A 56,348-nucleotide genomic window follows, 5' to 3' on the forward strand; every position below is an offset into this window, starting at 1 on the left:
ACGCAACCACCACCACACACCCCAACGAACATAAACCCAACCCACAACAACCCCACGCGGGTCTGTCTGAATAGGCTCAATGGGACTGCCTGAACGGGACTGCCTGAACGGGATTGCCTGAAAACGGTGTGCGGGGCCTGACCCGAGGGGACGGGCGCCTGACGCGGACTTTGGGGAGGGCGATCGGTGCATAGCCTGTACCGGGCCCTCATTTCATCATCGCCGCTAGCAGCTGACTACCGCCTACTGCTCGCTGCCCACTGCCCGCCGCCCGCCGCCCGATGACTGCCGCCTCTGATTTGATGTGGGTTCTCCGGCAACACGCACGCCCGCGGGTTGTTCCGGTTTTCCTAGGACTCACAGGGCCTGCCTTAAGGGCTGCACTCAACAGATGTGCCACCTAGGCTGGAAAACCTAAGCCTTGCTGAACCGGCGAGGAATCGCGGGTTAGGTCCGGCCCCATAGCCAGGAGCACAAAATGTCCAGGAGCACCAAAAGTCTAGGAGCACAAATGTCGAGGAGCGGTAAATGAGGATTGCTGTCACGGGCGGAAGCGGGAAACTGGGCAGAAGCGTGGTTCGGCGGCTCACGCAGGACGGCCACCAGGTGCTCAACATGGACCGAGCCGGCATCCGCGGGAAGGGCTACGTAAGCGTTGATCTGCGCAACTATGGGCAGGTCGTGGATGTCATCCTGGGCTTGGACGACCAGCACCATGGCTTGGACGCAATTGTTCACTTGGCCGCCATCCCCGCTCCGGGTCTCGCCCCCGACGCCGCGATTTTCGAGAACAACATGGTGTCCACGTACAACGTGTTTCAAGCGGCACGAAGGGCAGGCATCAAGAAGGTGGTCTATGCCTCCAGCCAGACAGTCCTGGGGCTCCCTTTCGACATCGCACCTCCCTACATTCCCGTGGATGAGGAGTACGCGGCCCGTCCGGAAAGCACCTACTCACTGGTCAAGCATCTTGAGGAGCAGATGGCCATCCAGCTCACACGATGGGATCCGGAACTGAGCATCACGGCGCTGCGCTTCTCCAACGTCATGGACCCCGAGGACTACGATGCCTTCCCGTCCTTCGACTCTGACGCAAACCTTCGGAAATGGAATCTGTGGGGCTACATTGATGCCCGCGACGGTGCCCTGGCTGTGGTCAGGGCCTTGGAACATGGTGAACCGGGCTTTGAAACTTTCATCATTGCCGCGGCCGATACTGTGATGAGCCGGAGCAGCGCTGATCTGGCTGCGGAAGTCTTTCCCGGCGTCGAGGTCCTCAAAGAACTGGGCGAGCACGAAACCATGCTGTCCATTGACAAGGCGCGCAGGCTGCTGAGTTTTGAACCGGAGCACAGCTGGCGCACGTACCACTCCAACCGGACGACCCCCACGGAAGACTGAGCCACCGAAGACCGAGCCAGCGAAGAACCGACCCTCCGAAGACTGACGCGGGCTTTAGTTCAGGCTTAATGCGCGACGGCCCACCCCTTAGCTGCAGTTTCCTGCAAGCACTCGTAAAGGGATGGGCCGGCGCAGCTTCGGTTACCGCTAGATCATGGTCATCACCATTGCGGGGTCGGCAAGGATCGCCCCGAGGTCGGCAAGGAATCGCGATCCCTGTTCCCCGTCCACCAGGCGGTGGTCGAAGGACAGGCTAAGTGACATGACCTGCCGGACAGCGAGTTGGTCATTCACCACCCACGGCGCCTTCCGCACAGCACCCAACGCCACAATGGCAGCCTCTCCCGGGTTCAGGATGGGGGTGCCGGCGTCGATTCCGAACACGCCGATGTTGGTGATGGAGATGGTGCCGCCGGACAGCTCCGACGGCGACGTCTTGCCTGCACGCGCGGTATCCGTCAGTTCAGTCAGCGCCGTGGAAAGCTCACGAAGGGTAAGCCGGTCCGCATCCTTGATGTTCGGGACCGTCAGGCCTCGGGGCGTGGCGGCCGCTATGCCCAGGTTGACGTAGTTGAACTGGACAATTTCCTGGCTGGCGTCATCCCACCGCGAGTTCAGCGACGGGTTGTTCCGCAGCGCCACCAGGACCGCCTTGGCCGCAAGGGTCAGCGGAGTGAGCTTGTAGCCTTCGAACGCCTTGTTGCCCTTCAACCTTGCCAGCAACTCCATGGTGGCCGTGACGTCCACCGTGAGGAACTCGGTAACGTGCGGCGCAGTGAAAGCGCTCTGCACCATGGCCGCGGCCGTGAACTTTCGGACTCCCTTTATGGGAGTGCGGGTTTCGCGCTCAGCCCCTGCCTCAGAAACCCGGCCTTCGGCCGGGGCTGCGGCTGCCGTTGCACCGGAGAAGTTCTGAACATCCTCGCGGGTAATGAGCCCGCCCATGCCGGTTCCGGGAACGAGTTTCAGATCAATGCCAAGATCGCGCGCCAGTTTTCGCACCGGCGGGGTTGATCGCGGACGTTCGGAAGTGTCCCCCTCTGCCAGACGAGCTACCGCAGGCTCGATTGGCGCCGGAGCCGCGGGCGGTGCGGAATGCGCGGGCGGTGCGGAATGCGCGGGCGGTGCGGAATGCGCGGCCAGAACGTGACCGCGGGCACGGCGGGCCGGGCGGCCGCTGTGCTCGACGACGGCGCCGTACCCCACCAGGTTCGGCTCACGTTTCGCCGGGGTCCCCACTGCTTCAACGCCGGCGGTTGCCGCCGAACCATTGGCAGATGTTTCGACGGCGACGCTGACTCCAGCGGATGGAGCGCCAGCAGATCCAGCACCAGCAGACCGGTCACCGCTGTCCGGCAAGCTGCGCCCGCTGGAGGACCCGGCGTCGTCAACCTCGAACGACACGATGGGCTTGCCAACTTCCACCACCGTGCCGGGCTGCTCATGAAGTTCTGCTACCACTCCCGCGAACGGAGAGGGTAACTCCACAACTGCCTTGGCGGTTTCAACTTCGGCGATGACCTGGTTCAGTGTGACGGTGTCCCCCACCGCTACCTTCCAGCTCAGGATTTCCGATTCGGTCAGGCCCTCGCCAAGGTCCGGCAGCCTGAATTCCTTGATCATGGTGGCGGTCATCCTTCCAGTCCACTCAACGAGTTGCGCCGACCCAGGGCGCGGTCCACGCCGTCGAGAATCCTGTCCAGATCCGGCAGGTGGTGCATCTCGAGTTTCGAGTAGGGGTACGGAACATCGAAACCGGTGATGCGGACCGGGGCGGACTCCAGATAGTGGAAGCAGCGCTCCGTGATGCTGGCGGCGATCTCGGCGCCCAGGCCACCGGACTGCCCCGCCTCGTGGGTGATCACCAAGCGTCCGGTCTTGCGGACAGAGGCCTCCACTACCGGGTAATCCACGGGGGCCAGCGAGCGCAGATCGATGACTTCCACCGAGATGCCTTCGTCGGCGGCAGCCATGGCAGCATCCTTGGCAGTCTTCACGAGGGGACCGTAGGCCACCAGCGTGACATCCGAGCCGGCGGTCACCACGGCAGCCTTATCCAGGGGAAGGGCAGTGGAGAGGTCAAGGGTCTCGTCCACATCGCCCTTGTCGTGATAGCGGCGCTTAGGCTCGAAGTAGAGCACAGGATCATCGGAGGCAATGGCTTGCTGAATCATCGTGTACGCATCCTGCGGGTTGGAAACCGCCACCACACGCAACCCGGAAGTGTGCGTGAAATACGCTTCGGGTGATTCGGAGTGGTGTTCCGGCGATCCGATGCCGCCACCAAAAGGAACACGAATGGTGATGGGCATCTTCACCCGTCCCTGCGTACGGTAGTGCATCTTGGCTACCTGGCTGACAATCTGGTCGAACGCCGGGTAGATGAAGCCATCGAACTGGATCTCGCACACCGGCCGGTAGCCGCGGTAGGCCAAGCCAACCGCGGTGCCGATAATGCCTGACTCGGCCAGAGGGGAATCGATGACCCGGTGCTTCCCGAAATCTTTCTGCAGCCCGTCCGTGACGCGGAAGACGCCACCGAGCGAGCCGATGTCTTCTCCCATGAGGACCACTTTGGGGTCGTTTTCGAGGGACTTCCGGAGACCGGCGTTGATGGCCCGGGCAAAAGTGAGCTTGGACATCAGAGTGCACCTTCCTCGGCGGGCTGGTTGAAGCTGTTCAGGTAGCGCGAATAGTGGTCCCTCTGGCGTTCAATCCAAGGGTTTGGGGTGCTGTAAACGTGGTTGAAAACGTCCAGCGGTTCAGGGTCCGGCATATCAATACAGCTGGATCGCAGTTCCGCGGCCACAGCATCGGCCTTGGACTTCACCCTGGCTTCCACGTCGTCAGTCAGCAAGCCCTTGGCTTCGAGCAGCTTGCGCAGCCTCAGAATGGGGTCCTTGGCAGCCCAGTCCTCCAATTCGATGGGGTCACGGTACCGGGTGGGATCATCGGCGGTAGTGTGCGGACCCATGCGGTATGTCACAGCCTCGATAAATGTAGGTCCGCCACCCTTGCGGGCCCGGTCCAACGCCACACGGGTTGCAGCCATGACAGCCAGCACATCATTGCCATCAACCCTCATACTGGGGATGCCGAAGCCGGTGGGCCTGTCAGCCAACTGGACGTGGGACTGCACGCGGACGGGCTCGGAGATGGCCCAATGGTTGTTCTGGCAGAAGAACACCACGGGAGCCTGGTAGCTCGCTGCGAAGACCATGGCCTCGTTGACGTCGCCTTCACTCGTGGCACCATCGCCAAAGTAGGCAAGTACCGCGGTATTGGCACCATCCAACTGAACGCCCATGGCATAGCCGGTGGCGTGGAGACTTTGCGAACCAATAATGATCTGGGGCGTCGCTAGGTTGATGCGCATTGGATCCCACCCATAGGAGGCGTTTCCGCGCCATACCCGGGCAATCTCGGACAGGTGGGCGCCACGTACGTAGGCCACCCCGCTTTCGCGGTAGCTGGGGAAAACGAAGTCATCGTCCCGGAGCGAGCGGCTTGAGCCGATCTGCGCTGCTTCCTGACCCAGCAACGGCGGCCACAGTGCGAGCTCTCCCTGACGCTGGAGGGCCGTGGCCTCCGCATCGATACGGCGAATGACTGTCATGTCCTCGTACAAGGAGCACAGGTGTTCGTCGCCAATGTCCTTGACCCAGATATCGAATTCTGGATGGCTGATGCGTTCGCCCTCGGGCGACACCAACTGGAGCAGCTCTCCGCCAGTCCTCAAGGGAATTTGTGCACTATGTTCCGGGCTTGGAGTGTGGTGGTGCACTCCCTTGCCTGCCTGATCCGTCAACACAGGTGATCGCAACCTTCCGGCTCGTTTTTGTCGGCGCTGGCTGGACTTGTGATCCTGCCGCAGACCGGCCCTCCGGCACCTTCGCCGGAGTTAAGTGTGACCCTACTCACAACGGGCATCGGGTACAACTACCCTCGCCGAAGTTGAGCATTATGCCCTGTTTAGAGAAGCTCGGCCGTGCTAATCTTGCGCATTATGCAACCCTTGGATGGCACTGATACCCGTCTCCTTTCGGCCATGGCCAAGGATCCCCGAGGTACTGTAGTGGCCTTGGCGCAGAAGCTGGGCCTGTCCAGGAACACTGTCCAAGCCCGGATGGCACAACTGGAGAAGAAACACGCCTTTCTCTCCTTCGAGCGGCGCATCAATCCCGCGGCGCTGGGGTACCCGCTCACCGCCTTCATTACTGTCCATGTGCAACAACAAAAACTGGCCTCGCTCTCCGAAGACCTCGCAGACATCCCTGAAATCCTTGAAGGCTTCGGCCTGACCGGCTCCGCGGACTTGCTATTGCGCGTGGTTGCCCTGGACGCGGAGGACCTCTACCGCATCAACGGAAAGATCCTCGGCTGTGATGGGGTGGAACGGACAGACACGGCACTGGCTATGCGGGAGATGATCCCGTACCGGGTGCAACCGCTGCTGGGGAGACGCTCCGGCGAATGAAAATGACTCTTCACCTGCAGTAATGGGCGGTGCATCACTTGCCCGCAGAACCGGCATGCGATTTGATGCAAGTGGACGCATCGGGGGCCGGCCAGAGGTCCCCGGCCAGGTGGTGGCGCTGCCGAAGGCTACCGAAAGGGGCACTACCGTGAGCAACCCGCAACAACCCAACCAACCCGAGCCGAACAACCATGGCCAGAACCCGCCGCCGGTTCCCCCTGGCCCCGGGTATCCCCCGCAGACAGGCGGCCCGTATCCCCCACAGCCCGGGGCGTCGCCGCAGTGGCAACAGCCGCCGTCGTCCGCTTCTCCCCAAGGCGGCCCCCACTATGCTGCACCCGGCCACGAACCGTACGCACAAAACCCCTACCCCCACGGACAGAATGCGTATACCCAAGGCCAAACCCAGCCCGGGCAGTACCAACCCGGCCCGTACGGTCAGCAGCCCCCGAAGAAGAGCCGGAAAGTATTGTGGATTGTCCTCGGCATCGTCGCGGGAGTGATCGTCCTGGCAGTGGTGGGTGTACTGCTGTTGGTCAACCTGGTAGGGAATGCGACGTCCAAAGCCAGATCACTGGCGGACGAGTTCACTAATCTGGTGGTCTCGGGCCAAACAGAGCAGGCCTATGACACCTACCTGAGCCAGCCCTTGAAAGACGAGCTGGACAAGCAGTCCTTCCTAGACGGCATCGCCAGCCTGAACCTGGATAGCTCGTGCAAGCCGAACTACAACTCAGTCAACGTGAACTCGGAAAACGGAAACAACAAAGCCAACCTCGGGGGCACGTTGCAATGCGACGGCAAGACAATCGACCTCCAGTACGTTTTCGAAGGCACCGACGACCTCAAAATGACCAGCATCCGCCTCCGCCCCTGAACGTCCGGGAATTTATCCGGTCCACCACCCATCCACCTGCGCATATGGTCCGAATCACTGCTTGAGAGCCCCAACCGGGGCTCAGCAGGACGGCCGGATTTTCCGGCCATCACCGGAAGGTTCGGACCATGCGTACTTCGCCCAATCGCCTGATCGCCACCATCTTCGGAGCCGTCTACCTCCTGGTAGGCGTCCTCGGATTCTTTGTCACCTCGGGAATCGGCTTCTTCGCCACCGAGGGCGCCAACCTGATCATCTTCGCCGTCAACCCGCTTCACAACATCATCCACCTGGCCATCGGCGCCGCACTGCTCTACGCCGGAATGAACAGCGTCACGCTGTCCAAGGGCGTCAATACTGCCGTGGGTGGCGTCTACCTCCTGGTGGGCATCCTTGGACTCTTCCTGGTGGGTTCCTCGCTGAACATCATTGCTCTCAACGGTGCGGACAACGTCCTGCACCTTGCCAGCGCCGTAGTCCTGTTGGGCGTTGCCCTGTCGCAGGACAAGGCCGCCGTAGCGTCCGCCCGCGCCTGATCAGCTTCTGAATCGTCTGAACATCATCTGATCACCGCTTGTTAAGCGAGAGGACTGCACAGCCATGGAACGCAAAAATCACCCCACGCTCAGCGCAGCGACCCTTCTGTTCGTGTACTTCGCGGCAATGGCCGCCGGGATGGTTGAGCTTTCCCTCGCTGCAGGCTACCTCGCCGGAACGGAAACGGTGACACCCGGCCAGGTGGTGGCCGGTGTAGCAACCCTCGCCGGCGGCCTCGCATTCTTGGCTTGGTCGCTGTGGGGGCTGCACCGGAACACCCTGGTCCTTGCCCGCTATGCACTTCCTGTCCTCGCTATGACTGCTGCTGCCCACCTTGCAGCGACGGTGGCCGGGATCAGCACCCAGCGCTCACTGAATGTGAGCCACTTTGCCGCTCTAGGCCTGACACTCATGGCAGTTGCCGGGGCTGGCTGGCTGAGGCGGCAGCACAAGACCAACGACGGCGGCGCCCACGGCCAGCCAAGGACCGGGCGGCTTCTGGCAGCCGCGTTCGGAGCCGCCGTCGTTGTTGCCTCTGTAGCAACACCCGGCCTGGCCGCCTCGATGGCGGGCCAGCATGCTGTCCCCCACGGAGAGCATGGCCAGGCACCCCATGAAGAAAGCGGCCGGGGCTCCAATCCCGCCCTGGATCCGGGTCACCACCACTAGTTGGCAGTGACCGAACCGGCGCACCATCAACACTGCCCACTGTTGATGGTGCGCCTTGTTCGTGGATCATGGAGCCATGGATCCCCTTGAGGCGCTCGACGAAATCTCTTTCTGGCTCGAACGAAGCCAAGCCCCCACTTTCAAGGTCCAGGCGTTTCGGAAAGCAGCCGACGCCGCACGGCAGCTTTCGCCCGAGGACCTCAAGAAACTCGTGGGTTCCGGACGGATCACCAGTCTCAAAGGCGTAGGCAACCGCAGCGCCGAAGTCATCACCCAAGCCATGGAAGGCCGGATTCCCGACTATTTGGCTGATTTACGCGAGCGGGGCAATGAAGCGCTGGCCGCCGGAGGTGACACGCTGCGGGCAGCATTACGCGGCGACCTGCACAGCCACAGCAACTGGTCCGACGGCGGCTCCCCCATCGAAGCCATGGTTGCCGCCGCGCGCACCCTCGGCCGCGAGTATCTTGCCTTGACGGACCACTCCCCCAACCTCACTATCGCCAATGGCCTCAGCGTGGAACGGCTGGAGAAGCAATTGGATGTGGTGGACGGCATCAACGCCTCCCAGGATGGCTTCCGACTGCTCAAAGGAATTGAAGTGGACATCCTTGAAGACGGCACCCTGGACCAGACCCCGGACATGCTGGACCGTCTGGACGTGGTGGTGGCCAGCGTTCACTCAAAACTTCGATCAGACAAAAAGACCATGACCACACGAATGTTGGGTGGCATCAGTGATCCGCACACCAATGTGCTGGGGCATTGCACGGGCCGTCTGGTCCAAGGCTCACGGGGCACCCGGCCCGAATCCGAATTCGATGCCCCCAAAATCTTCAAGGAATGCGCGGAGTGGGGTGTCGCCGTCGAAATTAACTCCAGGCCCGAGCGCCAGGACCCACCGGAAAACCTCATCACCATGGCCTTGGACGCCGGCTGCCTGTTCAGCATTGACAGCGACGCTCATGCACCCGGCCAGCTCGATTTCCTCCAGTACGGGGCTGAGCGGGCCGAAGCCATGGGTGTGCCCAAGGAACGGATCGTCACCACCTGGCCGCTGGAGCAATTGAAGGAATGGCTGAGCCTGAAAAAATAGGTCTTTGGCCCACAACAAAGGGCTCCCCTGCAATGCTTTGCAGAGGAGCCCTTCGTGTGATGGCGTTTTCGTGACGAGGCTAGTGGTCTACCGCCTTCTCAGCTCCAATGCCGGTCAGTGAGCGCACTTCCATCTCCGCCTGCTTGGCGGGATCTTCGCGCCGCTTGTCCAGGACCGTTCCGAGCCAGCCGAGGAAGAAGGCCAGCGGGATGGACACAATGCCTGGGTTGCTCAACGGGAAGAGGGCGAAGTTCGCTCCCGGGATCATGGAGGTCTTGGCACCGGAAACCACAGGTGAGAACGTGATCAGCAAGATGGCAGCAGCAAGGCCGCCGTACATGCTCCACACCGCGCCCTGGGTGGTGAACTTCCTCCAGAACAGGGAGTAGACAATGGTGGGCAGGTTGGCCGATGCTGCTACCGCGAAGGCCAGGGCCACCAGGAAAGCCACATTCTGACCGTTGGCGAAGATTCCTCCCAGAATGGCAAGTACCCCAATCACCACCACGGTGCGTCGGGCTACCTTGACCTCAGTAACCGCGTCGGCTTTGCCCTTGGCAATGACATTTGCGTAGATGTCGTGTGCGAAGGATGCCGCCGCAGTGATAGTCAGGCCGGCCACCACCGCCAGGATGGTGGCGAAGGCGACTGCGGAAATGAAGCCCAGGAGCAGCGGGCCACCCAAGTGGAAGGCCAGCAGGGGTGCTGCGGAGTTGACGCCGCCGGGTGCGGACTTGATGGTTTCTGCACCTACCAGGGCTGCGGCACCGTAGCCCAGTACCAGGGTGAACAAGTAGAAGAGGCCGATCAGCCAAATGGCCCAGACCACGGACTTGCGGGCTTCCTTGGCGGTGGGGACGGTGTAGAAGCGCATCAGCACGTGCGGGAGCGCCGCCGTTCCCAGGACCAGGGCGAGGCCAAGTGACATGAAGTCGAGCTTGGACGTTTCGGTCTTGCCGTACTGCAGTCCCGGGTTCAGGATGGCCGGGTTGTTGGCGGCCTCGGCTGCAGAGCCAAGCAGGCTGGACAGGTTGAAGCCGTAGATGGCGAGCACCATGGCCGTCATGACTGCGGCACCGGCGATCAGCAGGATTGCCTTGATGATCTGTACCCAGGTGGTGCCCTTCATGCCGCCAATCAGAACGTACATGATCATCAGGGCGCCGACGACCATGATCACCAGGGCTTGTCCGCCCCAGTCGCTGATGCCCAGCAGGAGCGAAATTAGGCTGCCCGCGCCCGCCATTTGGGCGAGGAGATAGAAGAAGCAAACCGCCAGCGTGGACAGTGCTGCCGCAATGCGCACAGGGCGCTGGCGGAGCCGGAAGGACAGCACATCGGCCATGGTGAACTTGCCGGTGTTGCGGAGCAGTTCAGCCACCAGCAGCAGCGCGACGAGCCAAGCAACCAGAAAGCCTATGGAGTAAAGGAAACCGTCGTAGCCGTTGATGGCAATGGCGCCGGTGATACCTAGGAACGAGGCGGCGGAGAGGTAGTCGCCGGCAATTGCCGTGCCGTTTTGGGAGCCGGTGAATGAGCGCCCGGCAGCGTAGTAGTCCGCCGCGGTTTTATTGTTCCGGCTGGCTCGGAAGACGATCACCATGGTGACCGCCACGAACAGGGCGAAAATGCCCATATTCAACAGGGTGGTGTCTTTGAGGGCTTCGACGTTCACTGCCGCCGGGACCATGGTGTTCATTTGGTTACCCCGCTGTTCACATTGCCGTCCTTATCGAATTCGTGGCCCTCGATCTCGTTGCGGATTTCAGCAGCAATGGGGTCCAGCTTCCTGTTGGAGTAACTCACGTACCAAGCCGTAATGCCGAAGGTGGTGGCGAACTGCAGCAGGCCCAGAATCAGGCCGACGTTGATATTGCCCCACACTTTGATGGACATGAAGTCCACTGCGTAGGCGGCCAAGAGGACGTAAGCGAAATACCAAAGCAGGAATACAACTGCCATCGGGAAGACAAAGCTCCGGTGCCGCTTGCGCAGTGTCTTGAACCGTTCCGTCTGCTGGACTTCCTGGAAGTCCACGGACGCTGTTGCGTCCTGGGGTTGGGCCTCATTACCCATGGTTCCTCCTGATTGTGATGTGTCCACATCAGCTCCACGCGCCTTGCCAATGTGACTGCAATCACTATCGAACGCGGTGCTGTACCTGATCCAGAGGATCGCCGACCGCCGTCGCTCAGCGGTTATGATGCTGCGCCAAACGGCACCTGGGAGTGACCAACCGGGGCAACCGGCCGGCCGCGGAGGCGCATCCGGCTACGCTGGCCTCATGCCTGATTCCCCGCTCTTCACCGCAGCCGCGATCGCCGTGATCGCCCTGGCAGTCGCCGTCGTGGTGGGCGTTGGCCTCAAGGTGATCCGTTCCTTCAGGGATCTGGGCACGGACGCCGAGCGCGCAACCTACACCACACTCCATGCAGCTTCCCGGGCCGGGCAGCACCTTCGCGGCGGCCTCCACCCCGCCGGAGCAGCCAAGGCGAGCAAGCAACTGCGGGTCCTTCTGGGCTGCGACGCGTTGGCCATCACGGACACGGACTCAGTGCTCGCCTGGGACGGCGCCGCCGAGGAACTCCGGCCCACACTGATGCGGCTCGCGGCGGAAGTTCTGACCACGGGGCGCACGGTAGTGGTTCCCCGGGCCGGTTACCCTGCCACCTCCGACCATGGACACCACGACTTCAGCGCTGTGATCGCACCCATCCGGGCCGGATCCAAGGTGGTTGGCTCCGTGGCCGCACTGGCCCCTGCGGCGGGGGCCGGGCTGGTGAGGGCCACCAGCGAAGTGGCCGACTGGATTGCCGCGCAGTTGGAGCTGGCAGAGCTGGAATCTTCGCGCACCCTCCTCATGGAAGCCGAGGTCCGGGCACTTCGCGCGCAGATCAGTCCGCACTTCATCTACAACTCGTTGAACGCCATAGCCTCTTTCATCAACACCGATCCAGCAAGGGCCAGGGAACTCGTGGTGGAGTTCGCCGATTTCACCCGGTACTCGTTCCGGCGGCACGGGGACTTCACCACCGTAGCGGAGGAACTACGCTGCATAGATCGCTACCTGCTGTTGGAACGGGCCAGGTTTGGCGAGCGCGTTCAAGTGAGCCTTCGGATCGCTCCCGAAGTCCTCAGCACCGTCATCCCGTTCCTCAGCCTCCAACCCCTGGTGGAAAACGCCGTCCGGCACGGCTTGGAGGCCAAGGAAGGGCCGGGACACATCACCATTTGCGCGAATGACTCCGGCGCGTTCGCCGAAGTGACCATCGAAGACGACGGCGTGGGCATGGACCCGGAACATCTGCGGTCAGTGCTCGCCGGACATACAGACGGTGACCACGTGGGACTCCGCAATGTGGACGCCCGCCTCAGGCAGGTCTACGGCGACGAGCACGGGCTTGTCATCGACACGGCGCCGGGCGAAGGCACCATGATCACAATGCGGGTGCCCAAATCCCAGCCCGACCACGACGCCTGACGCTGCGGTTAGTCTTTAAACATGATCAACGTGCTCGTCGCCGATGACGAACTACCCGCAGTGGAAGAGCTCGCCTTCCTGCTGGGCCGGGATGACCGCATCGGCGTCATCCACCGTGCATCATCCGGCGCCCAGGCGCTGCGGACCCTGGAAACAGAGTCCGTGGATGCTGTCTTCCTCGATATCCACATGCCCGCGCTCTCAGGCCTGGACATCGCACGCGTCATTTCCCGCAGCGCCCGCCCGCCCGCCGTCGTATTCGTCACCGCAGATGAAGACTGCGCGCTCGAAGCGTTCGACCTCGCCGCCGTCGACTACCTGCTGAAGCCGCTCCGGGCGGAACGGCTTTCGCGTTCCGTGGACAGGATCAGCGATCTCATCAAGGATGGAACTCCAGCGCCGGAAATGATCACGGTGGACCTCGGCAGCACCACCCGCATGATCCGCCGCGACGACGTCACCTACGTGCAGGCCCAAGGGGACTACGCAAGACTGCACACCGCCGAAGCCAGTTACCTGATCCGGGTTCCCCTCAGCGATCTCGAACAAAAATGGGCGGGAGCCGGGTTCATCCGGATCCATCGCTCCTATCTCATCGCCCTGAACCACGTACAGCACCTCAAGCTGTCCGCCACAGGGCCGAGCGTCGCGGTGGCCGGCGCTGAACTGCCCATCAGTCGCAGGCACCTGCCCTCGGTCAGGGAAAAGCTGCACTCCACCCGCATCCGGCCGCAAGGATGACACGCGTCCGTGTCACGGCGCCACGGCAGTCGGCCACAGCTGCGCCGGGCAGGTCGCCCTATCCCCGGGAGGACAGCGAAGACTCCGACGCCGGACGTCTTTTCATCCGCTCCCTGATCCGGTCCCAACTACGGTTGGCCCTGGTGGTGGCCTGCGGGTTCCTGATTATCCTCGCCGTGCTCGCACTCTTTCTGGTCTACGGCCCCGGGGTGGCGGAGACAAGAATCGCAGGGATTCCGTTGGATTGGCTGGTACTGGGCGCCGGCATCTACCCCGTGATCGGGCTCAGCGCCTGGCTTTACAATCGTGCAGCAGCCCGCAACGAGGCACGCTACAGGGACCTTGTGGAGGACAAGTGAACCCAGCCGTTGGCCTCTTCGCTTTCCTCGCCGTTTCCATCGCGACGGCCGCCATTGGCTTCTACGGCCTGCGCATTTCACGGACCACCGGCGATTTCTATGTGGCCTCACGAACCGTTCCGCCCTGGTGGAACGCTTCTGCAATCGGCGGCGAATATCTCTCAGCCGCCAGCTTCCTGGGCGTCGCCGGGCTGATCCTGCTTTCAGGAACCGACGCACTCTGGTTCCCTGTTGGATACACGGCCGGCTACCTGATGCTGCTACTCTTCGTGGCCGCTCCCCTGCGTCGCTCCGGCGCCTACACCATTCCGGATTTCACCGAAGCACGGTTGGACTCACAGCTGGTCCGCCGGGTGACCAGCCTGATGGTGGTGGCCGTCGGCTGGCTATACATCGTGCCGCAACTCCACGGCGCCGCGCTCGCTATCCGGATCACCACCGGCCTGCCGTCCTGGGTCGGTTCGACGGCGGTAGTGGTGGTGGTGTGCTTGACGGTGGCTGCCGGTGGCATGCGCTCGATCACTTTCGTTCAGGCTTTCCAGTACTGGCTGAAACTGACTGCGCTGGCGGTGCCCGTCATGTTCGTCCTACTGGTGCTGGCAGGTAACGGCACGCAACCACAAGCACCTCTGCCCGTCAATCCCACCGGCCAAGGGGCTGCCGGGGCGTACCAGCACATATCACTTCTGGTGGCGTTACTCTTCGGAACCCTGGGCCTCCCCCACGTCCTGGTGAGGTTCTACACCAACCCGGACGGCCAATCGGCCCGCCGGACAACCCTCATTGTGCTGGGGCTGCTCTCCGTCTTCTACCTCTTTCCTACCCTGTCCGGGGCCTTGGGCAGGATGTTCGCGCCGGAACTGGCACAGTCCGGGCAAGCCGACGCCCTGGTCTTGTTGCTGCCCGGCAAACTCGTGGGAGGCATGGCCGGTGACCTCCTGTCCGCCTTGGTAGTCGCCGGTGCGTTCGCCGCCTTCCTGTCCACGACGTGCGGGCTGGTTGTTTCACTGTCCGGCGTCATCAGCCAGGACCTCTTTGGAGGAAGCGTGAGGGGCTTCCGCCTCGCTGCGGTGCTGGCCGCCGTCGTACCTTTGGGTTTTGCGTTGATGACAGACACTCTTGCGCTGGCAGGAAGCGTTGGCTTGGTCTTTGCTTTCACAGCGTCCACCATCTGCCCGCTGTTGTTGCTGGGGATCTGGTGGCGCGGACTGACCGACGCCGGCGCCATCGCGGGCATGCTGACAGGGGCGCTCCTTTGCGGGGGCGCCATGGTGGTGGGCACCCTCATGGGCCCCGGGAATGCGCCGGCGTGGTTGGCTCAGCCTGCGGCGTGGAGCGTGCCTGCAGCATTCGCGGTGACCGTGACGGTGTCGATCATCACCAAGAACCGTGTTCCGGCGTCAGTGAACCGGGTGATGTCGCGGCTGCATGTGCCGGAGAGGCCCGTAGCGACCGAAAGGTAGCGGCGTCAAGCCGTTGTCCGCTGCCCCCGCAGGGTGGACAATGGCGCCATGTCCGAGGAACCGGGCGCCGCCGGTCCAGAACCGCCGCCCACACCGGAGTTATCTCCCAGCGTTCGCGCGCAGTTGTTGGCCACGGAACACTGGAGCCTGCTGGCATCAAGGAGCACCACCCAAGGTGAAGTCCTCACCCGCATCAGCATGTTCCTGACTTTCACGTCGGCAAGCCTGCTCAGTGTGGCACTGGTGGGCAATGCCACCCAGTTTTCAGACGCATTCAGGGCCTTCGCGCTGACCATCCTGTGCATCGACGTCATGGTCGGTTTTCTGACTCAGGTTCGCGTACTGAACGTCGGCATGGAAGACCTGATGTATGTGATCGCCATGAACAGGCTGCGGGCTGCGTATGTGGAACTCGATCCGGGGATGGCCCGCTATCTTATGGCGGCGTACCACGACGATTTGGCCGGCTCCGACCAGACCTACTACTTTCTGGGCCCGCGGAGCTCGTTGAGCCAACTGGCCGGCAGCAGCATGATCTTCATGATCACAGCCAACTCGGCCTTGATGGCGTTGTGGTCGGGGTCCGCGCTCCTGGCAATGGGACTCCCCATACCAGTCTTCGTCTCAATCGCGGTCTTTGTAGCCTTGGCCTTCTTCACCGGGTCCATGCTTGTGGGCAAGCGCGCCTACGACCAGGCTTACAAGAACAACCCGCCAATCTCGCCGACTCCCCGCAAGGCCTAAACCAACCCCGTGTTACTGATCAGTCGATGGCCGCCATGAGCTCCACAACCCGGGCGAGAAAAGCGTCCACCTGGGCTTCCTCGTACCCCTCGGCACCCTTGGCTGCCCGGAAAACAGCCCGGCGCACAGTGTCTACGCTCAGGGCCTGATCGTGTTCCAGGTACCCGATGAGCTCGGCGCACAGGGCATCGACATCCTCGACGTTGTAGCTGCGGGTCCGCTTCCCCGACGGGCGACGGAACCGCTCGCCGTCGGGCCTGTGAAGCCTGCCGCGGAGAATGCCGGAGAGTTTGCCGATCTGCCGCAGCCAGGCTTCTTCGCCCTGCTGGCTGATGAGGTCGTCCCTCTCCCTGCGCGCAAACGCGTCCTCCAACCGGTCCAGTGCGGCATCGACGCTGTTGGCATCGTAGCCGCCCTTGACGGGATCAAAAGCCACGGCCCTGACGTCCACGCTGGCCACTTGGTCCGCCGTGCCTACCGGGTTCTCAAACGATGTCCGGGCGCGCTGGAGGAACTGGTCCACCTGTTTGGCGTTATAGCCGTACTTGCTGCGCTCCACGCGCTCAAACGTTGCGGGGATCTGGCGTCGAATATCCAAGGCCACTAGTTTTCCTTCATTGGGTTGTCAGACGCCGCTCAGCAGCGCGAACAGAACATAGGCTACGGGGGCTGCGAACACGATGGAGTCCAGGCGGTCCATGATGCCGCCATGGCCGGGCAGGATGCTGCTCATGTCCTTGACGCCAAGTTCGCGTTTGACCATGGACTCGGCGAGATCACCGGCGGTTGATGCGGCTACCATTCCCACGGCCAGCACAAGACCCACCCACCAAGGCCTGTCAAGCAGGAAGATGCACGCAAGGACGCCAATCAGCATGGCCCCGGCGACGGACCCCGCGAAGCCCTCCCACGACTTCTTGGGGCTGATCTTTGGCGCCATGGGGTGCTTCCCGAAGGAGGCGCCAACAATGTACCCGAACGTGTCATTGGATACCACCAACAACAGCATGGACGCGATCTGCCAGGCGCCTTCGGGAATTCCGTCGGGCCAGAAACCCACAGGAGTGGGCCCGCCGGCGGTGTGCAGGGAAAGCGAGGCGAAACTGATGAGGAAAGGAATCCACGCCAGGGTGAAGACACCGGCGAACACGCTCCGCGGCGCCCCTGCAGCGCTCTCTATGGAGCGCCACAACAAGACGGCCACAGAACTCGCCGTCATAGTGAAAAGCAAACCTTCAAGTCCGCCGAAGTAGGCAGACACCGGCATAACCAAGCTGCCGATCATCACGGGGATGACCGGCATCCGGGTGCCCTGCGCCTCAAGGGCCCTATAAACCTCCCAGACACCCAGCACCGCAAAAGCGGTAGTGAGGAGGACGAATCCCAGCGGGAGGAACAGCAAGCCGCCCAAAACGGCCAAAAGCATGGCAAGCCCGACGCCGATGGCGGCCGGAAGATTCCGGCCCGCCTTGGGTGTGGGGTTCTTGCGCACGCGCCTGGCGCGCTTGGGGGTATCGCGTGTCGGGACCCGCTCAGCGGGCGCCGGCTCAGCCTGGTTCATCAGACCTCGAGCAGCTCGGCTTCCTTGCGCTTGAGCAGTTCGTCGATGCTGTCAACGTGCTGCTTGGTCAGGGCGTCGAGTTCCTTCTCAGCGCGTGCACCCTCGTCTTCGCCGGCTTCGCCGTCCTTGACGAGCTTGTCCAGCGAATCCTTGGCTTTGCGGCGGATGCTACGGATGGAAACCTTGGCGTCCTCACCCTTGCCCTTGACGATCTTCACGTACTCTTTGCGGCGCTCTTTGGTGAGTTCCGGGATGGTCACGCGAATGACGTTGCCATCATTGGAGGGGTTGGCGCCAACCTCGGAGTCGCTCAGGGCCTTCTCGATGTCACGCAGGGCGGTTTTATCGTAAGGGGTAATCAGGATGGTGCGGGCATCCGGCACCCCGAAGGAGGCCAGCTGCTGGAGCGGAGTAGGCGTGCCGTAATACTCGACGATCACCTTGTTGTAGAGGGCGGGGTTGGCCCGGCCCGTACGGATCGAGGCGAAATCGTCCTTGGCTACCTCCACCGCCTTGTCCATCTTCTCGCCGGCTTCGAGCAAGGTCTCTTCGATCACGGGTTTCTCCTCAGAAATAGTTGCTGCCCAACTGCAGGCGGCAATGCACAGTAAAGCAATGCACAGTAAAGATCCGCCACCAGGGGCGGACGGTCCTAGAAATATCCTAGCCCTTGCTAGGGAGTAACCAGGGTTCCCAGCGTTTCGCCGAGGATGGCGCGGGTAACGTTGCCCTCGCCTTCCATGCCAAAGACCACCATGGACAGGCTGTTGTCCTTGCACATGGTCATTGCGGTCTGGTCCATGACGCGGATGTCACGGCGGAGGGCGTCGTCGTAACTGAGGACATCCAGCTTCTCGGCAGTGGGGTCCTTCTTGGGATCGGCGGTGTAAACGCCGTCCACGCCGCTCTTGGCCATGAGGACCACGTCGGCGTGCACTTCAAGGGCGCGCTGCGCCGCGACAGTATCAGTGGAGAAGTAAGGCAGTCCTGCACCCGCACCGAAAATGACCACACGGCCCTTTTCCATATGGCGGATAGCGCGGCGCGGAATGTAGGCCTCTGCAACCTGTCCCATGGTGATGGCGCTCTGGACGCGGGTTTCCACTCCGGCTTGCTCCAGGAAGTCCTGCAGGGCCAGGCAGTTCATCACGGTGCCCAGCATGCCCATGTAATCGGCGCGGGAGCGGTCCATGCCGCTTTGCGACAGTTCGGCGCCGCGGAAGAAGTTACCCCCGCCTACGACGATTGCCACTTCGACTTCAGTGACCGCGGCTGCGATCTGCTTGGCGATGGCGCGCACTGTCTCGGGATCGACGCCGAGCTTGCCTCCGCCGATGACCTCGCCGGAGAGCTTCAGAAGTACACGGCGGCGGGTCTTCTCGGGCTGGATAGCAGTGTTGACGGTTTCCATGGTGCCTTCCCGTTGGTGGACTTTGGCTAGATTATCGTGCTGTGGGTCCGCGCAGGTACTACCCGGACGGGTGCATGAAAAAGGGGCGGCCACCGAAGTGACCACCCCTTTTCATGTAGTACTAGTTTCCGACGCGGAAACGGGTTACTGCGGTTGCCTTGACGCCGGCTTCTTCGAGGACCTGTGCAACGGTCTTCTTGGAATCCTTGGCGAATGCCTGGTCAACCAGAACTTCGCCCTTGTAGAAGCCCGTCACGCGGCCTTCCACAATCTTGGAGAGCGCAGCTTCGGGCTTGCCTTCAGCCTTTGCGGTCTCTTCGGCGATGCGACGCTCGGACTCGACCAATTCGGCCGGGACATCCTCGCGGGTCAGGTAGTTCGGAGCCATGGCTGCAACGTGGACAGCGATGTCGTGTGCGGCGGTGGAAGCGGCTTCGCCTTCACCGTCAACAGCAAACAGGACGCCGACCTGGGCCGGGAGGTCCTTGGAGGTCTTGTGCAGGTAAGCGTCAACCGTGGTGCCCTCAACGCGGGAGATACGGCGGACAACAACCTTTTCGCCGAGGACTGCGCCCTCTTCGACAACAACCTCGGACAACGGCTTGCCGTCAACCTCGGTGGCCAGCAGGGTGTCGAGATCGGCTGCGCCGGACTCGACTGCAACGTTGAGGACCTTGTCAGCCAGCTGGATGAACTTGTCAGCCTTGGCAACGAAGTCAGTTTCGCAGTTGACCTCGATCATTACGCCAACGCCACCGTTGACCTTGGCAGCAACCAGGCCTTCAGCAGTGGAACGGCCTTCGCGCTTGGTAGCACCCTTGAGGCCCTTGATGCGGATGATTTCGATGGCCTTCTCGGCGTCACCGTTGGCTTCGTCAAGAGCCTTCTTGACGTCCATCATGCCGGCGCCGGTGCGCTCGCGCAGGGCCTTGATGTCAGCAGCAGTGTAGTTCGCCATGTGAACCCCTCTGTCTAGAAATTTGTGTGTTTACATAACTGACAGGACGGCAGCCCACCGTGTGAGCCGCCATCCTGTCAGTTGCCCCTGGTGCCGTTTCGGGTATCAGGGAAGGTCCAGATTTACTTGGCTTCTTCGGCTTCGCCGGCTGCAGCTTCAGTTGCCTCGGGAGCCTCAGCTGCGGGAGCTTCTGCTGCCGGAGCCTCGGTTGCCGCTGCTTCTTCGGCCTTGCTGCCTTCGAGGAGCTCGCGCTCCCACTCAGCCAGCGGCTCTTCCGGAGCTTCGGTGGTGCCGGTTGCGCGCTGGTTGCGGGCGATGAGGCCCTCAGCCACGGCGTCGGCAACAACGCGGGTCAGCAGGTTGACGGAGCGGATGGCGTCGTCGTTGCCCGGGATCGGGAAGTCAACTTCGTCGGGATCGCAGTTGGTGTCCAGGATGGCAACAACCGGGATGTTCAGCTTCTTGGCTTCGTCAACAGCAAGGTGTTCCTTCTTGGTGTCAACAACCCAGAGGACCGAGGGAGCCTTGGTCAGGTTGCGGATACCACCGAGGTTGGACTCAAGCTTGGTGAGTTCACGCTTGAGGAGCAGGAGCTCCTTCTTGGTGTAAGCCGAACCGGCGACGTCGTCGAAGTTGATCTCTTCGAGTTCCTTCATGCGCTGGATACGCTTGGCGACGGTCTGGAAGTTGGTGAGCATACCGCCCAACCAACGCTGGTTGACGTACGGCTGGCCGACGCGCGTAGCCTGCTCGGCAATTGCTTCCTGAGCCTGCTTCTTGGTGCCGACGAACAGGACGGTGCCGCCGTGGGCAACAGTAGCCTTGACGAACTCGTAAGCGCGGTCGATGTAGGACAGCGACTGCTGAAGGTCAATGATGTAGATGCCGTTGCGCTCCGTGAAGATGAAGCGCTTCATCTTCGGGTTCCAACGACGGGTCTGGTGTCCAAAGTGGACGCCGCTGTCAAGCAGCTGGCGCATAGTTACGACGGGCATGCCGACGCTCCTTCCGGCAGGTCATTCATGAGAGAGCCCATGGGACTGCTCTTACCCTGCCAATAGTTGACGGTTGTTTAGCCTTTGCCCGGATGGGCGCGGCTCCTGGCATCCATTGCGCTTCTCATCCGGCATGGAGCCTAAGCTCTGCCGGACCGCAAGAGGCACAATCCTCCGCAGCACAAAACCGTGAGGCTTCGCTGGTGGAGGGCTGGATACGCGTAGTCAGCCTGGGACCCCCGCACATCTGAATGAGACATGCTCCTGAACAAGCTCGAGGGCACAGCAAACTGCTCCACCAAGTGTACTACAGCGACCCCACCGCTTTGACCGTAGGAAACCACGCGTTATCCACATACGGAAGCCCGGGGATCGATCCAGGGGGCGTTCGGCAGAAGGCTTGGTCCATGACGTTTTTGAAGGCCCTGATGGCCGCTGTTGCCGCCCTGACCGTCGTGGCGACCACTGCCATGACGCCTGCGCCGGTCAACCCACGCTGGAGTTGGCCCCTCTCCCCCAAACCTGCCGTGCTGCGAACGTTCGACCCGCCGGACAAGCCCTGGCTCAGCGGGCATCGGGGTGTTGATTTAGGGCCAACGCCCGACGGCGGCCCGGTCACCGCGCCGTCGGATGGCGTGGTGACCTTTGTCGGCGTCGTGGTTGACCGTCCTGTAGTGACCATCGATCACGGCGATGGCCTCAAGAGCAGCTTCGAGCCGGTGAGCAGTGAACTCAAAGCCGGTGACACCGTGCGCAAGGGTCAGGTTATGGGCACCGTAGAGCCCGGTCACTGCAACAGCGCCGCATGCCTTCATTGGGGCGTGCGGCGCGGCGAGGACTATGTCAATCCCCTGGGTCTCGTGGAGGACATGCGGCCATCCGTCCTGTTGCCGCTGCACTGATCGCCGCCGAAGATGGGTCCCCGCCACGCAGCAAGCGTCTTAGACGATGGCAGAAACGCCCGTAATGGCACGGCCGGTCACCAAAGTGTTGATCTCATGCGTGCCCTCGTAGGAGTAGATGGCCTCCGCATCGGAGAAGATCTTGGCCATTCCGTAGTCCGTAACGATTCCGTTGCCGCCCAGGATGCTGCGTCCCAGCGCAACGCTTTCGCGCATGCGTGCCGTAGTGAAGGCCTTCGCCAGAGCCGACTGCTCGTCCTTGGCCACACCCGCGTCTTCGAGTTGGGCCAGGCGAACCATCATGCCCATGGAGGCTACGGTGTTTCCGAGAATCTGGACCAACTGGTTCTGCACCAACTGGAACGCCGCCAGCGGCCGCCCGAATTGCTGACGCTCCACGGCGTAACTGCGGGCGACATCGAAGGCAGCCATCTGCAGCCCCACAGCCTGCCAGGCCACAGCCAGACGGGTCACCTTGAGCACCTTGTTGGTATCACGGAAGCTGTTGCCGTTGGCAAGCTTGAAGAAGTCCGGCACCACCACGTTGTCCAGAACGATATCCGCGTTCTGGACCGTACGCAGGGAGATCTTGTTCTCGATCTTGCTGGCCGAGTAGCCCGGAAGTGCGGTGTCCACCAGGAACGCCTTGACTTGGTTGTCCTCCACGTCCTTGGCGTAGATGACCACCCAGTCGGAGAACGTGGCATTGCCGATCCAGCGCTTGGCGCCGTTGAGAATCCAGGTGTCGCCGTCCCGCTTGGCGGTGGTGCGCGTTCCACCAGCGACGTCGGAGCCACCCAGGGGCTCGGTCAGTCCGAAGGCGCCGATCTTCTTCAGGGAGTAAATGTCCGGCAGCCAGGCATCCTTCTGCTCCTGCGACGCCAGGGCCTCAATCGAGCCCGTGAAGAGCCCGTCGTGGACACCCATGAACGTGGCGATCGAAGCGTCAGCACGGGTCACTTCTGCGTGGAGCATGCCGGAGAACAGGTTGGAGTACCCCTGACGCCGAACCGGGCTGACGAGATCCAGTTCGCCAAGCTTGGGGATGAGGTCCATGGGGAACTCGCCACGGTTCCAGCAATCCACGGCAATGGGCTTGACTTCGCGGGTGAGGAATTCGCGGACTTCCGCCAGACGGTCCTGCTCTTTTCCTGTCAGCATCTGCTCGAAGGCGTAGAAGTCGCCGTCGGCATACGGGAGGTTGGTGGCGTCGAATGCAGCGTTGGACATATTCGCTCCTTCAAGGGTGGTCGCCTGCGACCACATCAGGTCCGGAAGAACTGCACAGCCTCGATGGGAAACGGTGCAGCCAAGGTACCGGCAGGTAGTAAGTTACTGTTCAGTAACATACCGCACGTTCTACGGTCCCCGCAATGGAGGGCATCCCAATCCCGGTCACCAATGCACTGTTCCCACGCGACCGTTCTGTAACGTCGGTTGTGATGCGCCGCACTCAACTGGGGGACTTTCCGATGATCAATCCACGACGCGAGGCGATTCTGGTCCGTAGCCGCCACCACAAAGGTCTTGATGACAAGACCTCTGAGGTGGTGGAGTACCGTGCCGACGGCGCCTTCGTGCGGCTGACCTTTGGTTCCGGAAAGAGCTACAAGTACTCAGCGGAAAACGTCATCATCCTGCGGAATCCGGCGTCGACAAACCTTGGGCGCCAGGACACGGTGACCATTCGGGGCAGGGTGCTTGACGGCGTTACAGAGGTTCTCCGCTTCGAGTCGCCCCAGGGAACATGGTGGCGTGTTTTTCACGCGGCTGGTTCGGGAATCGGGTATCAAAGTTGTCAGGACACTGAGATAGCCATCGCCCGGCCGTCCGATGAAGAACTAAAGGCCCAAGCAGTCCTTGATTACTGGCGGGATGTGTCGTCGAAGCTGCGGGAGGATGACCCACTCCGCCGGCAGTATGAGAATTTTCGGAACATCCCGAAAGGAAGCGCGCTGGAACTTTACCTCCAGGGTCAGTCCATTGATTCCGCAGGGCAGGATCAACAGCACCCCATCCTGCCCTTCCCCTCTAACATCAGCCAACGTGAGGCCCTGCTGAAGGGCTTCAGCCACCGAATCTCCGTGATCGACGGTCCGCCCGGAACAGGAAAGACGCAAACCATACTCAACGTCGTCGCCAACATTGTCGCCGTTCCGGGCAAGACGGTTGGAGTCGTCTCCTTCAATAACGCCGCAGTTGAGAACGTTCGCGACAAACTCGGGCAAGAAGGTGTGGGCTACATCGTGGCGGACCTTCGACGCAAGGAGAAAATGGACGAATTCTTCGCCCGTCAGGAAAGCAGAAATGCCGATGTCGATCGCTTCCTCAGCAGACCCCGCCACGAAGCGCCTCCAGCGGAGCAGGTAGCTGCCCTCGACAAACGCTTGCGCGGCTTACAGGAGACGGCCCTGCAGCTGGCGCAGTGGAAGCAGGAGTTGGAAGCGTTCAAACTCGAGAGGCGCCATTTCTTCCTTCACGCGACCCACCCTGACTCCGATGGACTGAGCGCAGTACCGACCCTGCCCGGCTCGTCCCGCCGCATCCTCGAATTTCTGGCCGAGACGTCCTCCGTCCCTCAGGATGAGGGTCCGCTGCGCAGGTTCTTCAGACGCATGGGACTTCGACTGCGATACGGGGCACTGGGCAAAGCGAACAGCAGCGACACTGATGTTGTCCTGGGTCTGCAGGGCGCCTATTACCATAAGAAAATCGCAGAGCTGGGGCGCCTCATTGATAGAGGGAATGAGATTCTGGCTGCCGAGGACTACCCGGCTCTGGAAGAGGACCATCAGCTGGCCTCCAGGCAACGGCTCGACGCGGCACTCCATCTTCGATATGCCCGGAAGCGGAGAAGGACCTACACGGAAAGCAGTTACAAGACTGCCTTCGCGGAATTCACCTCCGACTATCCGGTAGTACTCAGCACCTGCCACTCCTTGCGAAGAAACGTTCCCACGGGAACGCTCCTGGATTACTTGATCATCGACGAAGCGTCCCAGGTTGATCTGCTCGCTGCCGGTCTGGCGCTCTCATGTGCCCGGAACGTCATCGTTGTGGGCGACCTGCAGCAGCTCCAACACATCACCGACGAAAAAGCCTCAAGGAACGCCTTGAAAGCACCGTCACCAAACGTCGATTACACGCTGCACAACATTCTGTCCTCGATGATCGGGCAATTCGGGGCCGACCTTCCGCGCACCATGCTCCGGGAGCACTACCGGTGCGATCCTGCGATCATCGACTATTGCAACAGGAAGTTCTACGGCGGGCAACTCGTTCCCTATACCACCGGCGACGCTGAGGGCCGGCCTCTCGTCGTAGTCCGTACTGCTGCCGGGAACCACATGCGTCAGCACCTCAGTGGTGGCCGAACCAACCAGCGCGAGGCAGACGTCATTGCCAAGGAAGTACTCGACCAGTTCTGTTCAGGCATTCCTGACCACGACATCGGCGTGGTCACACCCTATCGGCGGCAAGTGGACAAGGTCACAGAGGCACTGCTCAATAACATCCAGGCCGATACAGTCCACAAGTTTCAGGGGCGGCAAAAGTCCGTAATCATCATGAGCACTGTCCTGGACGAAACGAACAGCGGGCAATCTGGCATTGGCTTTGTGGACGACCCCCATTTGGTCAATGTCGCAGTTTCCCGCGCGGTGAAGCGGTTCGTGCTGGTAACCAACCATGAGATGCTTCCAACAAGTCGCCACCTTCGGGATCTGGTTCACTTCATCCGATACCGAAACCCGGACGATGGTGTTTTTGACAGCAGTGTGTTGTCTGTCTTCGACCTCTTGTACACGGAGTATTCGACTCTTTTGAGGCCCTTTGCCAGCAGGGTCCGGGGCACCTCACAGTTCCCCTCGGAAAACATCGTATGGACGCTGCTGACTGTACTGATCGGGGATGAGCCTTTCAGCGACTTGGCCATAGCTCCGCAGGTCGTGCTGAGGAGCCTGCTGCCGGACCTGTCGATGCTCACGCCCGACCAGCATTCCTACGTCCAAAACCGCGCAACTTTGGACTTTGTGGTCTACAACCGCATCAGCAACATTCCCGTTCTTGCCGTTGAGGTGGATGGTTATGCGTTCCATGAGAACAATCCGATGCAGCGCGCGCGGGATGCACTCAAAGACGCCATCTGCCGCGCCCACAAGATCCGCCTCGTGCGTTTGCCCACCACGGGCAGTGGCGAGGAAGCACGCCTTCGCCACGAGTTGTCAGCCGCTCTTAGCGACCAGTGACAGCAAGAGCCGTGGCCGACGATGGATCATCGGCCACGGCTCCTGCATGAAATGTAGGGCTACTCGGACTTGAACCGAGGACCTTAGGATTATGAGTCCCGCGCTCTAACCAGCTGAGCTATAGCCCCTTGATGCCCGGTCCGGCCACCGCAAAGCAGCAGTTCCGGGCAAAGCACTCCAGCAATTCTAATAGGTCCTGGAGAGTGCTTTTGTCACACCACCATGTCCTCGTACGTAGCGCCCCGGTAGAGGTCCTCGAAGGTCTGAAGGGTGCTGTTGATGCTGTGCGGCTCCACCATCTCGCGGCTCAACTTGCCCATGGCCTCAAGCTCGTCCCGGGGAAGTTCCACCAGTTGGGTGATCCTTGCCGCCAACTCGTTGCTGTCGTTGGGGGTGAAGAGGTAACCGTTCTCCCCGTCGCGAACCAAATGCGGCAGCGCCATGGCGTTGGCCAGCAGCACAGGAGTGGAAGCAGACATGGCCTCCAGCGTCACCAGTGACTGAAGCTCGGCTGTCCCGGGCATGCAGAAAATGTCGGCCTTGATGTAGGCCTCACGCAAGTCCTCGTCGCTGGCCAGCCCGAGGAACCTCACCCGGTCCCCCAGCCCAAGCTTAGCTACCTGGGCTTCAAGGGCTGGGCGAACTTCGCCGCCACCCACGATTTCGAGGTTCACGTTCAGTTCCCGTGGAGTCTTGGCCACGGCATCGATCAGCACGTTGATGTGCTTTTCTTCGGCAAGCCGGCCCACGAACAGGACGGTGGGGTTGGCATGCGGCTCAATGACTTCACCTGGCTGCAGCTCGTACGCGGACGAGTCGATGCCGTTGGAAAGGGGCAGGACCTTCCGCAGGAAAGCGTGCTGGTGCATGGCCTTGGCAGCGAGCGGTGTGGGTGTGGTGACCACGTCGGCCTGGCCCATGACCTTGCCCATGTCTTTCCACGAAACTCGTCCCACAATGTCCTTGAACCACTGCGGGAAGGGCAGGAACGGGTTGAGGTTCTCGGGCATGAAGTGGTTGGTGGCCACAACCCTGATGCCGCGTTTCACGGCCTCGTAGAGGACGTGTTCACCGATCATGTAGTGGCTCTGGATGTGAACGACGTCAGGCTGGACTTTGTCGAAGAGGAGGCTGATTTCCTTCTTGATTTCCCACGGGAAGCAAATACGGAAGTACTCATGGGTGAAAACGCCATGCGAGCGGAGCCGGTGAACGGTGGCTTCATCGCGGAACTCGGTATAGCTCTTGCCTGTGTCCGGACGGCAGGCCAATACGTGCACGTTGTGTCCGCGTGCCGTCATCCCCTTGGCCAGGCGGTAGCCGAACTGGGCGGCACCGTTGACATGCGGCGGGTAGGTATCCGCGGCAATCAGAATAGTGAGGGGCTTGTTGGTGTCGGGAATGGTCACGTGGAGAACTCCTGATGGTCACGGTGCGGACAGCACTGCTTGTGGCAATGCTGCGGTGTCGCCGGGTTGCCGCCCGCAACAGCGGTGGCGCAAGGTCAAGCTTTGCCCTGGGCTTTCCGGTTGGCAGCCGCCTTTGCATCCTTCTTGCGTTTGGTGACTTCCGGATGGTGCCGGCTTAGGGCAATAACCCCCACGATAGCAAGCGTAGCGGCCGCCGCCATGGCGATGGCCATCACGGCGTGGACATCGGGACGAAGCTCACCCAGAATCACAATGCCAATTGCGATGCCCACCATGGGGTCGATCACGGTCAGGCCGGCAATGACCAGGTCCGGTGGGCCGCCGGAATAAGCGCTCTGAACGAACCATGACCCCAGTCCCCCGGCGGCCACGATCGCTATCAGCGTGTACCACTGAACGTTCAGCAGGAACAAGCCGTTGGGGTCCAGCAGGTGCTTGCCGATGATGCGGGTCAAAACGGCGACGAAGCCGAACAGGACACCGGCTCCCAAAATGTAGATGAAGGCACTCATCCGGTGTTTGAACAGAACCGCAAGTGTCCCAAAAATGCCCACCGCAAGGGCCAGGAGGAGAACGATTGTCAGTTCGTCGTCGCTGTTGACGTGATGGTTCTCCTGCGTGACGTTGACGGCCAGGAGCACGAAAAGCGCCGAACCAGTCACACAGGCACTGATGGCCACCACGGTTGCACGGTTGATGCTCAAACCTTGGTCCTTGGCATTGACCACTGTGGTGATCACCAGCGCAATGGCACCAATAGGCTGCACCACCGTGAGAGGTGCTGAGACCAAGGCGATGGCGTTCATCACCATTCCGAGGGCGAGGAACAGCAGGCCCAGCATCCATCGGGGATTCCGCAGGAGCCGCAGGAAACCGTTGGAGCTTAGCGCCAAGCCGCCGGTGTCGGCTTTCACGGCGCTGCCCTGCCGCTGGGCGCCGATGGCGAGGAAGAAGGCACCAAGTACCGCGAGAAAAACCGCCAGCCAGACCATCAGCCTCGTCCGCCGTCGTCGGTTTTCAATTCTTTTCCTTTGCGCAGGATGGCCCAGTAGTAGTTGTAAGCGGCTATCCAGTGGCCGATCAGGCCCAGGCCCAGGAACGTCCAGGCGGCCACGAAGTAGACGTCGGTGAAGGCAATGGGCAACTTGGACAGGACCAGCAACGGCGTACCAATCAGCAGCAGCCCCGTGCGGATCTTGCCGATGATGCTCACCGGAAGGTCCGGGTGGCTCCGGAAGTAGATCAGGGATGCAACAGCCAGGACGGCGTCCGGCACCAGTAGCGCGGCCAGGTACCACCACTGCACGACGCCGGCAATCGCCAGTGTGAAGGCGACCGCCAGCAGTGCGGCCCGGTCTGCCATGGGATCCAGGATCCGGCCAAGCTTGGAAGTCTGGTCGAAGCGTCTGGCGATGTAGCCATCCACCCAGTCGGTACTGCCCATGATGACGAGCACCAGGACCGCGAAACCGTACTCCTGTTCGGACAGGACGAGCCAGACGAACAGTGGCACACCCATGAAGCGAAGTACCGTGAGGATGTTGGGGACAGTGAAGATGAGGTCGTGATCAACCTGCGGCCGGTCAGGGTGCGACCCAGCTCCGATCAATCTCATCTTCTCCCCCTTCCTCGTCTTCAGTGTTGGTGGCGCCGCTGGCTGCTACTTCTTCAGTAACTTCCGCAGTGCAACAACGAACACCACTGCAGCCGTGGCAAACGCAGCAAGGTCCTTCCACCGGGCGGCAAGCCGTTCGGTGAGGCTCTCAGGGACGGAGTCTCCAAGGTCGGCAAACTTCGCCGCAGCGAATTCCCTGCTCTCCTGGAACTTTCCATTGGCGCTCTGCAGCAGGGCCTGGCCCTGTTTCTTGACGTCCAGCTGCTCACCGAGCTCGTCGCGAACGCCCGTGAGGTGTTCGCGGCGGCGCTTCAGGCGCGAGCGAAGCTCGGCTTCGGTGGGCGCCTTGACGGCATCGGCTTCCTTGGCGGCTTCCTTTGCAGCCTTCTCTGCCTTGGCCTTCTGCGCAGCCGCTTCCTTTTCGGCCTTGGCTGCCTTGGCGGCGGGCGAGTTGGGATCGAGGATGGACTCGTCGAAGTCAGAGCCTTCCTTGGCGATTCCCAGATCATGTTTGATCCCCCGGATGGTGTCCTCGGGGACCAAGGGCATGGCCTTCTTGAACTTGGCAATACCAATCAGGGACGCGATGGCCACAATCACCAGGAAAAAGGCGGCAACAATCAGAGCCGCCAGCCAGCCAGGCATAATGGTGGCCAATCCCAGGATCGCCGCGACAACCAGTGCAATGACCAGGAGCGCCATGAACACAAGCGCTACTCCGAAGAAGGCACCGGCGATGCCAACCTGCGTGGCTTTTCGCTTGAGTTCAACCTTCGCCAAGGCTATTTCGTCGTTGAGTTGCCTCGGAGCCAGCCTTGCTACGAGCTTGAGGGTCTTCGGCAAAGTACGAATGGCTGGTCCTTGACTGGGCCGGCCGGTGTGACGTCCACTCATGGGTTCCGCCTAACTGCTTCCTCTGGGCATCGTGTAAGGCGAACGCGGCGAAAAACCATCCCCGCGGACACCTGTCCTCAAAGCTATCATTCAGGTTCCTGCTGAACTTTCGGCATCATGCCCCGGCGCGCCCGTCATACGTCCAATAAATATGATCCGGGCCATAGGATAGATGATCGTGACCTCTCCCATTGCTCCGGGCGATTCTCTGAGCCGACGCGAAAAACTCGTCTACATTCTCTTGTTGGGTGCACTGACCGCCCTCGGTCCTTTCACGATCGACCTCTATCTTCCGGCGTTCCCCGCTTTGGAAGAGAGTTTTGATGTCTCGGCGGCGGCGATCCAGCTCACTCTGACCGGTACCACGGTTGGCTTCGGGCTCGGCCAACTGCTGGTGGGACCCTTCAGTGACAAGGTGGGGCGTCGGCTTCCGCTCATTCTGGCCACAGCCGTGCATATCGGCTCATCGCTGGGTGCGGCGCTTGCCACAGACATCGGGATGTTGTCGTTATTCCGCGTGCTCATGGGGATCGGTGCTGCCGGAGGTGGCGTGGTGGCCATGGCCATGGTCCGGGATCTCTTCCACGGCTACTCCATGGTCCGGATGTTCTCGCGGATGTCGCTGGTTAACGGATTGGCCCCCATCCTGGCGCCGGTCATCGGCTCCCAGCTGCTGTTGGCTTTCCCTTGGCCGGGCATCTTTTTCTTCCTGGCCGCTTATGGACTGCTGGTCATCCTTGCTTCGATCTTCTTCATCCGGGAAACACTTCCGGCTGAGCAGCGGGGAAAATCCACTGTCACCGTGCGCCAGCGCTACAAGACCGTCCTGACGGACAGGATCTTTGTGGGCATGGTGCTGGTGGGAAGCCTGAATTTCGGTGGACTTTTCGCTTATCTATCAGCATCGACCTTTCTTTTCCAAAACGTCTACGGCTTTTCGCCGCAGGAATACGGCATCCTGTTCGGTATCAACTCCTTGGGCATCGTGGCAGGCGTACAGATCAGCTCCCGACTGATCCGACGGGTGGCTCCGCAGTGGATCGTGGCCGGTGCTACGGCCTTCATGCTGTTCATCGCCCTGCTGATCGTGGTGCTTGACCTGTTCCATGTGGGTTTGTGGGGCATCCTCATCCCTCTGTGGTTCTACATTTGCGCCACTGGCTTCATGTTCCCGTGCGTTCAGGTCCTGTCCCTGGCCAACCACGGCGCGCAAGCGGGCACCGCTGCATCGCTCCTGGGCGCATCCCAATTCATGATGGCCGGTATTGTCCCGCCGGTGGTGGGTTGGCTGGGCGTCAGCTCCGCTGTACCCATGGGCGCGGTCATGGCCGTCTGCATCACTGGCGCTATTGCGGCGCTTTGGCTGGTTGTGCGGCCGCGGTCGGTTCCGTCTATTCATTAGGCCGACTCCTGAGGACCGGCTCTTGAGAACCGGCCCCGTAGGCTGTGACCATGACTAATAAACCGCACCGCAACGGCAGGGGCCTCTTCCTTGGCGCCTTGCTTGGAGCCCTGGCCGGTGCTCTTCTCGGTCGCGCCGCGGGAAGCGCACTGTTCGGCGCCATCCTGGGCGCCGTGATCGGCGCCGCTGTGCTCTACCGCGTGAACCCCGGCCCTTGGAAGCGGGACTAAGCCAGCTGCAAGCATGACTAAGCCGGCCCCGCAGGCGACCCGCCGACGTCGGGAACCACCAACCCCTCCCCTAACCGCGTACCGCAGGGCAGAATGGTGGCCAGCCGGGTAACCGGTGCTTGAACCGGTGAAGGGGACATCACATGAGCACGGCTGTTGTATTCCGGGGCAGTGTTCGCGGCTTGGCAACCTTACGGAGGTTGCCGCTGACGCTGGCGCTGGTGGTGCTCCTTTGGGTGCTGGGCGCTATCTCCGGCAGCCTCGTCAACGGCCCCGGACAAGATCTGCTGGATCAAGTGGGAATTGGCTTGGCAGTGGAGCCAGGACCGTGGTGGTCAATCTTCACCTCGGGGTTCTTCGCCTCCTCCTTGCTCGACTACCTGGCCTGCACAGCGGCGATCCTGGTGGGTGTGGGCATCGCCGAACGCGTTATGGGGCCTTGGCTGGCCCTGGCTGCTTTCATTGCCGGTTCAGCCCTCAGTGCCCTGGTACTTGTGGTGCTGGTGACCTTCGGAACGGATGCCAGCGACCAATGGCTCAGTTTCCTGGGCGGCGAATATGTAGTGGGCGCCTATGGTGGCGCCGCCGCAGCGCTGGGATGTTCGACGGCGGCGCTTGATGCACTGTGGCGTCGGCGCCTGCGGACGTGGTTGCTGGCCGCCACGCTGATGTTTGCCTTGTTCGTTGGGGTCGCCCAAACCCTGCAGGCGCTTGCCGGGGCCGTGATCGGCATCCTGGCAGGTTGGGCCATCCAGTCGCTGGTCCTGCGCCGCAGGGCAGGCTCGTTGCACTCCTCAAGCCTTCGCGAAACACGTTTCCTGGTGGGCACCGTGGTGGGTGTCTTCGCGGTGGGACCTTTGCTGACGCAACTGACCGGAACGTGGGAAGTCGGCCCCCTGTCGGTGGTTTCCGAGGTGATGCTTCAGGCAAGTCCCGACGCCGATGAGGTTCAGGAAGCCTGCAATAACGACAACAACTGTGTCACCCTGCAAAGCATCGTGGGTGTCCAGAGCTTCGGCGCGGCCATCCTGACGCTGATTCCTGTGCTGCTGTTGCTGGTCTGCGCTGAGGGTCTGAGGCGCGGCCGGCGGCTCGCGTACCGGCTGACCCTTGTGATCCAGCTGTATCTGGCAGCCGTAACTGTCCTCTCCATCCTTCAGTACGTGACCGATCCGGGGGTCACACTAGGCGATGACGACTTCGCCTACCTCCTGCTGTACGCGGTCCCCGCAGTCCTCGCGCCTGTCATCATCGCGGTGCTGCTTCTGGTGAACCGGCATAAGTTCCGCGTCGAATCCAGCGACGCCGGGTACCGGGTTCTTGGCCGGACCTCGCTCGTTCTGGCTGTGGCCGCTGTGATCTTCTATGTGATCTTCTGGTTCCTCGAAGGCAACCCGGGCCGCTCCACCCTGTTGGACCTTGCCGGGCAACTGACCCACATCCTGGTACCTTTCCCGGTCCCCTTCGTGGTGGCCCTGCCCCAGGGCCTGCTCAGCACAGTGCTGTACGGCCTGGGCGGGGACATCATCTGGCTCTGCATCCTGGTGCTGGTCCTGAACAACTTCCGGCGGTTCAGGATGCTGGCCACCGATCCGGCGGCGGATCTGGGACACGCCAGGGAACTGCTGCATGATGGCGGCGGCACGTTGTCCTGGATGGCTCTCTGGGACAACAACCAGTACTGGTTCACCCCGGACAGGAAAGCTGGAATCGCCTATCAGGTCCATAACGGGGTGGCCCTCACCGTTGCCGGCCCTTTCGGCGCTGAGGAGCACCATGCCGAGGCAGCGACGGGTTTCGTCAAGCACTGCGCCAACCTGGGCCTGATCCCGTGCTTCTATTCGGCAACGGCAGAGCTGGATGTCCCACTGCTCCCCCACGGCTTCAGGAAATTGGAAGTAGCTGAAGAGACACTCCTCAACGTCCAGGCCATGACCTTCAAGGGGAAAGAGTGGCAGAACGTCCGGACCGCACTCAACCGCGCAGACAAACTTGCCATCAAGGATCACTGGTACCCCTACCCTGAGATGCCTCCGGGAATCAGGGCGCAGCTGGCTGAGATCTCCGAAGAATGGGTGGCCGATAAGGCCCTTCCGGAGATGGGCTTCACCCTGGGCGGCTTGAACGAGCTCAAAGATCCCGAGGTGCTCTGCTGCGTGGCGGTGGATGACGACGGATTGGTCCACGGGGTAACCAGCTGGCTCCCGGTCTTCACCCACGGGGTCATCTCAGGGTGGACCTTGGACTTCATGCGCCGCCGCACCACAGGTTTCAAGGGCGTCATGGAATTCCTGATCGCCTCTGCCGTGACCCACTTCAAAGAAGAAGTACCCCAAATCTCCCTATCCGGCTCACCGCTCGCCACTGCAGGGGCCGGTGCCGGCGATGGAGACCGCAGCGCTTTGGACCGCGTCCTTGCGCTCCTGGGAAACGCCCTGGAACCCATGTACGGTTTCAAATCCTTGGCCGCTTTCAAATCAAGGTTCCAGCCCGAACACAGGACGCTATACATGTACTACCAGGACCCGTTGGCCTTGCCTTCCATCGGCATCGCGGTGGGTTCGGCCTACCTGCCGGGGCTGTCCCCCACGCAGAGCGCCGGGCTGTTGCGGCAAATGGTAGCCAAGGAGCCAGCCGCATGAGGCACGAGCGGACCTCCCGGTCATGAACGAGCTCTTGAAGCTCGAGATCAGCGGCCCCGTCGTCATGATCATCGCCGGGGTGATCGGCGTCGGCTTTTTCCTGCTGTTGTTCCTGAGACCGTCAGCGCGTTGGGCCCGTACCGCGATCACGGCGATTGTGGTGGCGGGACTGTTCGGGTGGTTGACCGTGTGGCTCGTGGAGGACGTCATGGACGTCTTTCATGTGGGGCTGACGCCGCGGGTGTGGTTCTGGGCGATTTCCTGCTTTGCCGCCGTGAGTCTGGCCGTAGTCAGTTTCCGCCATAGTCAGCGCTGGCGGAAGGTAGTGGCGGCTCTCTCGATTCCGGTGTTCGTGGTGGTGGCCGGTCTGGGCATCAACACCGAGTTCGGGCTCAACAAAACCTTGGGCTCAGCGCTGGGAATCTCCACGGAGGACGCCATTCAACTGGCCAAACCTGACCCGGACGCCCCTGTCCCGGCCGGTCCGCTATGGCAGAGCTGGAAGCCCCCTGCCGACCAGCCGGCGAAGGGCGAAGCAGGAACCCAGGTCATACCAGCCACCGCCTCCGGTTTTGTCGCCAGGCCTGCGGGCATCTACCTGCCCCCTGCCGCCCTCACGGCACATCCGCCCAAGCTGCCCTTGTTCGTCCTCATGATGGGCCAGCCGGGACTTCCTGATCCGCAATACGTTTCGGCCGCCCTGGACGAGTTCGCAGCCAGGAACAACGGCCTTGCCCCCATCGCAATCGTGGCAGACCAGATCGGCCCCGACCAGAATGACACCCTCTGCCTGGACACCGCCAAGTACGGCAACGTTGAGAAGTACATCAACCAGGACGTGGTGAATTGGGCAAAAGCGAACTTGAACATCCTCGAGGACCGCGAACACTGGACCATAGCCGGCTACTCCAATGGCGGCCAATGCGCAATCTCGTTCGCGGTCAAATACCCGCAGATGTGGGGCAACGTGGTGGACATCTCCGGCGAGGAATTTCCCGGCGCGGAGGACCCGGCCGGCAACCTTGCATCGATCTTCGATGGCAACCAGGCTGCCTACGATGCCCAGAAGCCCATCAACAACATGAAAGGCAAGCAGTTCCCTAACACAACGGCAGTTTTCACCGTAGGCTCGGACGACACCACGTACGTGGCAGCCGCCAAGGCAGTCTCCGCTGCCGCCCGGGATGCTGGGATGACCGTGACGTACTACGAAGTGCCTAACGGCGGTCACGTTGGCTTGGCGTTGAACGCAGGCCTGACCAAGGGTTTCGACGTACTGTACCCAAGGCTTGGACTCTCAAAATAGCCTTTGCCCTTTTGCCAGCCCGGGACCGGCGATAAAGTTGAGCTGTGCCACATGGGCAAGAGCTGCAGCCGCTTCCGGCACCGTGGCAGCGTCGGGATGAACGCATCCTGCCGCTGTGGTGGGACCGCCTGTGCTCGGTGACCAGCCCTCAGTCGGCTGCACTTTACGCCGCCGGGCTCTTTACCGATGACCGTCGCAGACCCATTGCCCAGTGGTACAACCTCGAAACCGACGCCGCGCTGTTGGTCGCACCGGAGACCTCGCCGGAATGGCCGGTCCAACGCTTTGGCATCTTCTATGCCCCGCCAGGAGGCGGCTTTACCCGCGTTTATTCGGCGCCCCACGAATGGCATCCCCGGGAACCCCGGACTCCGCCCACCGAGCAGGATTCCTTCCTGGCGGCGGTGGTCGAGGCGGCCCGGTTCCTGCAAGTGGAGATGGATTTTGTGTGATCAAAAAGCAGACCCCGCACCAGCTGAAAAGCCGGTACGGGGTCCTGTTGCTCCTCCGACTGGACTTGAACCAGTAACCCTTCGATTAACAGTCGAATGCTCTGCCAATTGAGCTACGGAGGAATGAAGCGGTTATGACTTTAGCAAAGGTTCTACCGGAATGCGAAATCGACTCCCCATACCCCTCGGGGGTATAAAAATACCCCCGTTTCGAAGACTCGAAACGGGGGTATTGCGCGCTCCTCCGACTGGACTTGAACCAGTAACCCTTCGATTAACAGTCGAATGCTCTGCCAATTGAGCTACGGAGGAATGAAGCGGTTACTAGCTTAACAGGGGCCCGCCGGAAAGTGAAATCGGCGCTTTCAACCGTCCGAACGCAGCGACCTGCGCTCCATTTCGAGTTGCATCAGCTCCCGGTTCAGCCGCTGGAACTCCTCCGGATTGGCACCTGCATCCAAGCGCTGCAGCTGACCCATCTTGTCTGCTTTGATCCTGGTGATCTGCAATTCGAAAAGACGGGCCAGGATGTCACGGCAGTACCGCTGCATGGCCTCGGCAGTGCTCGCCGGCAGGGGCGTCACTGCCAACTCCGAGACCAGTGGCCTCAAGGGCTCGGGGACTTCCTGACGGACCTGCTCCACCCACGCCACGGGGTCATCCGAGTGTGCCAGACCGGCAGCCCGCACGGCAGTGTGGACGGCGGCGTAAGCAGGAGTGGTGAACTGCGAGGCCTCGAAACGCTCCCAGGCTCCCCCGCCCAGCACTGATGGCTCCTGGAGGACCACTTCAAGCGCTTGGCGTTCCATACCGGCTATGGGGTCCCGGGGATCGGGCCGTTGGAAGACGGGACCGCTCGACGCCGGTGCCGTCGACTGTTCTCCCGCGCCGCCCGCGGCGGCGCGCTTGGCAGCTCCGCCAACGAATCGACTGACCTCTTCGATGGGCATGCCCAGCCACCCGGCAAGTTCGCGGGTGTAGCCCGGCCGCGCGGCAGAGTCCCTGATTTGCGCCACCACGGGGGCGGCTTCGCGCAAGGCGGCCACGCGCCCTTCCACGGTGTCGAGGTTGTGCCTGCGGAGCGAGGCCTTGATGGCGAACTCAAAGAGGGGTTTCCGGCTGCTAATCAGATCCCGCACCGCGGAATCGCCCTTGAGTTGACGAAGATCACAGGGATCGGCGCCGCTGGGTTCAACAGCCACGTACGTCTGGGCTTGGAACCGCTGGTCTTCTTCGAATGCCCGCAGGGCAGCTTTTTGGCCGGCGGCATCGCCGTCGAAGGTGAAGATGACCTCTCCCCCGCTGCCGTCGTCCGAGAGCAGCCGCCGGGCCACCTTGATGTGCTCGGTACCGAAAGCAGTACCACAGGTGGCCACCGCCGTCGTAACTCCGGCGAGGTGGCAGGCCATGACGTCCGTGTATCCCTCCACCACTACCAATTGACGTTCCTTGGCGATGTTCCGTTTGGCGATGTCGATCCCGTAGAGGACTTGGGATTTCTTGTACAGCGTGGTTTCAGGAGTGTTCAGGTATTTGGGGCCTTGGTCGTCCTCGTAGAGCTTCCGGGCGCCGAAGCCGATGGTGTCGCCTGCGATGTCCCTGATGGGCCAGATCAGCCTTCCACGGAAACGATCGTAGATTCCCCGGTTTCCTTCCGAGAACATGCCTGTGAGCTTCAACTCAGCATCAGTGAACCCACGGCCTCGGAGATGCTTCAACAGTGCGTCCCAGCCCTGGGGCGCGTATCCGACGCCAAAATGTTCGGCGGCGGCGCGGTCGAAACCGCGGCCGTCCAGGAAGTTCCGCCCCTCGGCAGCTCCCGGCGTCAGCAACTGCGCACGGAAGAACTCATCGGCGATCTTGTGAGCGTCCAACAGGCGTTGGCGCTTGCCCACCTCTTCACGGCTGGGACCGGTGCCGCCATCCTCATAGCGCAGCTCATAGCCGATTCTGGCAGCCAGTTTCTCTACGGCCTCGTGGAACGAGCTATGGTCCATTTTCTGGACAAAGGAGATAGCATCGCCGTCTTCCCCACATCCGAAGCAGTGGTATCGGCCCACTTGCGGGCGGACAGTGAACGAGGGTGAGCGTTCGTCGTGGAACGGGCACAGGCCTTTGAAACTGCCTAGCCCGGCGCCCTTGAGGGTGACGTAACCGTCAACGACTTCCTTGATATCCGTGCGCTGGCGTACTTCGTCTATATCTTCACGTTTGATCAGGCCAGCCACGTCACCATCCTAGTCGCTCGCCCCGGGCGTCCCCGCCGTTAACGGCAGGGTTCCGCGGGCTACCAGAGCGAGGGAAGGCTTCCCACAAGCCGCTCATACATGGCCAACGCGGAGACGTCCGTCAGCGAAGCGACTTGGTCGATCACCACGCGCAGCCGCGCACCGTCGTCGACGGCGTCGCGCCAGTCAGAGGCAAACATCGGCTCCAGGTGACGGTCACCTGTGGCGTTCAAGACGCCGACCAGTGCGTGCAGCACTTCGCGTTGACGCTCGTACACCGGCTGGCGGTGATCGGTGGAGATCACGAACGTGGTGGCCAGGCCCTTGAGGACCGCAATCTCAGTGACGGTCTCCTCGGGAACCATGAGCTCGGCGTCGTACCGGGTGAGGTTGGCCGGGCCGAAATGAGCGCGGGTGGTTTCCATGGCACTCTGGCAGAACCGGCCTATCAACTGGCTGGTCATATCCTTCAGCGCAGCCATGGATTTCCGGCTGCCGTCAGCTTCGCGGACCCAAACTTTGGTGGCTTCCAGGCGGGCAAGGGCAGCATCAATCTCGGCGGGATCGTTGTGCGGCAAATACCACTGCTTGGTGTAGCCCACCACGCGCGCCCGGTGGTCCGGGTTTTCCATCCATTTGAGCTGGAAATGACCGGCGACGATCGCATCCTCAACATCGTGAACCGAGTAGGAAATATCGTCTGCAAGGTCCATCACCTGGGCCTCGATGCAGGAACGGTTGCCCGGAGCGCCTTCACGCAGCCATTCAAAGACGGGAAGATCGTCCTCGTAGGCGCCGAATTTGCTGGTGCGGTGCCCATGAATGACAGGAGCATCGACGGCGGACCACGGGTACTTGGACGCGGCGTCCAGGCTGGCACGGGTCAGGTTGAGTCCTGCAGGCCTGCCGTCCTCTGCCAGTACCTTGGGTTCCAGGCGGGTCAGGAGCCGCAGGGTTTGGGCGTTGCCTTCGAAGCCGCCAATGGTGTGCGCAACTTCATTGAGCGCGGACTCACCGTTGTGGCCGAAGGGCGGATGGCCGAGATCGTGGCTTAGGCATGCAGTGTCCACCACATCAGGATCACAGCCGAGGGACCGGCCCAGTTCGCGGCCTACCTGCGCCACCTCCAGGCTGTGGGTCAACCTGGTTCGGACAAAGTCATCCGTGTCCGGGGCAACTACCTGCGTTTTTGCGCCGAGCCTGCGCAACGCCGAGGAGTGCAGGACCCTGGCGCGGTCCCGTTCAAAGTCGGAGCGATAGTTGCTCTTGCGGGGCTCTTCGACCCACCGCGCGGAATCTGCCTCGGCGTATCCGGGGATGGCCAGCACAAAATCGTGGGCCGTCCCGTCGTGGCCAAGAATCGCTTCGGTTCCCATGGGTATCTGCCTCCTTCAAGCGCCGGGGTGTGGAGCTTCTTGAGTCAGTCTTACACGTGTGAGGCTAGCCGCCCGAAACGTCCAGCTCTGCGGCCGAGATATCCGCGCTCTGTTCAGCGTTCAGCTGACGGCTCTCCAGCCAGTCCTTGGGCAACGCAGGCTTCTTGGGCGAACCAGCGCGGCCGCGGGGGCCCTCGGAATCGACTCCCGGGTAGGGCGAGTCCATATCCAGTTCATCAAGGTATTCGCGCAGCACCTCGAGGGTGGGAACGGTGGCCAGTTTGGCGCGGAGTTCGCCACCCACAACATAGCCCTTGAAGTACCAGGCCATGTGCTTGCGGATCTCACGGAGTGCCTTGTATTCATCGTTGCCGAAGGTCTCCACCATCAGCTCAGCATGGCGGTAGACGCCCTCCGCCACTTCCCGAAGCCCGGGGCGGTGCCGCTGGTCGCTGCCCTCAAACGCTGCCTGGAGGTCGCCGAACAACCAGGGGCGGCCCTGGCAACCGCGGCCCACTACGACACCGTCCACACCGGTTTCCCGGACCATGCGAACTGCATCCTCGGCAGACCAAATGTCGCCGTTGCCCAGCACCGGGATGTCCGGCAGAGCTTCGCGGAGGCGGGCAATGGCGGACCAGTCGGCCTGGCCGGAATAGAACTGCGCGGCAGTCCTGCCGTGAAGTGCGACGGCGGCTACTCCGGCGTCGCGGGCGATCCGGCCGGCGTCGAGGTACGTCAGGTGATCCTCATCAATGCCTTTGCGCATTTTGATGGTGAGCGGGATATCGCCCTTGGCGGCTTCCTTGACTGCTGTATTGACGATTGAGGTGAACAGATCGATCTTCCAGGGAAGCGCTGAACCGCCACCGCGCCGGGTGACCTTGGGCACGGGGCAGCCGAAGTTGAGGTCGATGTGATCGGCCCGGTCCTCTTCCACCAGCATCCGCACCGCGGCGCCCACCGTCACAGGATCCACGCCGTAGAGCTGCACGGAACGGACTTTCTCGTCCTCATCATGGGAGATGATGCGCAACGATTCCGGCGTCCGCTCCACAAGGGCACGGGACGTCACCATCTCGGCCACGTACATGCCGCCGCCGTATTCACGGCAGAGCCTGCGGAAGGCCGAGTTGGTGATGCCGGCCATCGGGGCAAGGATCACGGGGGTATCCACGGTGATCCTGCCAAGCTTCAATGGCGGGAGCTCAAGCTTTGGTGCGGGGGGCGTTGCTACAACAGTCACCTAACCATTGTTGCAAATCCGGGCAAATCGGCGGACAGCCCACCGAATCCCCTGCTTGATCGTCCAGCACACCGTACTCAGGCGGGCCCTGGGGGCAAGATCCAGACCCGGCGTCAGGTGGTGTTGTCGTTGCTTCCGCCGCGGCGCTCCGCTTCCCGTTGTGCACGTCGGCTACCCGGGCGTGCCGGCTTGCCGTGAGCGTCAAGGCGCGTATCGGCGTCGTGCGTGTCCTCCGACCCTGAACCCGCGACGACGGCGGCTGCTGCCAGCGAACCGGTGTCCCTAAGCTCATCGGGACTCACCGAGGCCCCGCCTGCTGCGGCAAGGCGCTTTATGCCGGTGGCCTTCACCACCAGGACAGCGATCAGGGTGGTGACGGGGATGGCAAGAACCAGGCCGATGGAGCCCACCAAGGTGCGGATGACTTCCTCGGACAGCTCGGCACTGGTCAGTGCTTCCGCGAGCGGGCGGTCATAGAGCATCACAATGATGAGGATGGGAAGTGCGGCGCCGGCGTAGGCAAAGGCGATGGTGTAGACGGTGGAAGCGATGTGGTCCCGCCCGATCCGCATAGCCGAGGAGAACAGCTTGCGGGCACTGGTGTTGGGCGCCAGTTCGTAAAGTTCCCACACTGCGGAGGACTGTGTGATGGTCACATCGTTGAGAACGCCCAGGCCGGAAATGATGAGGCCGCAGAGGATGATCCCGGAGATCGAGATCTGCGGGGACATGTTCACCAGCGTTGAAGCGTCGTGGTTCCCCACTCCGGCCAAATTAGCGGCGTCCGTAGCCCACGCCGCCAACAGCGCAGTGATGCTGAGCCCAAAGATCGTGCCCAGCAGAGCCGTAGACGTTCGCGCCGAGAACCCGTGCGCAAAGTACAGGACCCCGATCATGATCACCGTAGAGCCCACCAGAGCCAGCAGGAGCGGCGGTTTTCCTTCCACCAAACCCGGCAGAATGAAGCTCACCAGGACAAAATAGGCACCCACCAGGCCAAGAAGCGCCCGGAAGCCGCGCCAACGGGCCACCGCGATGACCACCGCTGCGTACAGGACAGCCAGGAGGGCGATGGGAATGCTGCGGACAAAGTCCACAAATACATAAGCCGGGGCGCCGCTTCCCGCACTTGCCCCCTGGACGGCGGACAGGTTGAGGTACCGGATGGAGTCCCCCACATCCACGCCGTGGGACATGGCCACGTCAGGGTTGATGACAACCTTCACCACGTCCCCGCCCTTATCCGGCTCCGTGAAGGCGAACGTGCACTGGGATCCGCCGGACTGGCTGTTCTGGCCCGTGTCAGTTTGGTCGGTGTTGCTTTGGCCGGTGTTGCCCTGGCCCGTGTTGCTTTGACCCGTCTGCGTGCAGCTTTCCACCACCACGCTCTGAATCCTGCCAGTGTCGAACGTGACCCCGGGGGCGGGTTGGTATGGGCTTGAAAACGTGATGCCCTCGCGGCTGCCGGAAGGCCACAGGACCATCATGGCCACGAGCGTCAGGACGCCCACCGGAACAAGAATGGCCGCGAGAATCCAGTTGGCCCGCTTCCGCGACGCAATGGCCTGCGGGGTTGGCTCGGAATTTTCAGAATGACCGTGGGAGTGACCGTGGCCCATCAGCAGCAAAACCTCATGCCTTAACCCTACGCGGGCACAGCTGCATTTAAACGCAGGATCCCACGCGGCCCGCGGGATGCGGGCAACGTGGGATCCGGGCGTGCCGAAGATGTGGTCAGTCGCTGACGATCAGGGTGTCTGCGCCCCGCACATGGGCTTTTCCGGATTCCAGCAGCGGATCAAGAACCGTGCGGAGCGCCGTCATGGATTCGTCAACTTCCAGCAGGACCGGGTGCTGGTAGGCAATGAGTGCCAGCAGGTCCCGGACCGCGGCCGCTGCTTCCTCGGCGGACAGCAGGGGATCGTGTCCAAGGAAGACATCAGACGGCTCGTCGGAATTGCCTTGGGCGTAGCTGATGGCGAACGCCTGGATCTTACCTTTCCGGCTGGCAGGAACGCCTTGGCCGAACGCACTCGCTTTGGGTGCGCGCAGGACGATTGCCCCGTGCGCGCCGGTCAGGTCATGCAGGAACAAACGCTGCACTGTGGCAATGCTCAGCTCTCCGGGGCTGTCCCAGTGGTGGACGTGGGAGTAGTACTTGCCCACCACGTCGCTCAGTTCCACCGAACCTGTAGCCAGGTCTTCCACGCGCTCTGAGGCGGCTTCCTCGGAACCGTCGCCAAAACGCGGCAGGGACAACGGCTCTGGCTTCACCACCACCAGTTGCGAGCGCTGAATGGGCGAAAGTCCCGCTGCCGCAGCAAATGCAGCACCGGCAGTGTCCGGCTCCACCTTGCTGCGCAATTTGGAAACGCCCGACGGCGAGTTCCCGGCTTCCCGGCGCAGCATGGTCAGCAGGGTGGCACCCACGCCTTCACGGCGGTGGTCTTTGGCAACCTCAACGTACGCCCAGAGCCGTTCGGGGTGCAGCGAAGCCTCATGGACAACACCTGCAGCGACGGGAATCCGTACGCCATCCACCACGTCCTCGGCCACGATGCAGCGGCGCCACGGCTGGTTGCTCGAAGGCGCCAGTGCTGCACGGAACTGCTCTGCGGGGAGTGTTTCCGGGCCGCCCCAGATTTCCAGGAGGGCGAGGTCATCGCCTTCCTTCCATTCGCGGTAATCCAAAGCCACGGCTAGGCGCCGATCAGGCGTGCTGCAAGGTAGCCCTCAACCTTGTCCAGGGACACACGTTCCTGGCTCATGGTGTCGCGCTCACGAATGGTGACGGCCTGGTCTTCCAGGGTGTCGAAGTCCACGGTGATACAGAACGGGGTACCGATTTCGTCCTGGCGACGGTAGCGGCGGCCGATGGCGCCGGCGTCGTCGAAGTCGATGTTCCAGTTCTTGCGCAGCTGGGCGCCCAGTGCCTTTGCCTTCGGGGACAGGTCCTCGTTACGGCTCAGCGGCAGGACGGCGGCCTTGACCGGAGCCAGGCGCGGATCCAGTTTCAGCACGGTGCGGACATCGACGCCGCCCTTGGCATTGGGTGCCTCGTCCTCGGTGTAAGCGTCGATCAGGAAGGCCATGAAGGAGCGGGTCAGGCCGGCGGCGGGCTCGATCACGTACGGGGTGTAACGCTCGTTGGTGGCCTGGTTGAAGTAGCTCAGGTCCGTGCCGGAGGCCTTGGCGTGGGTGGAGAGGTCAAAGTCCGTGCGGTTGGCGATGCCCTCGAGCTCGCCCCACTCGGAGCCCTGGAAACCAAAGCGGTATTCGATGTCCGTGGTGCCCTTGGAGTAGTGGCTGAGCTTCTCCAGCGGGTGCTCAAAGAATCGGAGGTTGTCTTCACGGATGCCCAGGCCCGTGTACCAGGACATGCGTTCCTTCATCCAGTACTGGTGCCATTCTTCGTCCGTGCCGGGCTCGACGAAGAATTCCATTTCCATCTGCTCGAATTCGCGGGTACGGAAAATGAAGTTGCCCGGCGTGATTTCGTTACGGAACGACTTACCGATCTGGCCGATGCCGAACGGCGGCTTCTTCCGGGATGTGGTCAGGACGTTGTTGAAGTTCACAAAAATGCCCTGGGCCGTTTCGGGACGAAGGTAGTGCATGCCTTCGTCGCTGGCCACCGGGCCGAGGAAGGTCTTCAGCAGACCGGAGAATTCCTGGGGCTCTGTCCACTGTCCGCGGGTGCCGCAGTTTGCGCAGACGATGTCCGCCAGGCCATTTTCTGCCGGGCGGCCCTTCTTTTCCTCGTACTCTTCCTCGAGGTGGTCGGCACGGTAGCGCTTGTGACAGGAAAGGCACTCAACCAGGGGGTCGGAGAAAACCTCCACGTGACCGGATGCTTCCCATACCTGGCGGGGAAGGATGACCGAGGAGTCCAGGCCTACAACATCTTCGCGGCCGCGAACCATGCTCTGCCACCACTGGCGCTTGATGTTTTCCTTCAGCTCCGCACCGAGGGGACCGTAGTCCCACGCAGAACGGGAGCCACCATAGATTTCACCGGCCTGGAAGACAAAGCCCCTCCGCTTGGAGAGTGAAATGACCTGGTCAAGGACGGATTTTGCTGCCATGGGTAACTCCATTTGTTCTACAGGGCCGCTGGGTGCGGTCCGCGGTGGTTTGCCCCGGAATCCGGACGAGGTTGTCCGGCGGGGTGCTGGGGGAAAGTTGTTCCTCTAACCCTACCGGCCTTTGGCCGTTGATCTTCGTGCGAATGCTCCCTTGGGCCAGGGCAACGTGGCCACGATGATCGCAATGAGCGTCAGCACCGTACCCAGCACCGTGGGCAAGGCGACCACCGCTCCGGGACTGGGGATCACGACGTCGAGCACCAACGATCCCACCAGTTGCCCGGCGATCATGCCCAAACCCGTGATCAGGACGCCCAAGCTGCGGACCAGCAGGGCCGCCAGTCCAATGAAGAGGCAGCCCATGGGGCCACCAAGGTAGTACCACCACTCACCGGGCAGCGGATTACCCGGCCCGGCCACGGACAGCTTGATGATCCACGCGATCCACAAGATGGCTGACCCGGCAATGAAGTTCACCAGGGTGGCGGCGATGGGCGTCCCATAATGCACTGTGGCAGTGCCGTTCATAGCCTGCTGGAAGCTCATGAAGAAACCGGCGGCCAACGGCAGGAGGACCGGCAAAACGAGCGAGGCGACGTCGGCGTCGCCGCCGAACCGCGGTGAAACAGCCCATGCGACGGCGGCCACGGTCAGGACACTGCCAAGGACCCGAACTCCGGTGATGGCGCGTTTTCCTCCCGGGCCGATTCCCATGCGGTCCACGAGCAAGCCACTGAGCGTTTGTCCCGTAACGGCCGCGACCGTGAACAACGCAACGCCCAACAGGGCAACCGTGAACGACTGGGCAAAGACGAACAGAGCGCCAATGGCACCGGCCATGACATAGAAGCGGGGAAAACTGCGGTTCCGGACAGCAGGAATGATCCGCTGCAGGCCGGCCCTGCCCCTGGGCGTGGCAAGGGAGATGGCGCTGATGAGCAGGAGCCCTGTGGTGAAGCTCACCACAGATGCGGCGATGCCGTCGTCCAGTTTCGCGCCGAGGGCCCCGTTGATCCTTGCTTGAAGCGGGATGACCAGGCCTGTCGCTACGGCAATAGGGAGGCCAATGACCAGCGGGAGGGTGGGACGGGGAGAAGGCTGCGGCACCGTCACCACACTACTTCAGGCATCATTGCTCTATGAGCAACCCCGAAATTGAAGAGATCCCCATCCGCGACGACATGATCCGCCTAGGCCAGCTGTTGAAGCTCGCCAATCTGGTGGAGGACGGCGTTGAAGCCACGGAGCTCATCAAGAACGGGTTGGTTAAGGTCAACAACGAAATTGATGACCGCCGCGGACGCCAACTCCACGTCGGAGATACCGTCACCGTCAACGGCCAGACGGTCCGGATCACCGCAGCCTGACGCACTGAGATTTTGTACAGATAACGCCCTCCAGAACGGCTCTTAGGGGCGTTATCTGTACAAAAACTCAATCAGTGAGGACCTTATGGGTGAGGAACTCGCCCACGTGTCCGATCTCCTGCTGGTTGATGCCGTGCCACATCCCCGTGTAGAGCACTTTGGTGAGGTCAACGTGCTTGCGCACCCAACCCATGGTGTATTCGATCTTGTCTTGGGTGATGACGGGATCCTGCTGGTCACGGCCCCAGAACATGGGCAACGATCCGTCCAGTTCACTGTCCCGGAAGGCGGCGTCAGCGCCGGCGTCGATCACAAAGCCTGAAAGCCCGACGACGGCGGCGAAGTCCGCGGGACGGTAGCGGAGCATGGTGGTGGCCATGGCCATGCCCATGGAGAAGCCCAGCAACGTCACTGACGAGTGGTTTGCTTTGACCGTGTCCAGCCATTCGAGCGCATACTCGGCTGCGTGCTTCACGGCGTCCAGTGAGTAGTCGATCGATGCTGTCAAAGGGAACCACGTAAAGCCCGGCCCCATGGGCATCGGCGCGCGAAGGGCAGCCACTACGAAGCCTTCGGGAAGCAACCCGGCCAAGCTGAAGAGGTCCTCCTCGTTGGAGCCGTAGCCGTGCAGCAGGACCAACAGGGGCTTGCCTGCGCGCTCGGCTTCGTCGTGGGACCACAGGACAACGGGGGCTGGAAAGGCGGGTGCTTCAGTCATGGGTCCATTCTTGCAGTTACCCACAAGTAACAACCTACGGTGGCGTAGGGTCGACGTCACGGGGCAGGATATGAGCGTGAGTGAGAACAATCCATTACTGAAGCCGGGCGAGCCCGTCCCGGAGCCCCACGAACCCGTTCAAAACCACCCGTGGACCCGATACGTGGCCCTGGGTGACTCCTTCACCGAGGGCATCGGCGATCCCGAACCCCGGAACCCGGGCGGTCACCGTGGTTGGGCGGATCGAGTGGCCGAGGAATTGGGCCGCGGTCAAGAGGACTTCGCCTATGCCAACCTTGCCATCCGTGGCAGGCTGCTGCAGCAGATCATCGATGAACAAGTGGGCCCGTGTTTGGAACTGCAGCCGGACCTGGTGTCCATTTCGGCTGGCGGCAATGACCTCATCCGCCCAGGCGGGGATCCCGACCTATTGGCCGAAAAGCTCGACGCCGCTGTGGCTGAGCTGAGCTCCGGCGGCGCTACCGTGGTCCTTTTCAACGGCCCGGACACGGCAGCATCGGTTCTGGGGCGTATCCGCGGCAAGGTTGCCATTTACAACGAGAACCTCCGGACCGTGGCTGCACGCCACGACGCCATCATCGCGGACATGTGGTCCTTGCGGCAGCTGGCAGACCCCCAAATGTGGGATGCCGACCGCCTGCATTTCTCCCCGCTGGGCCATCACACCATCGCCATGATGGTGCTGGACGCACTGAACGTCCACCACACTCTTGAGCCCCTGATGCCAAAGTCCCTGCCGCCGCGCACGTGGCGTGAGGCGAGGTCTTCGGACCTCGTCTGGGCCCGCGAGTACTTTGTCCCATGGGTGATCCGGAGGCTTCGGCATCAGTCCTCCGGCGATGGCATCAGTCCAAAACGTCCGACGCCGGGTCCCGTCTTCGGTTCCACCGGCACCCTGTTGCCACGCCGCTGACGTGACGCTTCTTCGCCGCGAGGTCCGCCATGCCGGGTGGTAGCTCCCTGTCCGCGGAGAGCGTCCGGCGGATACGGCTCCGGCGGCAACAACTGCGGGCCCCCCACGCCGGAGGCCATGCGGACGTGGTCCGTAACCTCCTGGCCGTCCAGTCACAGGAGTTCGCTTATGCGAGGTGGACCCTCGCGCAGAGAAGCTCCGCCGGCTCGCCACCGGTGGTCACGGCCGCGGACGTGGAGCAGGCCGTAGCGGACGGAACCATCCTGCGGACACACATCCTCCGCCCCACCTGGCACTTCGTGCACCGGGACGACCTCGGCTGGTTGATGGGATTGTCCGCAGACCGCCTCCACCAAGGCAACAAAGGCATGTACCGCCAGACGGGAATCGATGAGGACGCTGCTACCGCAAGCGGCCGGATCCTGGCCGCGGCCGTGGCGGACGGGGCCCACAAAACGCGGGAGGAACTGGCCGCAGTCCTGGGACAAGCCGGCTTCCCCAGCAAGGGCCTGGGCTTCATCTATCACCTCATGCACGCAGAAATCAGCCGTGTCCTGGTCAGCGGCTCCCCCGTCCGTTCCGCCGGCGGCGCCCTGAAACAAACGTATGCCTTGTTCGAGGAACGCGTTCCCGGGTTCCTAACCTCACCGTTGGCCGGGGAGGATCGTGAACAGGCACTTGGGCAATTGGCGCTGCGATACTTCAGCAGCCGGGGCCCCGCAACAGTCAAAGACTGTGCGGTGTGGTCCGGGTTGACCATGAAAGACGTGAAGCGGGGAATCGACGTGGCTGAGGAGATCTCCCCCGGGAGCCTGGGCACTGTTCACTTTGATGGCCTGGAGTTTTATCTGGCATCCGAAGAAGCGAGGGCTCTCACCAACGGCCACCATCCTTCAGCGATTAAGGACGCCGGGCTCCCCCGCCTGGACCTCATCCAGTGCTACGACGAATACGTGATGGGCTACTCACAGTCCCGGCACTTCCTTGGTGGAACGGCGCCATACTTCCCCGAGGACAACGGACCCATGCACGTGGTCCTGGTGGACGGCAGGCTGGCTGGGTGGTGGCGCCACGGTTTCTCCGGCGGGGCCTGCGAACTCGATGTCCGCATGAACCGGCCGGCAACTGCAGCAGAGCAGGACGCCTTGCAGGCCGAGGCGGATCGTTACGGCCTGTTCCTGGGCATGGAGACCAAGCTGGTGTGAAATAGCCGAGGCTTGTTCCGGGAGACGGGCCGCGTCCAGGTGGCAGGACTAAGCTGGGTTAAGACCTAGGAGGCCTGCACTGTGAACAATCTGATCTTCTGGATCATCGTCTGCTCGTGGCTGATTCCCCTCGGAATCCGCATGTACAACCGCTCCCGGGCGCGCCGGATCCAGAACGACACCTTCCGCGGCCCGGGGTACCCGCCGCAGAACCTGCCGGGACCGGGGTATCCGCCGCAGAATTACCAGCAGCAGGATTACCCGGGACAGGGCTACCCGGCGCAAAGGTACCCTTCACCGGGCTACCCGGGCTACCCGTCCGAGCCCACCGTCATCCGCCCTGTGGATGACGCGCCGCAGTCCGTGCCGCCGTCGAACCCGTCATCCCCCACCCCGTTCGCCTCGACGAGCGGGTCCGAGCCGCAAGGATACCGGGCTCGCAAGCTGGCCGAGCTGGATACAAAATTCAGCAACGGCGAGATCGCCATGGAGGATTACATGCGGCAGCGCGGCGAGATCATGAATGGCTGAACTGCCTGGCATCGGACGTTCCTTGCCGTTTAAGCAGGGTCAGCACACCAGCGTTTAGGCGAAAAACGCTTCGCGGAGCTGGGCTGAGAGCTGGCCGATTTCGGTGAGGAAGCCATCATGGCCGATCGGCGCTTCAATGACGTGGACCGGCACCTCGCCAGGCAGCGCAGCGGCCAGTTCCCGGGACTGGGCCGGGAAGTAGAGCCTGTCACTGTCCACAGCCGCCACGAAGAACTCCGCCGTGGCACCCGAAAGCGCCGCTTCCAACGATCCGCGCCCCCTGGTGACGTCGTGGGACATCAGTGCCTCGGTGATGGCGATGTAGCTGTTGGCGTCAAAGCGGCGGACCAGTTTGGTTCCTTGGTGGTCCAGGTAGCTTTCCACCTGATACCGGCCCCGCTCGCCCAATGCTGCGGCGGCGAGCGGAGTCTCCTGGTGCTGGGCTTGCCGGCCAAAGCGGACGTCCAGCTCCAGTGCCGAGCGGTAGGTGATGTGGGCGATGCGCCGGGCCAAAGCCAAACCGTGCTCAGGCGCGGGGCCACCGTAGTAGTCGCCGTTGTTGAAATTCGGGTCCTGCCTGATGGCCAGGGTTTGTGCCTGGGCAAAAGCAATCTGCTCGGCCGTGCTGTAGGCGCCTACGGCGATGACTGCGCAGCGTTTGACCCGATGGGGGTATGTCACAGCCCACTCAAGGGCGCGTGCGCCGCCCATGGATCCGCCCAATACGGCGTGCCAGGCGTCGATTCCCAGGGTATCGGCGAGGCGCGACTCTGCCTCTGTGCTGTCGCGCAGGGTGACCAGCGGGAATCGCGAGCCCCACGGGCGTCCGTCCGGGGCTTCGGATGATGGACCGGTGCTGCCGTAACAGCCGCCCACGATGTTGATGGAGATGACAAAGAACTTGTTGGTGTCGATGGTGGCACCCGGACCAACGAGTTGCTCCCACCATCCTTCCTCGTCCGTGGCTCCGCGGGCTACGTGCGTACTGCCGGTGAGTGCGTGCTGGATGAGCACCGCGTTGGAGGCATCCGCGTTCAGCTGCCCCCAGGTCTCATAGGCGAGTACGACGTCGGGGAGGAATCCGCCGGCTTCAAGTTCCAGTGGGCCGATGCCGGCGTACTTGACGGTTCCGTCTTCTTCTCCGGATTTTGGAAGGGCTGTAGCAGTAATGGTCATTCCTTTGACACCTTAACCTCGCGCTTGCCCGTCGCCTTGCGTGCGAACAGGCCAGGTCTTCACCCGGGGCACCCCACCGCGGAGGAGGGTTGCCGGCCAGCAAGCCGGGGCTGTGTGCTGGCACTCATGACCTAATACGAAGAGTCTAGGAAACACAGGGGGGTTCTGGCGAAGAATGTGACAACAGTGTGACGGTCAAAGGTCATTTCGTTCGCCTACGAGCACCCGCCACTGCCGCCCGGCGAATTTTCGTCGGCGCGGGCGGCAGTCGGTCTGGTGCGTTGGGCCGTGGGCGTCAGGCGCCCTTGGCAGCCCGGAATCCGGCTTCGAGGTCCGCGATGATGTCATCTACGTGCTCGATACCGACGGACAAGCGCACCAGGCCCGGGTTGACGCCGGCAACAAGTTGCTGCTCCGCGGTCAGCTGACTGTGCGTCGTCGACGCCGGGTGGATGACCAGCGAGCGGACGTCACCTATGTTGGCAACGTGCGAGTGCAGTTCCAGACCATCCACAAAACGCTTGCCCGCTTCCACGCCACCCTTGATGTTGAAGGCAACGATTGCCCCCGTGCCCTTGGGTCCGTACTTCCGGCCACGGTCATACCACGGGCTGGATGGCAGGCCCGCGTAGGCGACCGATTCGACGTCGTCGTGGCTTTCAAGCCACTCAGCTACCTTGGTGGCGTTCGCTACGTGACGCTCCACGCGCAGGCTCAAGGTCTCCAACCCCTGGGCAATGAGGAAGGCGTTGAACGGAGACACGGCCGAGCCGAGATCACGAAGCAACTGGACGCGGGCCTTGAGGATGTAGGAGAGGTTGGCACCCAACGCACCGTCCTTGCCGAGGTCCCTGGCGTAAACCAGCCCGTTGTAGCTGGGGTCCGGGGTGTTGAAGCCGGGGAAGCGTTCCGGGTCCTTGCCGAAGTCGAAGTTGCCGGAGTCCACAATCACGCCGGCAATTGCGGAACCGTGACCGCCCAGATACTTGGTTGCCGAGTGGACCACAATGTCAGCGCCCCACTCGATGGGACGAATGAGGTACGGCGTTGACAGGGTGTTGTCCACGATCAGGGGCACGCCGGCCTCGTGGGCGACGCGTGCGATGCCCTCGATGTCCAGCACGTCCTGCCGCGGGTTGGAGACAACCTCGCCGAAGAACAGCTTGGTGTTCGGCTGGACGGCGTCACGCCACTGATCCAGCTTGTCCGGGTCCTCCACGAAGGTGACGGAGATGCCGAATTTCTTCAGAGTGTGTGCAAGCAAGTTGTAGGTGCCGCCGTACAGGCTGGGGCTCGCCACGATGTGGTCGCCGGCCTCAGCAATGTTCAGGATGGCGAACGTCTCCGCGGCTTGTCCTGAGCTAAGCAGGAGTGCTCCCAGGCCACCTTCCAGGCTCGCGATCCGCTGCTCCACGGCATCCTGCGTCGGGTTGCCGATCCGGGTGTAGATGGGTGCGAGCTCCGCCAGGGCGAAGCGGTTGGCAGCGCTCTCGGCACTGGGGAACACGAAGGACGTGGTCTGGTAGATGGGAAGCGAGCGCGCTCCGGTGGCTGAGTCCGGCTCCTGGCCTGCGTGGATTTGGCGGGTTTCGAAAGACCATCCTTGGGACATGGAGTTCTCCTGTTCGTGACGCATGGGTTTGGCAGCAGTGTGGTGCAGCTGAACTGGGGCCAGTCTAGGAACTGTCCGGAAGTCAGAACAGCTTTATGACGCCGATGGAATCTTTCGGTCTCTTCGCGTCCTCGCATGACGCCCATAGCGAAAGTTACACAGATCCCACCTTAGTTAGGCTTGACTTAGCTGAGACACTGATCACAAAGTGCCAAGATGAAGCCATGCGCATGGATCACGTCTCTTACGCCTGTGAACGAGATGGCCTTTTGGCCACTACCGAACGAATTTCCGCGGCATTGGGAGTGGACGCTGTCCGGGGCGGAGTGCACCCGCGCTTCGGTACCCGGAACATGATCATTCCCCTCGCGGATAACAAATACCTGGAAGTTGTGGAGGTCCTGGACCACCCTGCTTCCGACAAAGCACCCTTTGGCCAAGCCGTCCGTGCACGGTCGGCTGCCGGTGGAGGTTGGATGGGCTGGTGCGTCGCCGTTGATGACCTCGCCCCGTTCGAGGACCGCCTTGGCCGCTCCGCCGTTCCGGGCAACCGCAAGTTCCCTGACGGCCGCGAATTGGTGTGGCAGCAGATTGGTATCCTCGGCTTGATCGCCGATCCCCAGGTGCCGTACCTGCTCAAGTGGGAGGGCGACCCCTCACTTCACCCGTCCAGGATTTACGAGAGCGACGTCAAGATGTCCAGCCTCACCATTGCGGGCTCGGCTGAACGCGTCACCGAGTGGTTGGGTGAGCCGGTGGAAAAGCCGCTTGAGGATGTCGCAGTCCAGTGGATGGCACCGCACGGCACCCCCGGCATCCTGGCTGTCACTTTCGAAACCGCTACTGGAGCCGTCACCATCTAAAGCAGTTCCCTCCAAACTTCGGCCGCCATCAGCGGGTGCCAATGACGTCACCCAGCGATGGCGGCCGAATACCTTTAACGTGCGCTCTAACCGAGGCCTATAGCCTTGCCGAACAGGCTGAAACCTACGAACGCTACGATGTCCAGCAATGCGTGGGCAATCACCAAGGGCATGACCCGCTTGGTCTTGGTATAGATCCACGCGAACACCAACCCCATGACCACGTTGCCGATGAACGGCCCAAAACCCTGGTACAGGTGGTAGCTTCCCCGCAGGAGGGCACTGACCACAATGGCTACCGGCATGCTCCAGCCGAACTTGCCAAAACGATCCATGAGGTAGCCCACCACGATCACTTCTTCCACGATCGCGTGGCGCATGGCCGAGAGGATCAGCACTGGCACCGTCCACCAATAGGCGTCCAGGCCGCTGGGCACAATCGCCGTGGTGATGCCCAGGGCGCGGCCGGCGGCGTACAGGCCAAGCGAGGGGATCCCAATCACAGCCGCCAGGCCAAGACCCTGAAGAAGGTCCTTGCCGGGACGGGCAAAGTTGAAGCCGAGCCGTGCGAAGGCTGAGCCACCGCCGCCGTCCTTGTGTCCGGGTGCGTGGGTGGACAGGAAGTAGAACACCAAGGCCACCGGCACCAGAGCGAACACGATGTCCAGGAGTTGGTACGTGAGGTCAAAGTACTCGCGCGTGCTCTGGGAGCGGTTCAGCGTTGATGTGGCATCTGCCAACGGTGCCCGGGTCATTTTGTCCAGCAGCTGCACTACGGAGTAAACGGCCGACTGACCCAGGGACAAACCCAGCACTATAAGTACTTCGGCTCGCAGCCGTCGACGGGAAGCAAGGAACATGTTCCTATCTTGCCCTTACTCCCTGCTACTTTGCCGGGAACAGCGCATCTTGCCGGACCTGGCACGGCAGCCACCCTATGCTTGGTGAGATGGGCGCCCCTGAGAGAATCTTCATGATCCGGCATGGACAGTCTGCCGCTAATGCCGACACCTCCATCTACAACCGTGTGCCGGACTACCGCATCCCGCTGACGGACTTAGGCGTGGAGCAGGCGAGGATCGCCGGGGAACACCTGCGCCGAAAGCTCGATGGTGAGCAGGTCTGCGTCTACGTCTCCCCCTACCTGCGTGCCTATCAGACCCTTGAAGCCATGAACCTCGGCTCCCTGGTGGAGAGGGTCATAGAGGAACCCAGGCTTCGCGAGCAGGATTGGGCAAACTTTCAAATCGCCGGGGAGATCGAGGACCAAAAGGAACTGCGCAACCTCTACGGCCACTTCTTCTACCGGTTCCGCGAGGGCGAGTCCGGCTCGGATGTGTACGACCGGGTGTCATCCTTCATGGAGACGCTGTACCGGCACTGGCAGAAGCCTACGTACGCCCCCAACACCCTCCTGGTGACTCACGGGCTGACCATGCGCCTGTTCTGCATGCGATGGTTCCACTGGACCGTGGAATACTTCGAATCGCTCAACAACCCGGACAACGCCGAGCTACGCACCTTGATAAAGAACGACGACGACCAGTACAGCCTGGATATACCGTTCAGCCAGTGGGTGCCCAGGGAGGTAGACGACTCGGTCCTGCACGCACCAAGGATGCGCTTCTAGCTTCTCCTTGCGGCCAAATATCAGCTGGCTGGCGCGACGATGACTTCCGTTCCCTTGACTTCAAACGCCGCTTTGTTTTCGGCGCTGATGCCGGAGTCCGTGATGAGGTGCCTGAAATCGTAGCCGGCCATGGCGGCGAAGGAACGGCGGCCCACTTTTGAGGAATCGGCCACCACATAGGACTCTGTTGCCCGGCGTGCCATCACGGTGTTGACCATGGCTTCGCCTTCGTCCGTAATGGTGGGGCCAAGATCCGGGTCCACGCCGTTGACGCCAATGAACGCAATATCCAGGGCAACTTTTTGCATGATGACGTCCGTGTACGGACCCACCAGTTCATAGGAGCGCGGATTGAGGATCCCACCGGTGACCATGATTTTGATGTTCGGCCGGACAGCCAACTGTGAGGCGATGTTGATCGCATTGGTGACCACGGTAAGGGTGGGTGTGTGGGATGGCGCGTTGAGGTCTTCCCGTGTGGAGAGCACCTGAGCCAATGCCGTGTTGGTGGTACCGCCGCTGAGGCCAATGACTGCACCGGGACGGATCAACGCTGAAGCGGCCAAAGCAATCTCCTGCTTGGCCTCGGCGTGGTCGTCCCGGTTGTACCGGCCGGGAAGGTCGTAGGCGACGGACCCGGTGGTTGCACCGCCGCGGGTGCGGCTCAGCAGCCGCTGCTTGGCCAGGCTGTCAAGATCCCTACGGGCCGTGGCAGGTGACACGCCCAGGCGGGTCACGATGTCCTCGACTTCCACGTGGCCGGACTCGGCCAGGAGGTCGAGTATGGCAGTCAGCCGATCGGTGCGGGTCATGACAAGCCTTTCGCGGGTTCGGCGCTAATTCGCTTTAGCGAACAGCGTCAGCATACGTGCAGACTCCAGCACAAGGGCTTCACGGCCGGCCTTGATGTATTTCCGGGAATCCACCACTGCAGGATTGGCATCGAGATACTCACGGACGGCGCGGGTAAAGAACCCGTTCAAATGTGTGGATACGTTGATCTTAGTCATACCCGCGCGGATAGCGGCTATGAGCATGTCATCTGACACACCGGATGAGCCGTGGAGGACCAGTGGTTTTCCCACCGCTGTCTTCAGCCTGGTGATGAGGTGCAGATCCAGGGCGGCACTGCGTTCGGTCATGGCGTGGGATGAGCCAACCGCCACGGCCAGGGCGTCCACGCCGGTTGCCTCGACGAACGCCCGGGCTTCGTCGGGGTCTGTTCTGACACCGGGAGCGTGTGCTCCGTCTTTACCACCCACTTTTCCCAGCTCGGCCTCTACGTAAACACCGCGTTTGTGGGCGTAGGCGGCAACCCTTCGCGTGACTTCTACATTCGAACCGTAGGGCAGATGCGCGCCGTCGTACATGACGGAACCGAAACCGAGGTCCACAGCGGCCAGCGCAAGGTCTTCGGATTCTGCGTGGTCCAGGTGGAGGGCAACAGGGACAGCGGCTGAGCGGGCGATGGCCAGTGCCGCCGATGC

At 62.1% G+C, this 56,348-nt stretch carries 53 protein-coding genes, 3 tRNA genes and 1 riboswitch (1 of these 57 running past the window's edge); of the genes, 24 read left to right on the forward strand and 32 right to left on the reverse strand.

Translation table 11 applies throughout. The annotated features are described in order from the left end of the window. Positions 1-528 precede the first annotated feature (528 nt). The gene (locus tag MOD31_RS14275; RefSeq protein WP_250820949.1) at positions 529-1,401 is read left to right on the forward strand and encodes an NAD(P)-dependent oxidoreductase; all 873 of its coding nucleotides are present in this window, start codon (positions 529-531) and stop codon (positions 1,399-1,401) included. A 147-nt stretch (positions 1,402-1,548) separates the two neighbouring features. On the opposite strand, the gene MOD31_RS14280 is transcribed toward MOD31_RS14275, so the two are convergent. The 3 genes from MOD31_RS14280 to pdhA are packed head-to-tail and all read right to left on the reverse strand — an operon-like array spanning position 1,549 to position 5,212. Then, the gene (locus tag MOD31_RS14280; protein WP_250820950.1) at positions 1,549-3,036 is read right to left on the reverse strand and encodes a dihydrolipoamide acetyltransferase family protein; all 1,488 of its coding nucleotides are present in this window, start codon (positions 3,034-3,036) and stop codon (positions 1,549-1,551) included. Further along, positions 3,033-4,043 carry an alpha-ketoacid dehydrogenase subunit beta gene (locus MOD31_RS14285; RefSeq protein WP_024820294.1) on the reverse strand — a complete coding sequence of 337 codons (1,011 nt, stop codon included), beginning with the start codon at positions 4,041-4,043 and terminating at the stop codon, positions 3,033-3,035. The genes MOD31_RS14280 and MOD31_RS14285 overlap by 4 nt, the downstream gene beginning before the upstream one ends. Beyond that, positions 4,043-5,212, reverse strand: coding sequence for a pyruvate dehydrogenase (acetyl-transferring) E1 component subunit alpha (gene pdhA, locus MOD31_RS14290; protein WP_142939700.1), 1,170 nt, complete (start codon positions 5,210-5,212; stop codon positions 4,043-4,045). The genes MOD31_RS14285 and pdhA overlap by 1 nt, the downstream gene beginning before the upstream one ends. A 195-nt stretch (positions 5,213-5,407) precedes the next feature. On the opposite strand from pdhA, the gene MOD31_RS14295 reads away from it, so the two are divergent. The 5 genes from MOD31_RS14295 to MOD31_RS14315 all read left to right on the forward strand — a co-directional run bounded on the left by MOD31_RS14295 (position 5,408) and on the right by MOD31_RS14315 (position 9,057). Next, positions 5,408-5,878 (forward strand): Lrp/AsnC family transcriptional regulator, encoded by a 471-nt coding sequence (locus MOD31_RS14295; RefSeq protein ID WP_024820292.1) that lies wholly within the window; start codon positions 5,408-5,410, stop codon positions 5,876-5,878. A 148-nt stretch (positions 5,879-6,026) separates the two neighbouring features. Further along, the gene (locus MOD31_RS14300) at positions 6,027-6,755 is read left to right on the forward strand and encodes a hypothetical protein (protein ID WP_250820995.1); all 729 of its coding nucleotides are present in this window, start codon (positions 6,027-6,029) and stop codon (positions 6,753-6,755) included. A 128-nt stretch (positions 6,756-6,883) separates the two neighbouring features. Next, the gene (locus MOD31_RS14305) at positions 6,884-7,291 is read left to right on the forward strand and encodes a DUF4383 domain-containing protein (RefSeq protein WP_062067466.1); all 408 of its coding nucleotides are present in this window, start codon (positions 6,884-6,886) and stop codon (positions 7,289-7,291) included. Positions 7,292-7,355: 64 nt separating this feature from the next. Beyond that, a complete protein-coding gene (locus MOD31_RS14310) occupies positions 7,356-7,961 on the forward strand; it encodes a hypothetical protein (RefSeq protein WP_250820951.1) in 606 nt (201 codons plus the stop codon). Positions 7,962-8,037: 76 nt separating this feature from the next. Continuing rightward, entirely contained in the window at positions 8,038-9,057 is a 1,020-nt protein-coding gene (locus MOD31_RS14315; protein WP_250820952.1) for a PHP domain-containing protein, read from the forward strand. Positions 9,058-9,136: 79 nt separating this feature from the next. On the opposite strand, the gene MOD31_RS14320 is transcribed toward MOD31_RS14315, so the two are convergent. Further along, positions 9,137-10,756 carry a cation acetate symporter gene (locus MOD31_RS14320; protein WP_142939703.1) on the reverse strand — a complete coding sequence of 540 codons (1,620 nt, stop codon included), beginning with the start codon at positions 10,754-10,756 and terminating at the stop codon, positions 9,137-9,139. Beyond that, positions 10,753-11,133, reverse strand: a complete 381-nt coding sequence (locus MOD31_RS14325; RefSeq protein WP_142939704.1) for a DUF485 domain-containing protein — start codon at positions 11,131-11,133, stop codon at positions 10,753-10,755. Before MOD31_RS14325 ends, MOD31_RS14320 begins: the two co-directional genes overlap by 4 nt. Before the next feature lie 208 nt (positions 11,134-11,341). Between MOD31_RS14325 and MOD31_RS14330 the strand changes: the two genes are divergently transcribed. The 5 genes from MOD31_RS14330 to MOD31_RS14350 are packed head-to-tail and all read left to right on the forward strand — an operon-like array spanning position 11,342 to position 15,845. Next, entirely contained in the window at positions 11,342-12,538 is a 1,197-nt protein-coding gene (locus MOD31_RS14330) for a sensor histidine kinase (protein ID WP_142939705.1), read from the forward strand. A 21-nt stretch (positions 12,539-12,559) separates the two neighbouring features. Continuing rightward, a complete protein-coding gene (locus MOD31_RS14335; RefSeq protein WP_142939706.1) occupies positions 12,560-13,279 on the forward strand; it encodes a LytTR family DNA-binding domain-containing protein in 720 nt (239 codons plus the stop codon). Next, a complete protein-coding gene (locus MOD31_RS14340) occupies positions 13,276-13,638 on the forward strand; it encodes a hypothetical protein (protein ID WP_142939707.1) in 363 nt (120 codons plus the stop codon). Before MOD31_RS14335 ends, MOD31_RS14340 begins: the two co-directional genes overlap by 4 nt. Continuing rightward, positions 13,635-15,101, forward strand: coding sequence for a cation acetate symporter (locus MOD31_RS14345; RefSeq protein ID WP_223942189.1), 1,467 nt, complete (start codon positions 13,635-13,637; stop codon positions 15,099-15,101). Before MOD31_RS14340 ends, MOD31_RS14345 begins: the two co-directional genes overlap by 4 nt. 48 nt (positions 15,102-15,149) lie before the next feature. Continuing rightward, positions 15,150-15,845: a hypothetical protein gene (locus MOD31_RS14350; protein ID WP_142939709.1), complete on the forward strand. Its 696-nt coding sequence runs from the start codon at positions 15,150-15,152 to the stop codon at positions 15,843-15,845. Positions 15,846-15,864: 19 nt separating this feature from the next. Here MOD31_RS14350 and MOD31_RS14355 read toward each other — a convergent pair whose 3' ends face one another. The 6 genes from MOD31_RS14355 to rpsB form a co-directional block, all read right to left on the reverse strand. Continuing rightward, positions 15,865-16,449: a DivIVA domain-containing protein gene (locus MOD31_RS14355; RefSeq protein WP_142939710.1), complete on the reverse strand. Its 585-nt coding sequence runs from the start codon at positions 16,447-16,449 to the stop codon at positions 15,865-15,867. A 21-nt stretch (positions 16,450-16,470) separates the two neighbouring features. Then, positions 16,471-17,406, reverse strand: a complete 936-nt coding sequence (locus MOD31_RS14360; protein ID WP_142939711.1) for a phosphatidate cytidylyltransferase — start codon at positions 17,404-17,406, stop codon at positions 16,471-16,473. Further along, the gene (frr, locus tag MOD31_RS14365) at positions 17,406-17,963 is read right to left on the reverse strand and encodes a ribosome recycling factor (protein ID WP_011774219.1); all 558 of its coding nucleotides are present in this window, start codon (positions 17,961-17,963) and stop codon (positions 17,406-17,408) included. Before frr ends, MOD31_RS14360 begins: the two co-directional genes overlap by 1 nt. A 116-nt stretch (positions 17,964-18,079) precedes the next feature. Further along, entirely contained in the window at positions 18,080-18,817 is a 738-nt protein-coding gene (gene pyrH, locus MOD31_RS14370; RefSeq protein ID WP_014921238.1) for a UMP kinase, read from the reverse strand. 121 nt (positions 18,818-18,938) lie between these two features. After that, complete coding sequence (tsf, locus tag MOD31_RS14375; protein ID WP_142939712.1) at positions 18,939-19,775, reverse strand: translation elongation factor Ts; 837 nt, start codon at positions 19,773-19,775, stop codon at positions 18,939-18,941. Between the two features lie 122 nt (positions 19,776-19,897). Beyond that, complete coding sequence (rpsB, locus tag MOD31_RS14380) at positions 19,898-20,770, reverse strand: 30S ribosomal protein S2 (protein WP_142939713.1); 873 nt, start codon at positions 20,768-20,770, stop codon at positions 19,898-19,900. A gap of 407 nt (positions 20,771-21,177) precedes the next feature. Here rpsB and MOD31_RS14385 point away from each other — a divergent pair, with 407 nt between their 5' ends. Next, a complete protein-coding gene (locus MOD31_RS14385) occupies positions 21,178-21,672 on the forward strand; it encodes a M23 family metallopeptidase (protein WP_223942188.1) in 495 nt (164 codons plus the stop codon). Positions 21,673-21,711: 39 nt separating this feature from the next. Here MOD31_RS14385 and MOD31_RS14390 read toward each other — a convergent pair whose 3' ends face one another. Then, on the reverse strand, positions 21,712-22,902 hold the full coding sequence (locus MOD31_RS14390; RefSeq protein WP_250820953.1) for an acyl-CoA dehydrogenase family protein: 1,191 nt from the start codon (positions 22,900-22,902) through the stop codon (positions 21,712-21,714). A gap of 143 nt (positions 22,903-23,045) precedes the next feature. Here MOD31_RS14390 and MOD31_RS14395 point away from each other — a divergent pair, with 143 nt between their 5' ends. Further along, positions 23,046-25,919, forward strand: a complete 2,874-nt coding sequence (locus tag MOD31_RS14395) for an AAA domain-containing protein (protein WP_250820954.1) — start codon at positions 23,046-23,048, stop codon at positions 25,917-25,919. A 54-nt stretch (positions 25,920-25,973) separates the two neighbouring features. Here MOD31_RS14395 and MOD31_RS14400 read toward each other — a convergent pair. The 5 genes from MOD31_RS14400 to MOD31_RS14420 form a co-directional block, all read right to left on the reverse strand. Continuing rightward, a tRNA-Ile gene (locus MOD31_RS14400) sits at positions 25,974-26,047 on the reverse strand. A gap of 84 nt (positions 26,048-26,131) precedes the next feature. Further along, positions 26,132-27,328 (reverse strand): glycosyltransferase, encoded by a 1,197-nt coding sequence (locus MOD31_RS14405; protein ID WP_142939717.1) that lies wholly within the window; start codon positions 27,326-27,328, stop codon positions 26,132-26,134. Positions 27,329-27,423: 95 nt separating this feature from the next. Further along, positions 27,424-28,341: a DMT family transporter gene (locus MOD31_RS14410; RefSeq protein WP_142939718.1), complete on the reverse strand. Its 918-nt coding sequence runs from the start codon at positions 28,339-28,341 to the stop codon at positions 27,424-27,426. Continuing rightward, positions 28,341-28,964: a CDP-alcohol phosphatidyltransferase family protein gene (locus MOD31_RS14415; protein WP_142939719.1), complete on the reverse strand. Its 624-nt coding sequence runs from the start codon at positions 28,962-28,964 to the stop codon at positions 28,341-28,343. The genes MOD31_RS14410 and MOD31_RS14415 overlap by 1 nt, the downstream gene beginning before the upstream one ends. Positions 28,965-29,009: 45 nt before the next feature. Then, the gene (locus MOD31_RS14420) at positions 29,010-29,858 is read right to left on the reverse strand and encodes a phage holin family protein (protein ID WP_142939720.1); all 849 of its coding nucleotides are present in this window, start codon (positions 29,856-29,858) and stop codon (positions 29,010-29,012) included. 172 nt (positions 29,859-30,030) lie between these two features. Here MOD31_RS14420 and MOD31_RS14425 point away from each other — a divergent pair, with 172 nt between their 5' ends. The 5 genes from MOD31_RS14425 to MOD31_RS14445 all read left to right on the forward strand — a co-directional run bounded on the left by MOD31_RS14425 (position 30,031) and on the right by MOD31_RS14445 (position 35,890). Continuing rightward, a complete protein-coding gene (locus MOD31_RS14425; RefSeq protein WP_142939721.1) occupies positions 30,031-31,260 on the forward strand; it encodes a multidrug effflux MFS transporter in 1,230 nt (409 codons plus the stop codon). Positions 31,261-31,310: 50 nt separating this feature from the next. Continuing rightward, complete coding sequence (locus MOD31_RS14430) at positions 31,311-31,490, forward strand: glycine zipper domain-containing protein (RefSeq protein ID WP_142939722.1); 180 nt, start codon at positions 31,311-31,313, stop codon at positions 31,488-31,490. A gap of 143 nt (positions 31,491-31,633) precedes the next feature. Continuing rightward, positions 31,634-34,132, forward strand: a complete 2,499-nt coding sequence (locus MOD31_RS14435) for a bifunctional lysylphosphatidylglycerol flippase/synthetase MprF (RefSeq protein WP_142939723.1) — start codon at positions 31,634-31,636, stop codon at positions 34,130-34,132. Between the two features lie 22 nt (positions 34,133-34,154). Continuing rightward, entirely contained in the window at positions 34,155-35,438 is a 1,284-nt protein-coding gene (locus tag MOD31_RS14440) for an esterase family protein (protein ID WP_250820955.1), read from the forward strand. Positions 35,439-35,482: 44 nt separating this feature from the next. Next, positions 35,483-35,890: a hypothetical protein gene (locus tag MOD31_RS14445; RefSeq protein WP_250820956.1), complete on the forward strand. Its 408-nt coding sequence runs from the start codon at positions 35,483-35,485 to the stop codon at positions 35,888-35,890. A 50-nt stretch (positions 35,891-35,940) separates the two neighbouring features. Here the strand turns inward: MOD31_RS14445 and MOD31_RS14450 are convergent. The 9 genes from MOD31_RS14450 to MOD31_RS14490 form a co-directional block, all read right to left on the reverse strand. Continuing rightward, positions 35,941-36,013, reverse strand: a tRNA-Asn gene (locus tag MOD31_RS14450). Positions 36,014-36,129: 116 nt separating this feature from the next. Then, a tRNA-Asn gene (locus MOD31_RS14455) sits at positions 36,130-36,202 on the reverse strand. A gap of 53 nt (positions 36,203-36,255) precedes the next feature. After that, the gene (gene dnaG / locus MOD31_RS14460; protein WP_142939726.1) at positions 36,256-38,118 is read right to left on the reverse strand and encodes a DNA primase; all 1,863 of its coding nucleotides are present in this window, start codon (positions 38,116-38,118) and stop codon (positions 36,256-36,258) included. 59 nt (positions 38,119-38,177) lie between these two features. Then, the gene (locus MOD31_RS14465) at positions 38,178-39,494 is read right to left on the reverse strand and encodes a deoxyguanosinetriphosphate triphosphohydrolase (protein WP_142939727.1); all 1,317 of its coding nucleotides are present in this window, start codon (positions 39,492-39,494) and stop codon (positions 38,178-38,180) included. A 64-nt stretch (positions 39,495-39,558) separates the two neighbouring features. Next, on the reverse strand, positions 39,559-40,740 hold the full coding sequence (gene dusB / locus MOD31_RS14470; RefSeq protein WP_142939728.1) for a tRNA dihydrouridine synthase DusB: 1,182 nt from the start codon (positions 40,738-40,740) through the stop codon (positions 39,559-39,561). A gap of 113 nt (positions 40,741-40,853) precedes the next feature. Beyond that, positions 40,854-42,359 carry a YibE/F family protein gene (locus MOD31_RS14475; RefSeq protein ID WP_250820957.1) on the reverse strand — a complete coding sequence of 502 codons (1,506 nt, stop codon included), beginning with the start codon at positions 42,357-42,359 and terminating at the stop codon, positions 40,854-40,856. 115 nt (positions 42,360-42,474) lie between these two features. Continuing rightward, a complete protein-coding gene (locus MOD31_RS14480) occupies positions 42,475-43,437 on the reverse strand; it encodes a GNAT family N-acetyltransferase (protein WP_142939730.1) in 963 nt (320 codons plus the stop codon). 2 nt (positions 43,438-43,439) lie between these two features. After that, positions 43,440-44,825 carry a glycine--tRNA ligase gene (locus tag MOD31_RS14485; RefSeq protein ID WP_142939731.1) on the reverse strand — a complete coding sequence of 462 codons (1,386 nt, stop codon included), beginning with the start codon at positions 44,823-44,825 and terminating at the stop codon, positions 43,440-43,442. A 111-nt stretch (positions 44,826-44,936) separates the two neighbouring features. After that, entirely contained in the window at positions 44,937-45,941 is a 1,005-nt protein-coding gene (locus MOD31_RS14490) for a DMT family transporter (RefSeq protein WP_142939732.1), read from the reverse strand. Between the two features lie 23 nt (positions 45,942-45,964). On the opposite strand from MOD31_RS14490, the gene MOD31_RS14495 reads away from it, so the two are divergent. Beyond that, positions 45,965-46,192 (forward strand): RNA-binding S4 domain-containing protein, encoded by a 228-nt coding sequence (locus tag MOD31_RS14495; protein WP_062067368.1) that lies wholly within the window; start codon positions 45,965-45,967, stop codon positions 46,190-46,192. A 67-nt stretch (positions 46,193-46,259) separates the two neighbouring features. Here MOD31_RS14495 and MOD31_RS14500 read toward each other — a convergent pair whose 3' ends face one another. Then, positions 46,260-46,910 (reverse strand): alpha/beta hydrolase, encoded by a 651-nt coding sequence (locus MOD31_RS14500; RefSeq protein WP_142939733.1) that lies wholly within the window; start codon positions 46,908-46,910, stop codon positions 46,260-46,262. A gap of 70 nt (positions 46,911-46,980) precedes the next feature. Between MOD31_RS14500 and MOD31_RS14505 the strand changes: the two genes are divergently transcribed. The 3 genes from MOD31_RS14505 (at position 46,981) to MOD31_RS14515 (ending at position 49,580) form a co-directional block, all read left to right on the forward strand. Continuing rightward, positions 46,981-47,844, forward strand: coding sequence for an SGNH/GDSL hydrolase family protein (locus MOD31_RS14505; protein ID WP_250820958.1), 864 nt, complete (start codon positions 46,981-46,983; stop codon positions 47,842-47,844). A gap of 29 nt (positions 47,845-47,873) precedes the next feature. After that, the gene (locus tag MOD31_RS14510; protein ID WP_250820959.1) at positions 47,874-49,049 is read left to right on the forward strand and encodes a winged helix DNA-binding domain-containing protein; all 1,176 of its coding nucleotides are present in this window, start codon (positions 47,874-47,876) and stop codon (positions 49,047-49,049) included. An 81-nt stretch (positions 49,050-49,130) separates the two neighbouring features. After that, a complete protein-coding gene (locus MOD31_RS14515) occupies positions 49,131-49,580 on the forward strand; it encodes a hypothetical protein (protein WP_223942154.1) in 450 nt (149 codons plus the stop codon). A 54-nt stretch (positions 49,581-49,634) separates the two neighbouring features. Here MOD31_RS14515 and MOD31_RS14520 read toward each other — a convergent pair whose 3' ends face one another. After that, positions 49,635-50,756 (reverse strand): homoserine O-acetyltransferase, encoded by a 1,122-nt coding sequence (locus tag MOD31_RS14520; RefSeq protein WP_223942153.1) that lies wholly within the window; start codon positions 50,754-50,756, stop codon positions 49,635-49,637. A 15-nt stretch (positions 50,757-50,771) separates the two neighbouring features. Next, a riboswitch (SAM riboswitch) is annotated at positions 50,772-50,888 on the reverse strand. A 163-nt stretch (positions 50,889-51,051) separates the two neighbouring features. Further along, entirely contained in the window at positions 51,052-52,392 is a 1,341-nt protein-coding gene (locus MOD31_RS14525) for a bifunctional o-acetylhomoserine/o-acetylserine sulfhydrylase (protein ID WP_274595840.1), read from the reverse strand. Between the two features lie 200 nt (positions 52,393-52,592). On the opposite strand from MOD31_RS14525, the gene MOD31_RS14530 reads away from it, so the two are divergent. Then, entirely contained in the window at positions 52,593-53,231 is a 639-nt protein-coding gene (locus MOD31_RS14530; protein ID WP_043469963.1) for a VOC family protein, read from the forward strand. A gap of 86 nt (positions 53,232-53,317) precedes the next feature. On the opposite strand, the gene MOD31_RS14535 is transcribed toward MOD31_RS14530, so the two are convergent. Further along, on the reverse strand, positions 53,318-54,091 hold the full coding sequence (locus MOD31_RS14535) for a CPBP family intramembrane glutamic endopeptidase (RefSeq protein WP_250820960.1): 774 nt from the start codon (positions 54,089-54,091) through the stop codon (positions 53,318-53,320). A gap of 89 nt (positions 54,092-54,180) precedes the next feature. On the opposite strand from MOD31_RS14535, the gene MOD31_RS14540 reads away from it, so the two are divergent. Beyond that, entirely contained in the window at positions 54,181-54,861 is a 681-nt protein-coding gene (locus MOD31_RS14540) for a histidine phosphatase family protein (protein WP_142939740.1), read from the forward strand. Positions 54,862-54,881: 20 nt separating this feature from the next. Here the strand turns inward: MOD31_RS14540 and MOD31_RS14545 are convergent, their stop codons facing one another. Together MOD31_RS14545 and MOD31_RS14550 are read right to left on the reverse strand one after the other, a co-directional pair. Beyond that, the gene (locus tag MOD31_RS14545; RefSeq protein ID WP_142939741.1) at positions 54,882-55,673 is read right to left on the reverse strand and encodes a DeoR/GlpR family DNA-binding transcription regulator; all 792 of its coding nucleotides are present in this window, start codon (positions 55,671-55,673) and stop codon (positions 54,882-54,884) included. Between the two features lie 24 nt (positions 55,674-55,697). Then, a protein-coding gene (locus MOD31_RS14550; RefSeq protein WP_142939742.1) for a class II fructose-bisphosphate aldolase crosses the window boundary here: on the reverse strand, positions 55,698-56,348 show its 3' portion. 204 nt of this gene lie beyond the right edge of the window; 651 of the gene's 855 nt are visible here — the last part of the coding sequence; the start codon falls outside the window, past its right edge; its stop codon occupies positions 55,698-55,700.

Origin of the sequence: Paenarthrobacter sp. TYUT067, from assembly GCF_023656375.1 — a bacterium.
Lineage (GTDB): Bacteria > Actinomycetota > Actinomycetes > Actinomycetales > Micrococcaceae > Arthrobacter.

Excerpts from the sequence above, each read along its gene's own strand:
- MOD31_RS14495 (WP_062067368.1), top strand. The coding sequence starts at position 45,965 with ATGAGCAACCCCGAAATTGAAGAGATCCCCATCCGCGACGACATGATC.
- rpsB (WP_142939713.1), bottom strand. The coding sequence starts at position 20,770 with ATGCCCGTCGTAACTATGCGCCAGCTGCTTGACAGCGGCGTCCACTTT.
- MOD31_RS14395 (WP_250820954.1), top strand. The coding sequence starts at position 23,046 with ATGGAGGGCATCCCAATCCCGGTCACCAATGCACTGTTCCCACGCGAC.
- MOD31_RS14545 (WP_142939741.1), bottom strand. The coding sequence starts at position 55,673 with ATGACCCGCACCGATCGGCTGACTGCCATACTCGACCTCCTGGCCGAG.
- pyrH (WP_014921238.1), bottom strand. The coding sequence starts at position 18,817 with ATGGAAACCGTCAACACTGCTATCCAGCCCGAGAAGACCCGCCGCCGT.
- MOD31_RS14325 (WP_142939704.1), bottom strand. The coding sequence starts at position 11,133 with ATGGGTAATGAGGCCCAACCCCAGGACGCAACAGCGTCCGTGGACTTC.
- MOD31_RS14350 (WP_142939709.1), top strand. The coding sequence starts at position 15,150 with ATGTCCGAGGAACCGGGCGCCGCCGGTCCAGAACCGCCGCCCACACCG.
- MOD31_RS14505 (WP_250820958.1), top strand. The coding sequence starts at position 46,981 with ATGAGCGTGAGTGAGAACAATCCATTACTGAAGCCGGGCGAGCCCGTC.
- MOD31_RS14410 (WP_142939718.1), bottom strand. The coding sequence starts at position 28,341 with ATGGTCTGGCTGGCGGTTTTTCTCGCGGTACTTGGTGCCTTCTTCCTC.
- MOD31_RS14305 (WP_062067466.1), top strand. The coding sequence starts at position 6,884 with ATGCGTACTTCGCCCAATCGCCTGATCGCCACCATCTTCGGAGCCGTC.
- MOD31_RS14275 (WP_250820949.1), top strand. The coding sequence starts at position 529 with ATGAGGATTGCTGTCACGGGCGGAAGCGGGAAACTGGGCAGAAGCGTG.
- MOD31_RS14485 (WP_142939731.1), bottom strand. The coding sequence starts at position 44,825 with ATGGCAGCAAAATCCGTCCTTGACCAGGTCATTTCACTCTCCAAGCGG.
- MOD31_RS14500 (WP_142939733.1), bottom strand. The coding sequence starts at position 46,910 with ATGACTGAAGCACCCGCCTTTCCAGCCCCCGTTGTCCTGTGGTCCCAC.
- MOD31_RS14340 (WP_142939707.1), top strand. The coding sequence starts at position 13,276 with ATGACACGCGTCCGTGTCACGGCGCCACGGCAGTCGGCCACAGCTGCG.
- MOD31_RS14320 (WP_142939703.1), bottom strand. The coding sequence starts at position 10,756 with ATGAACACCATGGTCCCGGCGGCAGTGAACGTCGAAGCCCTCAAAGAC.
- MOD31_RS14285 (WP_024820294.1), bottom strand. The coding sequence starts at position 4,043 with ATGTCCAAGCTCACTTTTGCCCGGGCCATCAACGCCGGTCTCCGGAAG.
- MOD31_RS14315 (WP_250820952.1), top strand. The coding sequence starts at position 8,038 with ATGGATCCCCTTGAGGCGCTCGACGAAATCTCTTTCTGGCTCGAACGA.
- MOD31_RS14295 (WP_024820292.1), top strand. The coding sequence starts at position 5,408 with ATGCAACCCTTGGATGGCACTGATACCCGTCTCCTTTCGGCCATGGCC.
- MOD31_RS14440 (WP_250820955.1), top strand. The coding sequence starts at position 34,155 with ATGAACGAGCTCTTGAAGCTCGAGATCAGCGGCCCCGTCGTCATGATC.
- MOD31_RS14310 (WP_250820951.1), top strand. The coding sequence starts at position 7,356 with ATGGAACGCAAAAATCACCCCACGCTCAGCGCAGCGACCCTTCTGTTC.
- MOD31_RS14360 (WP_142939711.1), bottom strand. The coding sequence starts at position 17,406 with ATGAACCAGGCTGAGCCGGCGCCCGCTGAGCGGGTCCCGACACGCGAT.
- MOD31_RS14465 (WP_142939727.1), bottom strand. The coding sequence starts at position 39,494 with ATGGGAACCGAAGCGATTCTTGGCCACGACGGGACGGCCCACGATTTT.
- MOD31_RS14425 (WP_142939721.1), top strand. The coding sequence starts at position 30,031 with ATGATCGTGACCTCTCCCATTGCTCCGGGCGATTCTCTGAGCCGACGC.
- MOD31_RS14330 (WP_142939705.1), top strand. The coding sequence starts at position 11,342 with ATGCCTGATTCCCCGCTCTTCACCGCAGCCGCGATCGCCGTGATCGCC.
- MOD31_RS14540 (WP_142939740.1), top strand. The coding sequence starts at position 54,181 with ATGGGCGCCCCTGAGAGAATCTTCATGATCCGGCATGGACAGTCTGCC.
- MOD31_RS14520 (WP_223942153.1), bottom strand. The coding sequence starts at position 50,756 with ATGACCATTACTGCTACAGCCCTTCCAAAATCCGGAGAAGAAGACGGA.
- MOD31_RS14435 (WP_142939723.1), top strand. The coding sequence starts at position 31,634 with ATGAGCACGGCTGTTGTATTCCGGGGCAGTGTTCGCGGCTTGGCAACC.
- MOD31_RS14420 (WP_142939720.1), bottom strand. The coding sequence starts at position 29,858 with ATGAGTGGACGTCACACCGGCCGGCCCAGTCAAGGACCAGCCATTCGT.
- MOD31_RS14280 (WP_250820950.1), bottom strand. The coding sequence starts at position 3,036 with ATGACCGCCACCATGATCAAGGAATTCAGGCTGCCGGACCTTGGCGAG.
- MOD31_RS14335 (WP_142939706.1), top strand. The coding sequence starts at position 12,560 with ATGATCAACGTGCTCGTCGCCGATGACGAACTACCCGCAGTGGAAGAG.
- MOD31_RS14390 (WP_250820953.1), bottom strand. The coding sequence starts at position 22,902 with ATGTCCAACGCTGCATTCGACGCCACCAACCTCCCGTATGCCGACGGC.
- MOD31_RS14535 (WP_250820960.1), bottom strand. The coding sequence starts at position 54,091 with ATGTTCCTTGCTTCCCGTCGACGGCTGCGAGCCGAAGTACTTATAGTG.
- MOD31_RS14510 (WP_250820959.1), top strand. The coding sequence starts at position 47,874 with ATGCCGGGTGGTAGCTCCCTGTCCGCGGAGAGCGTCCGGCGGATACGG.
- MOD31_RS14415 (WP_142939719.1), bottom strand. The coding sequence starts at position 28,964 with ATGAGATTGATCGGAGCTGGGTCGCACCCTGACCGGCCGCAGGTTGAT.
- tsf (WP_142939712.1), bottom strand. The coding sequence starts at position 19,775 with ATGGCGAACTACACTGCTGCTGACATCAAGGCCCTGCGCGAGCGCACC.
- MOD31_RS14475 (WP_250820957.1), bottom strand. The coding sequence starts at position 42,359 with ATGGGCCACGGTCACTCCCACGGTCATTCTGAAAATTCCGAGCCAACC.
- MOD31_RS14525 (WP_274595840.1), bottom strand. The coding sequence starts at position 52,392 with ATGCGTCACGAACAGGAGAACTCCATGTCCCAAGGATGGTCTTTCGAA.
- MOD31_RS14530 (WP_043469963.1), top strand. The coding sequence starts at position 52,593 with ATGCGCATGGATCACGTCTCTTACGCCTGTGAACGAGATGGCCTTTTG.
- MOD31_RS14430 (WP_142939722.1), top strand. The coding sequence starts at position 31,311 with ATGACTAATAAACCGCACCGCAACGGCAGGGGCCTCTTCCTTGGCGCC.
- MOD31_RS14385 (WP_223942188.1), top strand. The coding sequence starts at position 21,178 with ATGACGTTTTTGAAGGCCCTGATGGCCGCTGTTGCCGCCCTGACCGTC.